The following is a 57,671-nucleotide window of genomic DNA, read 5'->3' as shown; positions in this document are numbered from 1 at the left end:
TTTTTCCAGTCCTCTGTCTTTGGCATCAATTAATAGCAAACGATAAATATTTATTGCTATGGCAAGCGAACAAAGTATGATGATCCCAACTCCAACAAAAACCTTCCATGATGTCTGCATCATAGTCTCCTCCTAAATCTTCCTGACAAAGTTATAAAACAGAATAGCGCCGTTTACAGCAATCAGTATAAACAGCAGAAATGCCAAACCTTTAACAGCTTCAAAGAAAAACATTAATATAATAAGCAGCAAATTCAACCCCATACCATAAAGTATTCTTCTATTACTCTTTACAGTATCTGTACTTTCCTTTAAAAATGAGGTCATTTTAGGATCTTCTTTCAACAGTGTATCAACAGATACATTATATAATTCACTTAAAAGCAGCACACTTATAATATCTGGATAACTATGACCATTTTCCCAACTCGAGATGGTCTGTCTAGATACATGAACAGATGCTGCTACCTGTTCCTGCGTTAATCTCAGTTCATTTCTTATCTCTCTTAACTTAACTCCAATCTCCATGACTGCCTCCGACTTTATTTTTTGTCTCTCCTCCTCCATTATACTGCTTAAACTGCTTTCATATTAAAGATTTCTTTCGTACTTCTGTGTTTAACAAAAATGCTTCTTCATATAAGATAATCATCCTGCAATAATCTTTTTTTTCTATCAAATACCTTTGACATCTCCTGTTTCCCTCGTCAAATCTGCTTGACAGCCCTTATACAGAAGCAATTTCCAGAATATCAGGAAAATTCACTCCAGTAATTAGAAGCCCCTTACTTGAGGAGGTTGTGACAATCTCCATGCGATGAATACCCGCAGGAGCACTTGCACGTCCTTAACTGCGACGAGTAACCGCAGGAGCAAAGCACTTCATGCGACGAGTAACCGCAGGAGCAAAAGTATTCTGGCTCAAGAACCAAGTAGGTATCATCTACTCTGACAAGTCAGCGGAATATACGAAAATTGTCAAGAAACACTAGTCATAAAATGACTAGCTGTGAATGGATACCTTCCTGGAGCTGCTCATATTTTCAGTATCGTTTGACTTATTTCCAGAACTGCTGTCTCTACGAGTCTAACGATTCTCGAGACAAACCATTACGCTGTAGCCGTTTTTCTGCGTCTACGGTTCTCACTACACTACACTTCGTTTCGATCTCATCAATTCCTAAATGGCAAAGCCACTAAGAATTGAAGGACTTCGTTCCGATCCTCGAAGCATGTCTGGGGGCATGTAGGAACTTACTTCTACGCTTCTTCGAATGCTCGAATCATACAAAGACTGGAACACCGTTTATTCGGCTTTAAGGGTATCAGACATCCTTATGTCACAGTCCCGTTTACCCTTGTTTTTAAATCCAATAAAAAAAGACAGAAAATTTCAGATTCCTGCCTTTTTCAACTTTATTTAATTTATTCTGAATCAAATTGAATATTCAGGATATCCAATATTCTCGCCAGATCAGATTGAGAAAGGTATTCAATTTCTATTTTCCCTTTTCCTTCTTTTTCCTGAATCATGACTGTCGTACCAAACTTGTCCATTAAGCGATCTTCGCTTTCACGTATATAATACGGCTTCTCTTTTACCGGCTTCTTAACCGTTTTAGCGGTTTTTTTACCTTCATCTTCATTATAGTCATTAACTATCTGCTCCAGCTGACGAACAGTCAACCCTTCTTTGGCTGCTCTATCAGCCAATGTAGAGATCAATTTCTTATCCTTCAGACCCAGCAATGTTCTTGCCTGCCCCATAGACAGTATTTCCTGCTGCACTAAATCTTTCACCAGCTCCGGTAAAGTCAGCAATCTCAGATAGTTTGCAATATAGGGACGACTCTTACCCAAGCGTTCTGCCACTTCCACCTGTGTCAGCTTCAGATTTTTCATCAGCATATCATAAGCTTCTGCTTCTTCCAGCGGGTTCAAATCTTCCCTCTGCAAGTTTTCCAGTACAGCAATCTGCATCATTGCTTCTTCATCGAATTCACGGACAATTGCTGGAATAGTCTCTTTTTCAGCCAATTTGGATGCCCGGAAACGTCGCTCACCAGCAATAATTTCATAGCCTTTTACAGATGATTTTCGGACAATAATCGGCTGGAAAACACCTGACTGCTTAATGGATTCTGCCAATTCATTCAATGAACTTTCATCAAATGTTTTTCTGGGCTGATAGGGATTTGGACGAAGCTCCTTAAGAGGAATTTCAATGACCTCTTCTTTTTTTACATCCACTTCTTCCAAACTAGCAAAATCTTGAAACAATGCATCAATACCGCGGCCTAAACCTTTTCCTTTACTCATTATTATTCAACACTTCCTTTGCTAGAGATAAGTAGACTTCGGCTCCGCGAGATCTCGGGTCATAATCAATAATTGACAGCCCATGACTTGGCGCTTCCGATAAACGAACATTTCGAGGAATAATCGTGTCATACACTTTTTCACGGAAATACTTACGAACCTCTTCCACGACTTCGGCTCCGAGATTCGTCCGGGCATCATACATGGTCAAAAGAACTCCCTCAATCTTCAACTCCGGATTAAAGTGTTTTTGAACCAGACGTATCGTGTTCAGTAACTGACTAAGTCCTTCCAATGCATAATATTCACATTGAACCGGGATTAAAATAGAGTCGCTGGAAGTAAACGCATTAATGGTCAAGTGTCCCAGTGACGGCGGACAGTCAATCAGAATATAATCGTAATCGTTTTTCACTTCTTTCAGCGCTGATTTAAGCCTGGACTCCCGGGCAATCATGGAAGTCAATTCTATTTCAGCTCCGGCCAGCTGGATAGTGGCAGGAATAATATCCAGATCTTTTCTTGTTGTCTGTAAAGTCACTTTATTCAGGGGCTCTTCATTCACCAGTACATCATAAATGTCATGAGCAACATCCGGTTTTCTAATTCCTACACCGCTCGTCGCATTTCCCTGAGCATCGATATCAACCAGCAATACCTTTTTTCCATAATAAGCAAGACAAGCACCTAAATTTACAGTAGTCGTTGTTTTGCCTACTCCGCCTTTTTGGTTCGCTACAGAAATGATTCGTACCATGTGTTTTGTTCCTCCATCTTATTTGATCGGCTGTTTATTTGGCAACCCTGGTTTTCTTGGATATTTTTTCGGTGTTTCCTTTTTCTTCTGAATTACAACAATATGCCGTTCATCATGAGTAATAGGCAATTCAAACGAACGTTCCTGTTCGAATTTCCCCCCCAATACAGCAATTGCTTTTTTTGCTTCTGTTATTTCTTCTTCGCTCTTTGATGCTTTTAATGCCAGAAAGAAGCCATCTCTTTTTACCAGAGGCAGACAAAGCTCCGCCAATACATTCAGACGGGCAACAGCTCTTGCTGTTACATAGTCAAATGCCCCTCTAAATTCTTCAGTCTGTCCAAAAGTCTCTGCCCGGTCATGATAGAGAGAAACATCAGATAAGCCTAATTCTTCAGTGAGATGAGTTAAAAATTTGATACGTTTGTTCAGAGAATCAACAATCGTAACCTCTAAATCTGGAAAAACTATCTTTAAAGGGATGCTTGGAAACCCGGCTCCGGAACCCACATCGCAGATTTTCTTATCAGATGAAAAATCCTCAAAAAAAGCCAGCGATACAGAGTCATAGAAATGTTTTAAGTATACTTCTTTTTCTTCTGTAATAGCCGTAAGGTTCATCTTTTCATTCCATTCAATCAACAGCTGATGGTACTTGGCAAACTGCATCATTTGCTGATCAGATAAAATCCTTCCTTTTTCCTCTAACAAGCGTCTAAATTCTTCTGGCGTCATATTATTCCTTCCTAGCGTGAAACACTAAAATGTTTCACAGTTTCTTACTTTACTTTATCGCAAATAGCTGTTTCATGCAATGGTTTTGATAACTTTTATCAGCTTTCTTAAAATGATCTGTTTTTTCTTCGAAACTCCGGTAATACAGAATGATTCCAGTATAACAGAAATAGGTAGAATAGATGGGGCAACGGAAATGAAAAAGCAAATAGATGACGTCAAAAAATGAAGACCTCTCCTAACAGTACTATCCTTTTTAACTTCTAATCAGCTTTTTAACAACCTTCTGTAGATGAAACAAGAACTTCCCCTGCCTGCTAGTGTATCATTTCAGTAAATTCGCTTGTAAGTTACATGAAAAGAGTGATAAAATGGAGATCAATATATTTTAAAAAGAGGGGTAGTTATGGGAAAAATTAATCAAAAGCCAGGTGAAGTGTCTTTTATTCAGGCAATTAAAGATTTCTTTCTGGGATATGTAGACTTTAAGGGCCGGACAACAAGGGCCGGCTACTGGTGGGTAACATTGATTTTATCATTAGGCGGGTTTGTTATGGCTTTTGCTATGTTGGGAAAAATTTTTTCATTGGTATTTAGTTTAATTGATGATTACGGCTATTATTCTGAAAGTGAAATTGCTGCAGCTTTAACTGACTCTATCGGAGTGTTCATTCTTTTCGGCGTTATTAGTTTAGCATTAATACTGCCAACACTGGCACTTTCAGTCAGAAGATACAGAGACGCCGGGGTTACCGGTCGGGGAGTTTTGACCTTTTACATTATTAATTTTGTCGGAAACATTATTAATTTAAATGGAAGTTCTGCGTTCTTAACGTTGATTGTCTCCGCAATCAGCATCTTTTTCTTCATACTGTCTATTTTACCAACTGATTCACTGGTAACAACAAGCAACAGTGATGCCATGCAGTTCTTTTTCAGAAAGAAACAGGAAAAAGACAGCGAATGGGTAGAATATTAAGCCATTTTAACTTATCTGGAATATGCTGCAACAGTTTTTAGTACCAACTGTTACAGCATATTTTTTATCAGGTATTTTATTTTTCCATTTTCATATTCACATGGGGAATATCATCTTCCAGATAAACCTCTGAGACAACTTCAAAACCAAAGCTTTGATAAAATGCCACTGCATATTCCTGAGCACTTAATACTACCGATAGATTTGTATAGCGTTTTTTTATCTCAGTCAGTGTCTTTTCCATTAGAAGATTACCATATCCTTGATCACGATAGTTTTTAGTCGTCAATACACGCCCGATACTGATGCAGTCTCCTTTGTCAATAATTCGGGAATAACCGGCAATATCAGTTCCTTCCTGCAGCCAAACATGCCATGCTGTTTCATCATCGGAATCAATCTCCTGATACGGACACTGCTGTTCAACGACAAACACTGCAATACGTGCTGCCATAATTTTCAGTAATTCTGCCGAAGATAACTCTTCCAATTTTTTAATCTGAACATCCATTTTATTCAACTCCTGCTTCTTAATTTATCTTGTATTTATACTTTTCCATTTTTTTCCGATCACAGTCAATCACATACAAAAATGGACTGCTGTACACATAAACAATATTATAATAAAGTGGAGAAGCAATTGTCGTTAAGTGTTTCAACAACCCTCTGATATAAGATTCATCTTCCCAAAAAACAAAGATAAAAAGATTATTTTCCTGATAAAGTGTGTAGCTTCCATTTTGCAGTTTTTTCAGTTTATTATCATAGGCTTCAATCAAATTAAATAAGCTATCCCAGTTTGCCAAAGAAATTCCTACTTTTTTTACTGTACCGTCTGGTAATCTCAACGTCATCTTTATCACATCTGTACCGTATTCCTGCTTAAGTCTTTTTAACAATTTTTGCTCGTCCTGAAATGGCACACTGCTTTCTCCCAACGTATGCAGAACTCCTTCTTTCAGCGATTGAGTGACTTCTACGCCAACATTGTTTTCAAGGCTTTGAATATCAGGTTTGTCCAGAAGTTTGGCTTGTTTATATTTTTCAGGAAAAATTGTCTGCAGTATTTCAAGTGCTTTCCGTTCGTCCGGACGTTCCATTTTATTTCCCCTTCATATATTGATTTATCTAATTATACTACATTGGCAACGTTTCTAAAGAGAATTCCTTTTCAAAATAGTATATCTGTATTAAATTCTTTGTTAAGACTTGTATTATTTTATACTGTGTTATACACTGTACTGTGTGAGGTGCTAATATGAATATAGATGATTGGAAATCACAGGTTAAACGCGGTACCTTGGAGCTTTGTATCCTTTCTCTTTTATCAAAAAGAGATTATTACGGCTATGAGCTGATAGAGGTATTGAGCAACTGGAGTATCATCGCCACAAACGAAAATACAATGTATCCGTTACTTAGACGTCTGACAAAAGAAAGCTATTTGGAAGGCTACTGGCAGGAAAATAATGATCTGCCTCGAAGAAAATATTATCGGATTACCGATCTAGGTATTCGATATCTTATGGAAATGACCGTTCTGTGGAAAACATTGACCAGAGCAGTCGATGATATTCAGGAAAACAGGGAGGAATTATGATGAATGAACAGGCTTCAGTCTATTTACAGCAGTTAAACAATTATTTAAAGAAGATGGATCAGCAGGAACGGATGGATATCCTTGAAGAAGTAGAAAGCCACATCTTTGAAGCTGTAAGCAACGGCGCAGAGATCGATATAGTCTTGAAAACATTAGGAAGTCCCAAAGCTTTGGCAGATTCTTATATTGACGAGGCATTTCTTAAAGAAGGCTCTTTCAACTTGAGTAATTTGATGAAACTGATAAAATTCTATTTTGTAACTGGTTTTTCAGGTATGTTCATTGTTTCCTGTGTAGGAATCATTTCAATTACATTCTATTTTTGTTCCTTTATAGTAGTTGCAGCAGGTGTTATCAAAATGATTGGTCTGTTTTTCGGCTATTCACTGCCGATTGTTGTTATGAATTTTGGTTTTTGGCAGGCTCCTGATTTCATGGCTTTGCCAGTTTGTCTTCTGGTTGGTTTGCTGCTTTATATCAGCAGCAAAAAAATGTGGAATTGGCTGAAAGGCTATCTGCTATCTATTTCTGTTGCGCATCGTAAACTGAAAAATTCCAATTAACAAAAAAATAAGCGTCGGATTTCTGTGCTTTCACAACACTTCCAACGCTTATTTGTATTCTTTTAACGATTTTTTGTTTCAAATAAAGGGCTGACTGGTTTATTTTCGTGAATCCGTTTGATAGCATCACCGATTAGTTCGCCAACACTGATTTCATCAATCTTATCGATCTTGCGGTCATCCGAAAGATAAATGGAGTCTGTTACAACCAGACGTTTAATCGCTGAATCCTGAATCCGTTCCAGTGCAGGACCTGATAATACTGGATGTGTACATGAAGCATACACTTCTTTGGCACCGGCTTCTTTTAATGCATTAGCGGCCAATGAAATGGTTCCGGCAGTGTCGATCATGTCATCAATCAACACACAGATTTTCCCTTCCACTTGTCCAATGATATTCATTACCTCTGCCACGTTTGCTTTAGGACGGCGTTTGTCAATAATTGCAATTGGAGATTTCAAGTACTCCGCCAGTTTTCGGGCACGAGTCACTCCGCCATGATCCGGTGAAACTACCACCACATCGTCGCCCTTAATCCCATGTTCCATAAAGTAATCAGCAATCAGCGGCGCACCCATCAAATGATCCACAGGAATATCGAAGAATCCCTGAATCTGTACCGCATGCAAGTCTAATGTCAACATTCTTGTAGCTCCGGCTTTTTCCAGCATATTCGCTACTAATTTGGCTGTGATCGGTTCACGTGCACGAGCCTTTCGATCTTGACGCGCATAACCATAGTACGGCATAACAACATTAATTGTTTTGGCACTTGCGCGCTTCAACGCATCAATCATGATCAATAGTTCCATCAAATTGTCATTCACTGGGCTGCTCGTTGATTGAATCAAATAAACATGCGACCCTCGAATACTTTCTTCAATGTTGATTTGAATCTCACCATCACTGAATTGGCTGACAGATGACTTACCTAATTCCACACCAACTGCTTTTGCAATTTTTTCCGCTAGAGGGCGGTTAGAATTAAGAGAAAAAATTTTCAATCTTGGATCAAAATAATGTTTTGACATTGGGACCTCCACTTTCTATTTTGAACAATAGCTTCCTTATAAATAGTAGTCACTTTTTACAAATAAATCAAGTGATTTTCCTATAGTAATACCAAATTATCATCAATTATACGCATTTAAACCGTTTTACTATTTTTGTTTGCAGCTTCACAGATTTTCATTTCTATTCTCCTTCTTTTTTTCTGCTTAATTCTTTTTCAGGCATTCTTATTCTTAGTTTTTGTTCATTCATAACAGATATTTCCTTTAAAAAAATTTTTTAGACAGTTCTCCGGATATGTCCAAATGAAACACTTGCATATCTTCACTAAATATACTTCAGCTCGACATGTAGTTGTTTTACGAAAAATTAGGAATTAAAATCGTTTTTACACCTTTTTACTTCTGATTTTTCTACCAAGATTATACGAATATCTCTTTTTTCTATTTATTTTTCATTAAAAGCCAGAAAAACATTTAGAAAGCGCTCTATATTTGTTAAAATAGTCTTGTGCACTAAAAAATAGGAAGAAGGAGTGTTTGTTTTTTGAAGAAGCTAGGGCGTAACAAAATCAAAAACATCTTTCAATGGCTGATTGTCACAGGTTTGCTGGTAAGCGGAAGCACAACAGTTCCCGCAACAGCAGAAACTGAAGCGGAGGAAACCCACCGGCTGACTGTTCTGGGAACCTCTGATGTTCATGGTCAGCTGTGGAACTGGTCGTATGAGGATGACAAAGAAGCTGCTGTCGGACTTTCACAAGTAAGTACGGTTGTCAAAAATGTTCGTACAGAAAATCCCAATGGAACGATTTTAATTGATAATGGGGATATCGTACAGGGAACCATTCTTACCGATGATTTGTACAACAAAGAACCACTGATTAACGAAGAGCATCCAATGATTAAAGCCATGAATGAAATCAAATATGATGCTATGGTCCTTGGAAACCATGAATTCAATTTTGGCCTTGATCTGATTGACAAAATCAGCAGCGAAGCATCTTTCCCAATTCTTTCTGCAAACACATATGTCAAAGCAACAAATAACCGTTACGTAGGAGGCACCACGTTAAAAGATATTGATCTGGATAACGACGGGACAAAGGATCTGACTGTGGGAATTATTGGTCTGACCACTCCGCATATTCCAAATTGGGATGGGGCAAAAGTTGAAACACTGTATTTCAATGCTTTAAAAGATGAAGCCGAAAAAGCTGTAGCAGAACTCAAAGGCTCTGCGGATATCATCGTGGCTTCCATCCACGCCGGACGGACAGACAACGATCCTGCTGCAAGTGCCGATCAGGTAATAAATAATGTAGCAGGTATTGATGCATTTATTTTAGGACATGATCATCGCTCTTTCGCAGAGCAGATTGACAGTCCCAGCGGAACAGCTCCTGTCGGCGCACCAAAAGATACGGGTATCGAAATGGTTCGGATTGATTTGGATATTGAAAAAATCAACGGAAAATGGGAGGTAAAAAATGACCATGTTTCCATTATTGACACCACACAGGCAGCTGCCGATACAGAATTAAAAGCCGCTACACAAACTTATCATGATACAGCACGTCAGTTCATTTCAGATCCAATTGGAACAGCATCTGCTGATTTCCTTCCGGCAGAAGAAGTGACAGGCATTCCTGAGGCTCAGCTTCAGCCAACTGCCATGATCTCATTAATTAACAATGTCCAAAGAAAATACACAGGCGCTCAGCTTGCTGCTTCTGCCTTATTTAAAGCAGACAGCAAATTAAATAAAGGCACTCTTTCCTACTCTAATATTTTTGATATTTACAAGTACCCGAATACCTTGGTCAGCGTGAATATTACCGGAGAAAATCTGTTAAAATACATGGAAAATCAGGCGGCTTATTACAATACCCCTCAACCGGATGACCTGACCATCAGCTTCAATGAAGCAATACGTGTTTACAATTACGATATTTTTTCAGGAATTGACTATAAAATTGATATTTCAAAAGAAGTCGGACAGCGGATTATCAACCCAACCATTGATGGAGCGGCTGTAGACCCAACTGCCAATTATACAATTGCCATGAACAACTACCGTTATGAAGGTTTGCTGGCTCAGGGAATTATTACAGAAGAACCGTTAGTCTCTACAGATCCGGAAACGCTTCGAGGATATATTGCTCAATATATCAAAGAAAAAGGAACGATTGATCCGGAAAAGGAGATTGAGCACAACTGGGAAATCATCGGCTACAACTTTGATGAAGACTGGCGGGCACTGGCTGTTGAGCTGGTAAATAATGGAACGCTTCAAGTTGTTTCCGCTGCAGACGGCCGGACACCAAATGTCAAGGCAATTACCAAACAGGATGTCATTGAGGCAGGCTTTCAGCCAAGCACTTTAACAATCATGCATACAAATGACATTCATGGACGACTGGAAGGAAACGGACAGGATGTTCTGGGAATGGCCCGTCTTAAAACCTATAAGGATCAAAAGAATCCCGGACTGTTAATCGATGCAGGGGATGCATTCCAGGGGCTGCCTATCTCTAATTTCTCTGAAGGAATGGATATGGTCAGCATTATGAACGAAGTTGGCTATGATGCAATGGCTGTGGGAAATCATGAATTTGATTTCGGTTTTGAACGAGCCCTTCACTATAAAGAAAATTTGAATTTCCCGCTTCTTTCGAATAATACGTATAAAGACGGACAGCTTGTCTTTGAACCCTATACCCTTATTGAAAAAGATGGCAGAAATTATGCCGTAATCGGTGTAACAACACCGGAAACAGCAACCAAAACCCATCCAAACAACATTATCGGAGTAACATTCGCTGATCCGATTGAAGAAACAAAGAAAATCATCAACACCTTGAAAAATTCCGAAACAGCAATTGATGCTTTTGTTATTGCCGGACATTTGGGAATTGATGAAACAACTCCAGCTGAGTGGCGGGGAGACACACTGGCCAAAGAATTAAACGTCAGCTTCCCTGATTTGAATTTGGTTGTTCTGGATGGTCATTCTCATACTGCTGTAAATGGCGGTATGATGTACGGAAATGTCCTGTATACTCAAACAGGCAACTATCTGAACAATGTGGGTCTGGTAAAACTGGATGTAAATAATGTATCTGCTAAATCTGCAGAACTGGTTTCAGCTGAGACTCTGGCAGAGCTGGAAGAAAATACAGCAGTTAAGGCATTGGTTGATCAAGCAAAAGCAACCTTTGAAGCTTGGGGCTCTGAAGTTGTGCTTGAAAATAACCCTTATTTGTTCAACGGAGAACGAGATAATGTGCGTACCAGAGAAACAAATCTGGGAAATTTAATTGGTGACTCTATGCTTTCTTATGGACAAACCGGGTTCAGTTCACCGACTGATTTCGCTGTAACAAATGGTGGAGGTATTCGTGCAACTATCGAACCAGGCTCCGTAACTCTTGGAGACATTATTGCTGTTCTGCCATTTGGCAACAGCATCTCACAAATTAAGGTGACAGGCGCACAGGTGAAAGAAATGTTTGAGATGTCTCTTCGCTCAACTGCACAAAAGGATGAAAACGGCTCAGTCATTTTAGACGATTATGGACAACCGAAATTGGGTGCAAATGGTGGATTCCTTCACGTATCAAGCACAATTCGTATTTATTATGATTCAACTAAACAAGGAACACTGCTAGCAAACGATGAAGGCAACGAATCAGGACAGACAGTCATTGGTCAGCGTGTCTTGCAAATTGAAGTCCAAAACCGTGAAACCGGTGAATTTGCACCAATCGAAGATACTGCTGCCTACAATATGGCAACCAACGATTTTCTGGCTGCCGGAGGCGATGGTTACGACATGCTCGGCGGTGAAAGAGAAGAAGGCCCTTCTCTTGACACCGTTCTGATTGACTATCTGAAACAAGGCGCAGCACTGCGTCTGTTAGATACAGCAACCAATATCGATTTGGCTCAATATGAAGAACAATTCCCTGGAAAACGCATCATCTCTATTGCTGAAGCTGAGTTCAATAAAGAAGGCGGCAGCGATGAAGCAGACAGCGAAAAAACAGCAGGTGAAGGGGACAGAGATAAAAATGGCGGAAATTATCCGAAAACAGGTGAAGAAATTGCTTCTTATCTGGGTATTGGCTTACTGACTGCAGGCGCTGCTGTAACAGGAACCTACTACTATAACAAGCGAAAAATATCCTAGCAGCTTGACCAGATTGTAAATTACAATAAAAGATAATAAATAAATGATTGAAAGTCTTAACTTGTATGCTTCAATAACAAATGGGACAGCTTCAAAAGCAGCAGTCTCATATGTAATACTACTTGGTAGGGCACGTTTCTTGGATTAGAAGAATAACTTGTTTTTAATTCGGTCAAGACACTGGTTTTAAACTTTACGGTAAATAACAACATCATTTAATAACTGAAAAAAGGGGACTGTGACATAAGTATGTCTAAGTCCCCTAAAACCGAATAAACTGTTCTTATTCCTTACCTTCAAAATAAGAAAAATTCTCTGCGTATCCCTTTTTATTGACCTGTCTTGCTCTGGCGATTGCGAGATCATGTGTATATACATCATCCGTAATGGTTGATCCAGCAGCAATCATTACATTGTTTTCGATTGTCAGCGGTGCGATCAAATTAGAACCTGAACCGATAAACGTATGATCTCCTACTGAGATATGCTGCTTATCTTTCCCGTCATAATTCACAAAAATAACACCGCAGCCGACATTGATATCTTTCCCTAAATCTGCATCCCCTACATAGCTGAGATGACCAATTTTAGTCTCTTCACCTACTGAAGAATTTTTTATTTCAACAAAGTTCCCAATATGTGCACGTGAACCAATTTCTGTATTGGGTCTTAAATGGGCAAATGGACCGACATCCGCATGACTTCGAATGGTACTTTTTTCAATTACGGAATGAACAATCTTGACATTGTCTTCAATCACACTGTCCACAATTTCCGAACCGGAGCTGATAAAGCAGTCCTCACCGATTACAGTTTTTCCTTTGATACAGACTCCTGCTTCAATCACAGTGTCTGAGCCAATCACTACGCCTTCATCAATGTACGTACTAGCAGGATCGACAAACGTAACACCATTCATCATGTGCATCGCATTCAGACGTTTATACATAATTTTATTTGCGGTGGCCAGTGCCATTCGATCATTAATCCCCATTGCTTCATCAAAATCAGCCATCCGGTAAGCCGCAATTGTCGCTCCGCCGTTTTTCAAAATTTCAATAATATCTGTTAAATAATACTCACCCTGCGAATTATTTTTCTCTATTTTTGAAAGGGAAGAAAACAAGGCTTCATTGTCAAAACAGAATGTTCCTGTATTGATTTCTCTTACACGTGTCTCTTCTTCAGACGCATCTTTCTGTTCAACGATTTTCTCAACAATTCCCAAATGATCACGAATGATTCGTCCATAACCTGTAGGATCATCAGCTTGAGCTGTCAGAATTGTTGCACTAGCATTTTTCCCTTGATGATAATCAAAAAGATTAGTCAGTGTTTCTGCCGTTAACAAAGGCGTATCTCCTGTAATCACCAGTGTGGTTCCCTTTTTCCCTTTCAGCAAGCTTTCTGCCTGCATGACCGCGTGTCCGGTTCCCTGCTGTTCCTGCTGTAACGCATACTTTGTCCGTTCTCCCAAATACTCTTTGATTGCTTCTGCACCATGGCCGACAATTGTCACAATTTCCGTTGGCTTAGTCTGCTCTACCTGATCGACAATATGCTCTACCATAGGCTTCCCTGCCACGGGATGAAGGACTTTATAAAGCTTTGATTTCATACGTGTACCTTTACCTGCAGCTAAAATGATGACGTATCTGTTCTCTTCCAAATTTGTCACTCCTCAATTCTGTCTCATTCTTTTTTATAACAAGAGAACGGCGTAATTCTAAAATCCCCGCTCTTTAAATCCCAAACAAATGAAGTTTTTTTGATAAAGATAAACTTCTTCATCATAACCTTCTCTTAGTTTATCTTACCAAATGCACTTTTTCAACCAAACCAATTTTAAATAATGCAGATCAATTTAGTCCATTCTATAACTATTAGTTTATGGATGGATGATCCTATTCAGTATAGCAAAAAAACTTCGCTATTTTTTGAACAGCAAAGCTTCCTTGTCTAGCAATTATTTTGATTTATTCTTAACTAAAATAATTTCCCGGAACAACATTAATCGTTTTCGTCTGGGTATCCACATCTTTCACATAGAGCAGAGATGTATAATCATTGATTGCACGCTGTCCATTGAATTTGGACTCTGCAAATACAGTAATGCCCACCAATTCAGCTTCAAATTCCTCAATCAGACTCTTCATACCGTTAACCGTTCCGCCGCCCTTCATGAAATCGTCTACGACAAGAACCCTCGATCCCCGTTCCAGACTGCGTTTGGAAAGCTCCATTTTTTCTATCCGTTCAGATGAACCGGATACATAATTCACGCTGACTGTAGAACCTTCTGTAATTTTTGAATCTCTGCGGACAATCACAAAGGGAATATTCAGATAATAAGAAACTGCCTGTGCAATCGGCACACCTTTTGTTGCCACAGTCATCACTGCATCAACTTTTTGATCTAAATAAATTGAAGCAATCACCCGACCAATCTGACGCAGCAGCTCCGGCTGTCCCAGTAAATCAGAAAGATAGACATAGCCGCCCGGCAACAGACGATCCTGTTCGGACAAACGGTCACCCAGCTCCATAATAAACTGCTTTGCTTCCTCGTATGGAATCTTGGGAATAAACTGAACGCCTCCTGCAGCTCCCGGTACGGTTTCCAGAAGACCTGTTCCTCTCTGCTGAAACGTCTTTTTTACAATCGCCAGATCTTCGCTAATAGAAGACTTGGCAGACTGATATCTCTCAGCAAAAAATGTCAGAGAGATTAATGTATGTGGGTGACTTAACAGATATTGTGTCATATCAATTAGGCGTTCACTTCTACGGGTTTTCAAATTAGTCACTTCCTTTTTTCTCTATCGTTCCTTATTATAAGGGTTTAGAAGAAAAAATTCGAGCATTTTAAAGAAAAAATCTGAAATAGTTCGCATATTCTATAAAAAAGAAGAAGTCAGGGAAAAGAATCTTCGTTTTTCCCTAACTTCCTTTAATTTTTCTATTTCTTAAAGAGATGGTTGTAATATAACGAATAACATTGATTACTAAAAAAATACTAATAAATGCCAGTGTAATGGTCGCACTCGGTGGTGTTTCCAGATAATAAGAACCAGTCAATCCTGCCATCATCCCCACCAGCCCTACAACTGTACTAATTATAATTACCATGTTAAACCCTTTTCCGATTCTCAATCCTGTCGCTGCAGGAAGCACCATAATAGCAGAAATCAGCAAGGCTCCTGCGATTGGAATCATCACAGCAATGGCAACTCCTGTTATTACATTAAACAGCATGGACATCCAGCGTACAGGAAGTCCATCAACATGCGCTGTGTCCTCATCAAACGTCAACACATACATCGGGCGCTTGAACAGGAAAAACAGAATGACCAGCACAACGAACAAAACTGCCAAAATTACTACCTGTTCCCATGTAATAGTAACGATGGAACCAAACAAATATGACTGGATACTTGTTGCAGAATTCCCGCTGTTCATATTCATCAGAACCAGTGCGAGTGCCAGACCGCCGGACATTAAAATAGCGATTGAAATTTCTGAATATGTACTATAAATATGCCGCAAATACTCCAGAACAACAGCTGCTATGATGACTACAACCAAGGTCATTAAATTGGGACTCAAATTAAAGAACAGCCCCAAAGCAACTCCTGCCAAAGAGACATGGGACAACGTATCTGCCATCAGCGACTGCCTCCGGATAACCAGAAACACTCCCAGCATTGGGGCGATAACAGAAATAAATCCTGCAGCCAGAAATGCCCGCCTCATAAATTCATATGAAAACATCTCCAAAATATTCAACTCCCTAATCTATCTTTTTCAATTTTATACTTCATCCATGTCTGTCTCAGAACTCATGTGAAAACAACGCCACTGAGAGTCTTCTTTCCGCACTAAGCGAATTTGCCGATCTGCATATTTCTTAATGTCCTCATGATCATGAGTAATCATCAAAATCGATTTGCCATGAGCATGAGCATTGTGTCTTAACAAACGATAAAACTCGTTTCTGGATTCTTCATCCATCCCTGTTGTGGGTTCATCAAGAATAAACAGGTCAGGATCTGTTGCAAAAATTCTGGCCAGACTGATCCGCTGTTTTTGCCCGCCGGAAAGCTCACCAATGCGTTTATGCCGCATATTCCACATACCAACTGCTTTCAATGCCTTTTCCACGTGCTGATGATCTTTTGTTGTCAGCCGCTGAAACCAGCGCTGTCTGGGAAATCGGCCGGAGCGGACTAATTCCAGTACCGTACTGGGAAAGCCAGCATTAAATGAGGCAATCTGCTGAGGAATATAGCCGATACTGATTTTTTTCCCTTCAGCATTTTTATCAGATACCGTTACTGTTCCGCTTGCAGGTTTAAGCAGCCCAAGCGTGCTTTTTATCAGGGTTGATTTTGCAGCTCCGTTTTCTCCTGTTAAAATAACAAATTCACCCGGATCAACATAATAGGAAACATTTTCCAAAACAGGCTCATCATCATAATAAAATGTTAGTCCCTGTACATCAATGTAATGCATATACGCTCTCCCTTTTTTAATAAAATAACATATTCAGTTCCCAGTCTGATGATATCTTATTCTTCACTTTATTTTTCATCCAAAACTGCTTCATTCAGAGCAATCAAAACCTGCACATGCTCTAGAATACAGCCAAAATATATCAGTCTTATTCTTTACTTAATACTCTTTTTCAAGGCTTCAAGATTTTCCTGCATCACAGAAATATAATCTTGACCTGACTGCTGCTCCTCTTCTGTCAGACTTTCCAGTGTTTGCAGTACTGAAAGCTCAACACCTGTTTCTTTAGCCAGTGTTTCAGCTACTTTTGAGGAAGCTGTTGCTTCAAAATAAATGACCTTTACCTGATGCTCATCAATATATTTCTTCAATTCAGCCAAACGACTTGGTGAAGGCTCCTGATCAGGAGAAATACCTGAAATAGACTCCTGTATCAGTCCATATTCTTTTGCCAGATAGCCAAAAGCAGCATGCTGTGTTACAAAGGTCCTATTTTCAACAGCTGCAAAAGCTGTTCTGTACTCAGCATCCAATGTCTGTAATTTTTCAAGGTAAGCAGCTGCATTTGCTTCAAATACCTCTTTTTTATCAGGATATTTGCTTACCAGCGCATCACGAATTGTCTCCACTTCTTTTTGGGCCAGCACAGGGTTCAACCAGACATGCGGGTCTACTTCGTGACTGTGATCATGCTCTTCTTCCTCTTCATGATCATGGTCATCGCTTTCCATCAAATCAATACCTTTACTTGCTTCTACAATTTTTACACTATTCTGATTGATATTTGAAATGACATCTTCTGCCCAGGTTTCGAATTCATTACTATTATATACAAACAAGTCTGCATCGGAAACTTTTGCGATATCTTTTGCACTTGGTTCAAAGTCATGGGCGTCTGTACCAGAAGGGATTAACAGTTCAACAGTTCCCTCATCTCCTACAATTTCTTTTGTAAAATTATACATAGGATAGAAAGTAGTCATCACAGTAATCTGATCTTGTTTGTCAGTTGCCGGCTTCGTTGTTTCCCCGCAGGCAGCTAAAATAAAAATACCTAGTAAGAGCATACCGATACACATACTATATTTCAAAAATTTTCGCTTCATTTTTTTCTCCATTCCGATTTACTTTCGCAAATCGTAATTTTTACGATTTAAGAGCAAAACCTACTTTATCAGAAGTTAAAAATTCCGTCAAGAAAAAAATCAAAAGAATCTGAAAACCTTTTTCATTCAGGTGATTTGCAGTAAGAAATAGACCTCATTTACAGACTTGAAGCACGAAATTATTTCCAGATTCAGAAAAAAGCAAAAAGCCCGGAATCTTTTATAATTCCAGGCACATGCTGCATATCTAAATCAGATACACACTGATAAGCAATTATTTTAGTGTTCTTACCAGATAAACCTCATCGCAAAAGCCTTTTAGCCCATTATAAATTCTTTGGGCTCTGCTCTTTTTATCGCACAATGCAAAAACAGTAGGTCCGCTGCCGCTCATTAAAGCTGTATCAGCGCCAAATTTCAACATTCGATCTTTAATCTGCTGAATAATTGGATACCGCTGAATTGTCACACTTTCCAATGCATTACCAACTGTTTGTGTCATTCGCAGATAATCGTTTGCCTGCACTGCTTCTTTCAGACCAGTAATATCCGGATGATGGATGCTGTTAAACGACAAACTGCCAAATACAGAGCCTGTTGAAACACTCATTTTCGGCTTCACAAGGACTACCCAGCATTGCGGCATAGGCTGAAGCTTTTCTATCCGCTCGCCTCTGCCTGTCACAAAAGCTGTTCCTCCCTCAATACAGTAAGGAACGTCCGAGCCAATCTCACTGCCCAGTTCAGCCAGTTCGGTATTTGTCAGACCCAACTGCCAAAGCCGATTCAATCCTCTCAGTGTGGCTGCGCAGTCGCTGCTGCCTCCTGCAAGGCCGGCAGCAACAGGTATTCGTTTTTCTATAAAGATTTTTATTCCTTGATCGATCTGCATCCTGCTTTTTATCAGCTCTGCAGCGATATACACATGATTTTTTTGATCTAAAGGAATAAAAGAATTATTTGTTTCAAGGATAATTTGATTATCCGGAAGAGGCTCAAACGAAAGACGATCTGCCAAATCTACACTAGCCATCACCATCTCCAATTCATGATATCCATCTTTCCTCTTGTATAATGCATCCAGACCCAGATTAATCTTTGCCGGTGCCTTCTCAATTATCTCCATGTCTCCACCTATTCTATGATATATCAGCAATCTTATACGACAGAATCCTTTAAAATTCTAACATATGTTTTTAGTGAAGTACATAGAATGTTTGTATAATACAGCATATAAAAAAAGTTGGACAAAACGAAATTTCCGTTTTACCCAACTTGATTCGTCATTCTTTAGACAGCTTCACCGATGAACTCAATTTCTACAGTACGTGTCAACACATCTGAATAACTATAAGAAACCCGTTCAAACGAGTTTTCGTCTGGATCTAAGTCTACAACAAAAACAGAAGGATAGGTTTCTGTTAAAACACCTGAACGTTCTGTCTGCCGTTTTCTTCCCGTCTGCGCAGTCAATGTGATTTTACTGCCAATACGGCATTCCAAGTCTTTCTTGATTGAAGCTAAAGTTGTTGGCATTGCATTCACCTCAAAAACGATTGTATCACATGTACAGGAAAATTTCAAGTTTACCATAGCACAAAAATAATTGCAACTACTTATACTACAATTATTTAATTCTTTTATTTTTCTCTCTTTTTTTTAATCATATATCAATGATTTGATCTTCTTTTTTGCCCGATCATAGGCACTTCTGACTCTGATCGGCTGCACATCATATTCTTCTGCAATATCGCTGAGCTCTTTGCCATCCATATATTCTTCAAATGTAACCCGCTCAAAAGAAGACAGGACATTATGAGCATCTTCCAGTTTTTCACGAATAATCATGTAGTCCAGCGCTTGAGATTCTTCTATCTGCATATAATCCAAAAATGTTTCCCCTTGTGTATCCATTTTTTGTTCAAGTGATACAGCAGTTATGTCCCCCTGACGCTTGTAGGCGCATTGTCTGCGGACTAAACTTCGAATATGATTCTCAAAATTAAGCTTAAAAAAATTTCCGATTGTTACTTTGTGTCCTTCCTGAAACTTTTCCAAAGAACGAAAAAAGACAATTCGTCCTTCCTGCAGCCAGTCATCCTGATCAAATCCTCTCAAATAATACTTCGTCTGCATTTTAAAAACAACTGGATAATACTTTCGATATAGCTGATCAAATGCTTCAAAGTCCCCGTGTAAAATTGTTTCAAACTGATTCATACTTAACTCCCTTTCCATCCAATTAAACAAATTGATGAAAAAAGAGTACCATCTCTCCGCATCTAAAATGAAGATAAAAAAAGAAGAAAATATATTACGATAAATATTTTCTTCTTTTTAGCATATTATTTTATTATATAGAGTTTTTTTCTGATGGCTCTTCTCTGTACTCATACATTCTTGCGTATATTTTCAAATCAGTCCTTCTCATTCGAAAGCTCTTCTAAAATATCAGACAGCTTTGACAGTTGTTCCATATCCCAGGGTGAGTTCCGTCTAAAGCTCTGATATTGAATATCCGTCGCATGAATGGCAATCGTCCGCTCTGTTTTACGAATCTGGTCATATAATTCTCTGGCAGAAATTCTGAGTGCCCCTTTTGAAAAAATCAGCCATTGTTCAGCCAGATCACTCGTAGCCACAGAGACCTGTGTCAGCAGATTGTTTTTTTCCCCTGTTACACGTTCAATATAGCTGTCAGCCGTCTCTTCTTCTTTTGTAAAAACAACTGTCAGCTGATATTTTTTATAGCTTTGCTGGATTCCAGGTACCAGCTGGGCATCGAAAACAACCATTACTTCAAGACCTTCATATTTCGCATAGTTGGATAATCGGTGAAGCAGCGCTTCCCTTGCATCTTCCAGCTTGTTTTGATTTTTCAGACGAACTAATTCCGGCCATGCACCAATCATATTATAGCCATCTACAATCAGCAGCTGTTTTTTCACCGATTTCACCTCCTCATACCTTGGGATTTCTTCCCCGATAAACTTCATACATTAATAATCCGGCAGCCACGCCGGCATTTAAACTTTGAACATGCCCTGTCATGGGAATAGTCAGCAGTTCGTCTACCTCTTTATGCAGACCTTTACTCATTCCCCGACCTTCATTTCCGATAATCAGTGCAACAGCTCCTGTGGTATTCCATTGCCGATAGTCGGTTCCCTGCATATCTGTCCCAAATATCCAAAAGTCGGCCTTTTTAAGCTCCGTAATTGCATTGGTCAGATTCGTTACTCTGGCAATGGGAACGTACTCTACAGCCCCTGTGGAAGCTTTTACAACAACTGAGGTAACACCCACTGCCCGATGCTTTGGAATAATCACTCCATCCACTCCCGTTGCATCAGCAGTCCTCAAGATAGAGCCCAAGTTATGCGGATCTTCTATACTGTCTAGTATCAGAAAAAAAGGAGTCTCCGATTCTGTTTTTTCAAGCAGCTGATCCAGCGTCAAATATTCATATGCAGTTGTAGCCAGAACCACCCCCTGATGGACGCCTCGGTCACTCAAAGTATCCAGCTTCTGCTTCGGTACCCACTTTACCGGAACCGCATGTTCTTTTGCGGCTTCTTTCAGCCTCTCTATCTTTTCTCCGGAAAGGTCCTCCTGCAAAAACAATTTGTTGCCGCGGTCATTTCCCAGTGCTTCGAGTGCCGCATAATGACCAAAAACAAAATCATCATTTTTTTCTGCGACAGGGCCTTCCTGTTTTTTCACTTTCACAGGTCTTCTGTCTTTCTTATCATTTTGCCTGTTTCTATTTCTTCCTGGCTTCATTCTGCTCACCTGCTTTCTTTATACACCATTCAATCAATTCTTCCAAACGTTCGGTCCTCTTCATTAAATGAAGATAGCCCATCAACGCTTCGAAGCCGGTCGCAACACGGTAAGTTGTGATATCCGCATTTTTAGCCGAGGTATGACTTTTGGCATTTCTTCCACGCTTGTAAATCAGCTCTTCCTCTTCCGACAGCTTGCCTTCCGACAGCATTCCCTGCATTAGAGAAGCCTGCGCCTTTGCTGAGACATAATTGGTTGCAGTTCGGTGAAGAACGTTTGGCTTCGTCTGTCCTTCTGAGACCAGGTAATCCCGAATGTATATTTCATAAATTGCATCTCCTACATAAGCCAGTGCCAGACCGTTCAGCTGTGTGTAATCTCTCATTCGCCACGTCTCCATCTGGTTCCCTGAGCAGTATCCTCAAGAATGATTCCCTGTTCTTTTAACAGATCTCTAATTTCATCGCTGCGAGCGAAATTTCGATCTTTTCTTGCCTGATTTCTTTCTTCAATCAGCTGATCAACAGCATCATCCAACAGTTCAGCCGAAGAAAAGAGAATGCCAAATATTTCCAAAAGCACCGTATATAATCCCAAGGCATATTCTGTAACTTTTTTGGAAACAGAATTCTGCTCACTGTACTGATTCAGCCATTTTGCCAATTCGTAAACAACCGTAATTCCATTGGCCGCATTAAAGTCATCATCCATTTCTTTAATGAAAGCTGCTTCAATCTGATCCAGTTCCGCAATCTTTTCAGCATCCTCCAGCAACGCCTCCTCTGCTGAATCTTTTCTGAAAGAAAGATTTTCAAAAGCGATTTTCAGTTTCTGATAATTTACTGCCGCTTCTTTCAGAGTTGTCTCACTATAGCGGATCGGGCGCCGATACTGAGTCGTTGCCATAAAGAACCGCAAAATCTGAGGATCTACCTGCTTAACCATTTCATGTACAGTAATAAAATTTCCTAAAGACTTGCTCATTTTTTCATCGTCTTCGCCAATCGTTACGTAGCCGTTGTGCATCCAGTAATTCGCAAATGTTTTCCCGGTTTTTGCCTCACTTTGTGCTATTTCATTTTCATGATGCGGAAACTCCAGATCCTGACCGCCGCCATGAATATCAATGGTATCGCCCAAATGCTTGCCTGCCATCACCGAGCACTCAATATGCCAGCCCGGACGACCGGCACCCCAAGGAGAATCCCAGAAAATCTCTCCTTCTTTTGCCGCTTTCCACAAAGCAAAATCAAGAGGATCTTCCTTTAGCTTCAGCTCTTCTCCAGTACGCTGACTGGCGCCCATTTCAAGCTCATCAATGGATTGGTGGCTTAATTTCCCATACTCTTTAAATTTTCTAGTGCGATAGTATACGTCTCCCTGAGACTGATACGCATACCCTTTATCAATCAGTGCCTCAATAAATGCCTGAATATCCGGCATATGATCCATTACTCTGGGATTTTCAGTAGCAGGCTTTACATTCAACGCCGCAGTATCCTCTTTAAATGCCTGAATAAATTTATCTGCAACTTCCGGTGCTGTAATCCCCAGCTCATTGGCTGCCCGGATAATTTTATCATCCACATCTGTGAAGTTGGAAACATAATTTACTTCATAACCTCTATATTCAAAATAGCGGCGAATCGTATCAAAGGCAATTGAACTGCGCCCATTTCCTATATGAATATAATTATAGACTGTTGGTCCGCAGACATACATCTTAATCTTTCCTTTTTCCAAAGGTGTAAAGACTTCCTTCTGTCTGGTTAATGTATTATAAATCTGTATCATCTTTTTCTCCTACCTTTTCCCCGTTGATTCGGACTATTTTTGCCGGAATTCCCACTGCTGTCGCTCGATCCGGTACATCGATCAGCACAACTGCTGAAGCACCTACTTTTGCCTGTTCTCCTATGGTAACCGGTCCTAAAATTTGTGCATGTGCAGAAATGATTGCACCTTTTTTAACAGTAGGATGTCGTTTCCCGCTGTCTTTACCTGTACCGCCTAACGTCACACCATGAAATAGCACCACATCTTCCTCGATCTCAGCTGTCTGACCAATAACCACACCCATCCCATGATCAATAAAAACGCCAGGTGCGATTGTTGCTCCCGGATGAATTTCAATACCTGTCAAAAATCGCCAAAATTGAGCATGAATTTTTGCCAGCAGATAGAGATGATGATTGTATAAAAAATGCGACAGCCGATGCCAGAACAGCGCATATACCCCTGGGTAGGTAAACAGAATTTCTGCAGTGGAACGGGCTGCCGGATCATTTTTTCTAACCGCAGCAATGCTCCTCTTCAACCAACTCATAAGCTTCCTTCCTTTCATTATCTTCTTTCAAAACAACTCCTTCAGTTCATTTTACCATCAGCAGACAGACTCTTTTTCCCCTTTATTTTCCTTAATTAATGATAAAAAACGCCTTTCAAACGAAATAATTCCGCTTAAAAGACGCTTTCACGTGGTTCCACTTTTTTTCACAAAACAGACTGCTGCTTTGCCTCAAAACAGGTAACGTCTGTCAGCCGTTCTCAGCTACTTGCTTTTCACCGAGACCACTCAAAGGGGCATTTCAAAGGGTATTTACTGACTGCTTACACCTGCCGCAGTCTCTCTGAAAATAAACAGCCTTTTACTTCTTCTTTTCTGTGTGTTTCTTTCTATTTTAAAACATTCGTTAAATGAGCCAGTGCTTTTTCTTTTCCTAAAAGCTCAATAGTTTCTGCCAGCTCAGGTCCATGTGTCAATCCGGAAACAGCTACACGAATCGGCATGAACAGGTTCTTCCCTTTTACTCCTGTTTCCTTTTGAACAGCTTTGATTGCCGCTTTAATTGTTGGAACATCCACTACAGCGGCTTCTTCCAGCTGTGCTTTAAACACATTCAGCACTTCAGGAACTGTTTCTCCTGCCAGAACTTCTTTTGCTGCGTTATCCAGAACCGGATGTTCATTAAAGAACAGGTCAGAAAGTCCCACTATTTCAGCAGCGTAACTCATTTGCGCCTGATAAAGACTGACAAGTTTCTTCAACCATTCAATTCGTTCCGGTGTTGGATCTTTTTCTACGCGACTGTCAGCGATCAAGTAAGGGATACACATATCTGCCAATACATCCAAATCAATCTGCTTCATGTACTGGTTGTTTACCCACTCAAGCTTTTTGCTGTCGAAAGCAGCTGGTGATTTGCTTAAGCGTTCAGGATCAAAAATATTGATCAGCTCTTCCTGAGAAAAGATTTCTTCTTCCCCAACTGGAGACCAGCCCAGTAATGCGATAAAGTTGAACATTGCTTCAGGCAAATAGCCCAGCTCACGATATTGTTCAATAAACTGCAGGATAGTTTCATCACGCTTACTTAATTTTTTCCCTGTTTCTGAATTAATAATTAGAGTCATATGCCCAAAGCTTGGCGGTGTCCAGCCAAATGCTTCATAAATCATCAGCTGTTTTGGTGTATTGGCAATATGATCATCACCGCGGAGCACGTGAGTAATTTTCATCATGTGGTCATCTACAGCCACCGCAAAGTTATAGGTAGGCATACCGTCACGTTTTTGAATAACAAAATCGCCGCCGGTATTATCAGATTCAAATACGATTTCCCCTTTAACCATATCATCAAATGTATAGGTAGTATTTCTTGGAACGCGGAAACGGATGACCGGTTTCAATCCCTGTGCTTCTTTTTCTGCCTGTTCTGAAGGTGATAGATCTGCACACTTTCCAGAGTAATGAGGCATTTCACCTCTCGCTCTCTGTGCTTCTCTTTCTGTTTCCAGCTCTTCTTCTGTACAATAACATTTATACGCACGATTGCTGCTTAGCAGCTGATCAATCAGCGGCTGATAAATCTCTTTTCGTTCAGACTGGCGATACGGACCATACTCACCCGGATTTTCTGGAGATTCATCCCAATTAATTCCAAGCCACGCCAGATTTTCAAGCTGACTTTTTTCACCGTCTTCAATATTTCTCTTTTGATCTGTATCTTCTATACGGATAATGAATTCACCATCATTATGACGGGCGAACAAGTAATTAAATAAAGCTGTTCTTGCATTTCCAATATGCAGGTGTCCTGTTGGACTTGGTGCGTAACGTACACGAACTTTTGTCATTATCTTTTCCTCTTTCTTAATTTTCGAGTAAAGCGACCGCCATCGCTCCCATTCCTTCTTCACGACCGATAAAACCCATTTTTTCCATCGTTGTCGCCTTTATATTCACCTGTTCTGCGGTTATTTTACAGGTCTCGGCAATATTTTCTTTCATCTTTTCCAAATACGGCTTCATTTTCGGCTGCTCTGCTAAAATTGTACAATCAATATTGTTAATAGTAAAGCCTGCATCCATGACTTTTTTATTTGCCTGATACAGCAGTTCCATCGAATCTGCGTTTTTAAATGCAGGATCTGTATCTGGAAACAGATGACCGATATCACCTAAGCCCGCACCGCCCAGAATTGCATCGGTAATGGCATGAAGCAGAATATCAGCATCCGAATGTCCCAACAATCCCTTAGAAAAGGGAATTTCCACACCGCCGACAATCAGCTTGCGGTCTTCTGCCAGCTGGTGAACATCAAATCCCTGACCAATTCTAAACATATTTGTCTAGCTCCTTTTTCGTTTAACAATTGCTTCACCTATCAACATATCATCCGGTGTTGTCAATTTAATGTTTTCGTAGCTTCCAAGAACCATTGTCACAGGAAGATCACTATATTTTTCCATCAACGAAGATTCGTCCGTTCCCAGAAAATCCTCTTCACGGGCTTTTTCATGTGCATTTATCAGGTCATTTCCGTAAAAAACCTGTGGTGTCTGAATCTGCCACAATGTATCTCTGGGAATGGTTTCCTGAACTGTTCCATTGATTACTCGTTTAATCGTATCTTTAACCGGTACACCCAAAATAGCAGTACGTGTTTCAAGTGCTGCCGCATGAAGCTCCTTTAACTGCAAACGAGTAACAAATGGCCGAGCACCATCATGAACCATCACAATATTTTCTGGATGTTTCAGCTTCTGCAAACCATTATACACACTGTACTGGCGTTCACAGCCGCCGGGAACAATAGTAATCGTACAGTTTTTGCTTCGAACTTTTCGAATCGTTTCTTTAAGCAAATCCTGTTCATCTGATTGAGTTACTAAAATAATATGCCTGCACAGCGGATCTTTCAGAAACGTTTTCAGCGAATACAGGATAACCGGTTTCCCCATAAGATGCAGCAAAATTTTATTTCGGGAAGCCCCCATTCTTTTTCCCTGACCTGCTGCCAGTAAAATAACTTCATATTCTTTCATAATCTACTTCTTTTCATTTGCCTGATAGGAACCCTTATTTTCATCAATTCCTCTGCCTGAATGTGCAGGTTTGGCAAAAATCATCCGTCCAGCAGCTGTCTGAAGAGCGCTGGTCACAACGACCTGAATATGCTCATTCATATAATGCTGCCCGTCCTCAACAACAACCATGGTGCCATCGTCAAGATAAGCCACCCCCTGCTGCCGCTCTGTTCCGGCTTTGACAACCATTACGTTCATTGTTTCTCCTGGAATCACTACCGGCTTCACAGCATTTGCCAGCTCATTGATATTCAGAACCGGAACATTTTGAAATTCAGAGACTTTATTTAAATTATAGTCATTAGTTACAACGACACCATCTAAAAGCTTTGCCAGCTTAATCAGTTTACTGTCTACTTCTGCAATATCCTCAAAATCTCCATCGTACATTTCCACAGAAATTCCTTCTTCTTTTTGAAGGGCATTCAGAATATCCAGCCCGCGTCGTCCGCGTACCCGCTTCAAGCTGTCGCCAGAATCAGCAATATATTGAAGCTCATATAAAACAAAGTTAGGAATTAAAATAACGCCTTCCAGGAATCCGGTTTTGGTGATATCATAAATTCGACCATCAATAATTACGCTTGTATCCAAAATTTTATATTTGTGAAAATGATCCTCCACCTTACGCTCCAGCATCTGTCCTTCATTTTCCGGCAACGGTTTCTTTTGTCTGCTGGTAAAGATTTTTTTCCACTCCTCAATTCTGGTAGTTCCCATTCGAAAGCCCAGATAACCCAGCATAATCATAACTAAAATAGGGACCAGACTGTTCACTACAGGAATATCCAAGTTGTACATTGGGATGGAAATAATCACACCGAGCGTTAAGCCTAAAATCGCTCCGACACTTCCAAATAGAAGAAAGGTCAGACTTACCTCATTTAAAGATTTTTCAATTCTTTTAACTGCTGAAATAATGTATTTTGTTAACAGTAAAGATAAAATAAAGAAAATAATTGCACCGATCAGACTGTTAGTAAAATTATTGTTCAGCCATTTATTATCCGCTTGATTTGTCATCTTCCAAGCTATAGGAAATAATGATATTCCCAAGCTGGCTCCAACAACAACCATCAAGACAGAGATTACACGTTTTTGCATAGTACTCTCCTATTCTCAAATTTTATTTTTGATTATTTGTTAAAAACGACTGGATACAATGGTCCAGTCAAAATAATATACCATCACTGACAGCCGAACACCTTGTCTCGTTATTTTTTCTTAAACATAAAAATAGATTAAAAAGATTCGACATCCTGCCGCTGTTACTATCTATTAAAAAGTATGGCGGCGGACTGTCAGTTTTCATTTTGATAAGACATCTGAGCAGCTATTGTGAACTTACAATAAATCAGTCCTGCCATACTTTTTAGTTTACTGAAAAACTTTTTTCAGTGTTTCTCCAAGCGTTGAAACACCGATTACTTCAATTTCTTTAGGTGGTTCCCAGCCCCCCAGATTATTCTTGGGGAGATAGATTCGCGTGAAGCCAAGCTTGGCTGCTTCTCTTACCCGTTGTTCAATGCTGTTCACCCGCCGAACTTCACCTGTCAAACCAATTTCTCCGATAAAGCACTCTGTCGGCTTCGTTCCCTTTTCTTTATAGCTGGAGGAAATACTGACAGCTACTGCCAAATCAATGGCTGGTTCATTCAGCTTCACACCTCCGGCTGCTTTCAGATAAGCATCTTGATTCTGAAGCAGCAGACCAGCTCTTTTCTCAAGTACCGCCATAATCAGCGATACACGGTTAAAATCAAGACCGGTTGTCGTTCGCTTGGCATTCCCAAAAACTGTCGGAGTAACCAGTGCCTGAACCTCTACCAGAATCGGACGGCTGCCTTCCATGGCTACGACTATGGCAGATCCTGTTGCGCCATCAAGTCGTTCTTCTAAAAATACCTGTGAAGGATTTGCCACCTCTTCCAGTCCATGTTCCCGCATTTCAAAAATACCGATTTCATTGGTTGAACCAAACCGGTTTTTGACTGCACGTAAAATTCTGAAGGTATGATGCTTATCTCCTTCAAAATACAATACAGTATCAACCATGTGCTCCAGCATTCGAGGTCCTGCAATCGAACCCTCCTTCGTCACATGACCGACAATAAAAATAGCAATTCCGTTAGTCTTTGCGAGTTTCAGCAGTTCAGCTGTTGTTTCGCGCACCTGACTGACGCTGCCTGCAACACTTGTAACATCCGGCTGAGTCATCGTCTGAATAGAATCAATAATGACATAATCCGGTTCAAGTTTTTCGATCGCACGGGAAATTTCCTGCATATCTGTTTCAGCATATAAATAGAAATCAAGATTGGACGTACCCAGACGCTCCGCGCGCAGCTTGATCTGTTCTGCACTCTCTTCTCCGGAAACATACAGCACTTTTCCGCCGACTTCTGTCAGCTGCTGAGAAACTTGAAGAAGCAGTGTGGATTTTCCGATGCCCGGATCTCCACCGATCAGTACCAGCGATCCCGGAACGACACCGCCGCCCAGCACCCGGTTTAATTCTGCCAGCTTTGTTGCTACTCTGGGTTCTTTTCTGGGAATGACTTCTGTCAGCAGTTGAGGCTGAGTTTTCTTTCCAGTCAAACTGACTCTGACACGCCGGTCTGTTGTATCCTGAAGAGTCACTTCCACCATTGAATTCCATTGCCCGCAATTTGGACAGCGTCCTAGATATTTGGGAGAAATGTAGCCGCAAGTCTGACATTCAAATTGAACTTTTGCTTTTTTCGCCATGCTGCAGCTCCCTACTCAAATCTTATAATTTGTTATTGTATTAACTGTTAGTATTTTATCACACTCTGGTCTGTTTACACTAAGACTTCTTATTATCAATAAAGAAGTTTAATCAGATTTTAAGCAATCATTGGCCTGAAGAACCAAATCCTCCGGTTCTTTCCGCCTCCACATCATCTGTATCTGATAAAAGAAACGCTTTAAAAATTCCCTGACCGATTCTTTCCCCTTTTTCTATCGTCACTTCTTCATAGCCAAAATTCAGGAACTGGAACATAATATGTCCTTCATTTCCTTCGTTGTTATAATAATCACTGTCAATCACACCCACACCGTTTGCAAGCATCAGAAATCGCTTCAGCGGATTTGAGGAGCGGCTGACTAACTCCAGATATTCATTCTTCGCCATATACACCTTGATCCCTGTCTTTACCAAAGTTGGCTTTGGAGTCTCCCCTTTTTCTTTTTGCGCCCAAATACTGGGTATTACGATAGTTTCAGCCGCTTCAAAATCATAGCCTGCTGCACCGCTTGTTGCTCTTTGGGGAAGAGTAATTTGCTGATCTTCATAATCTGAAATAATTTCAAAACCTCGTTGTTTCATCTAAGTTCTCCTCTGTTTTTTATAACCTATGTTTATTTTAACATACTTGCTTTATAATACGTTATTTTTTGGATGATTTGTGTATGTTAATTCATTCTTTCCTCTTAGAGAAAAATTTCAGTGCGGGTTGTCAAATACTCACATAAAAATACCTGATAATTATTTTTCAATAGTCAGCTTTCTATTTTTAAACAAACGTTCATATAGGATAAAAAACAGGAGATACAGCAAAATGCCGATACTGAGATAATGAATTGCATCAATAATGTGTAATATCTGAGGATTACCTTCCCTATATCCGGTAATCTGAAGTATCGTATTAATTGAAATACCTGATCCTTTTGCCATGATCCACAGTCCGCCCATAATTAGAAACTGGTGAACAATACTTCCTTTTGACTGAGCAGCATAACGGATAATAATCCGCTGGTCCTTAGGGAGTTCGCTGCTTTCAGCATATACCTGATTTAAATACGTGCTGGCAGCGCTTATAAACATACTGAAAATAAAGACACCTATCGGAAAAATTGCACGGAACATCAGTAATATTAAAGAAAAAATCAGTCCGAAAATATGAATAAGCTCTCTGTCTAATTTTAAAAATAAATGATAAATATATTTCATCAGTAATTTAGATGCTAAAATTCCCAGAATATATGGCGTATACAAATACAAGGCAATTTTGTTGTTTCCAAAATAAAATGCTGTATAAAACGTTCCGAAAAGTAAAATAAAGTTAATGCTCATTCCATTAATAAAAACCAGCAGGTTGAGCCATATAGGCAGCTTCCAGTTTCGGTGAACTGTACTGATATACCAGGATGCAACAATCAGACAGGCAGAAAAGCCAATGACTGCAATAGACAGATAATGCGAATCAAATAGAGCACGTGCCAAACGGACAATAATCAGCAGAATAAAATAAACCAGAAACAATAGAAATTCCTTCATAAAAAAAGTCTGCTCATCCATTTTATCCATGCGTCTGTCTTGAACCGGATAGCTGTTCATTTTAAATAAAGCTGCAAGATACAGCAGCGTGTACTCTGTAAAAATAACCAGATTTCTGGCAGGAAAATTCGCAGTCAGAGAACCGATAAAGATACCGATAAGCACAATCATAAAAACAAGCGTCATCAAGCTGGTCTTTTCCTTTTTAACCTTCAGTTCTTTCCGCTGATATTTAATAGTGGTGTTGGTTGGAGGAAGCCAGGCAGCACCCAAACCAATCAGTACTGCAGAAAGAAGATAGCAAGGATACCACCACTCTCCCAAAATACCAAAGACGCCTCCCAGAGCGCCGACAATCAAAGAAAGAATAAAAATATGGAGTGTTGTCAGAGCTAATCGAAAGCTTTTTAATAAAAAAATACCCGCTATTCTAACAGTGTAAAACAATACAAAGGGGAGAATACCTTCCCACCCTGCTCCAGTGTGCATATTTAAAAACACCAAATAGGGAATAAAGGGAACCGTATTAACAAGAACAAAAGGAATCCCCGGATAAAGTTTTGTAAATACTGATTTGACAGCGCCCATCATTTCAACTCCTTCAAACAATTTCATATACTTACAGTCTATCATTGTCACAAAACAAAATCGAAGATAAACCTCGTTTTTTCAGCCATTTCCCTGAATTTTTCAACAAATAGATAAGTTTGTAATTATTCAAGAAAAACAAATGAAAATGAATTGGAACTGTTAGAGATATTTTTATGGAAAAATCAGCAGAGAACCAATTATATATATTAAGTGAAGTATTAGTTAAAAATTTATCGATTTGCTATTCATGATACACTTGAAGAAAAATGAGGTAGTATCACTGTTTTTCTGACTTTTTTGGAAATAGTCCTAACCATCCAGCCAGAAGAAAAAATTGTCAAGGTACTGGATAATACCCGAGTGCACCATGACAATTATCCCCCCCCTTTCTTCTGGCTAATTCTCAATTCGGCTGCTGTTTCTGTCGTCTTACACCCTGCAATTAACCAAAAATGAGGTGCTTTGGAAGTGTTTAACAGAATCATGTATCAGCAATGTTTTCTTTTCAAAGTCAAAGTATTATCAGATTACCTTAGCTATTCATACGTTCGTTGATTGGGTCAATACGGTTTCTGAGTAACTTACTGATCGGCTTCATTTATAATCTTTTTTATGTAATGTATAACAAAAGGGAATTTTATTTAAAAAACTGAAATCCATTACTTTCTATTGACTTAAAAACAGTTAATCAGCAGGCGGGAAATACTTGTATATTTTGACCTTTCACCAATTTTATTTAATCTGTAAAACTGGATAGAGTATCACTGCTCTTTGTTCCTGGACAAAAAAACACCCTGCCTCATTAATAAGACAGGGATAGGAAAGTATTAAATGAAAAAGCTTGGTTATTGGGTTGACTATAGAATAATCCTTCTAGCTTAAACTAACCTTAAAAACGAAAATTAATTCAAAAAAAGCTTTATGGTAATTTGAAATTCCTTTTGTTATGTTGTCAAAAGAACCTTATTTTAACAGAAGAGATGGAATCTAATTAAAAAAGTTTGCATTAATCATTTTCTCAGCAGTACTTACAGGCTGCTCAGAAAATTTAAAAGTGGACAGCTCACCGGCAACCAAAAGCGCAATCATTCAGCTATTCCTATTTATATCACTAGCTGACTGCACAACATGAACAGCTGCAGGAAGATCAACAGAGTACTCGTACCATTTATACTGCGGTTCCGCCTAAAACAGACTATCGTCTGAGTGATCTTGATCTGAGTTTATTCCTTTAAATAAGAAGTATGGAAACTTGGAAAGAAAAATATCAGAAAGAAATGTAATTTATAATTTGGTCAGAATATTACTGAATTATCTCTATTTACTCACCCTATGTATATGTATGATTGCCCGATTATAACTGTCATACAATAAAAATATTTTTGATAGACAGATTCTGATATAAAGTATTGGAAAATACTTTTCATATTTTTCAAGAGTATTTATGCTGAAAAAGCTCAGTTACAACTCAGCTGCTTGTATTCACTATAAAAAACGATAATCTTGCCGTTTCAAGCAAAATTATCGTCATATATTTATATTGTTCAGTTTTTGCACAGAGTTTATCCATAACATCATCAAAGCAACAGTAAACTGCTTATTCGTTCTTATTTTGTGAAATAGTCAACGACAGTCTGCCTTTTGTCTCCACTACTTAATGATTCAATGAATAATCTGTTTCTTCTATTATCTCCTGCTACATATGGATCGGCAACCCCAGCCCAACTTCACAGGCATCCATGATCGTTTCTGATAAGGTTGGATGACCATGAATGGTTAATGCGATATCCTCCAGTGTCAGGTAGGATTCAATCGCCAGGGTAAGCTCTGCAATCAGATCACTGGCATTCACCCCTACAATCTGGGCACCCAGAATCAGCTCGCTGCCTTCTTCATACACAATACGGACAAACCCTCCTGCGGCATTCAGCGAAAGCGCCCGACCATTGGCCTGCATCGGGAACATGGCGGTCTTCGCCTGTTTCCCGGCTGCCTCTGCTTCTTTTACAGTATAGCCTACCGCTGCCACTTCCGGATCGGTAAAACAGATAGCCGGAATCACTCGATAATCCTTCACCACATTCTTGCCGGCAATTACTTCTGCTGCCACTTTCCCTTCATAACTGGCTTTATGTGCCAATGCCGGACCTTCCACCACATCCCCAATCGCAAAAATCTGTTTCTGAACGGTACGGTATTGAGCATCCACTGGGATTAAGCCCCTCTGATTCGTTTTTATACCGGCTTTTTCCAGTCCAAGTGCTGAAGTGTTCGGTCTGCGTCCGACAGTGACCATGACGTAATCGGAAGCCAGCTTCCTGATTTTATTGTCAGACAGCTCAATTTCAGCTGTCACCCGGTCCTTGCCTGCCGTTGCTTGTTTCGCCTTGGCATTGACATAGACTTTCACCCCTTTCTTCTTGAACTGCTTCAAGACCAGCTCCTGAATGTCCGCTTCAAAATTCGGCAGGATACTGCCGCTGCCTTCCACTATGGTGACTTCTGTTCCCAAATTGGCATAGGCACCAGCCAGTTCACAGCCGATATAGCCGCCGCCCACCACAATCAGCTTCTTCGGCAGCTCCTTCAGGTTCAAACCGCCGGTAGAGTCAACTACCCGATTCCTAAACGGAAATCCATTAATTTCAATCGGCGAGCTTCCAGTGGCGATAATGGCCTGTGTAAAGGTCATGGTTTCTGAGCCTTTTGCTGTTTGGATATCCAGCGTTGTCGGGGATGTAAACTGTGCCCGTCCTTCAATAATTTTTACTCTGTTCTTTTTCAATAACATGGCGATACCGGAAGTCAGAGCTTTAACCACTTTTTGGTCTTTCCACTGCTGCATCTTTGCAAAGTCCAGTTCGACCTCCTTGGTTCTAACCCCTAAAAAATCAGACTGCTGTGCTTCCTGATAACGGTGACCGGCTGTAATCAGCGCCTTTGACGGAATACATCCGACATTGAGACAGACACCGCCGATCTGTTCCGCTTCAATAATGGTTACTGACTGACCCAGCTGTGCCGCACGAATCGCGGCCACATAGCCGCCCGGTCCTGCTCCAATCACCACTGTATCGATCCTGTTTGCCATCTTCTGCTCCTCCTTCCGCCTACAACAATAGGCGCATTGGGTTTTCCAGAATCTCCGCAATCATGCTGAGAAACGCAGCTGCCGGAGCACCGTCGGCCACCCGGTGGTCAAAGGACAGACACAGGTTCAAGGTAGGGACATGCTCAATTTTTTCCATGTCATTGTACATATCTACAGACAGCTTCTCAAACAGTCCGCCGACGCCTAAAATCGCTGCTTCCGGCGCATTGATGATCGGAGTAAATTCTTTGACTTTGCTTCGTCCTAATGAACTGATGGTAAATGTACCGCCGCTCAGTTCATCCGGTGACAGTCGGCTGTCTCTGGCTTTACTGGTCAGATCTTTGACAGAAGCGGTCAGCTCACTGAGCCCCATTCTGTTTGCCTGCTTCACCACAGGTACAATCAGCCCCTCTGGAAGAGCCACAGCCACCCCCATATTCACGTCGTCAAACTGGCGAATACCTTCTTCTGTGCCATGGGCATTGAACATCGGATACACCTTTAAGGCAATCGTTGTTGCTTTGATAATCAGCTCCAGATAGGACAGTCGTTGGTCTGTCTGTTCCTCAATCATCGGCAGCAGCTGTTCTCTCAGCTTGACCATGGCGGACATATTGACTTCAGCACTCATGGTGACATGAGGAATCGTGGAGGTGCTTTGGTGCATATTTTCCGCAATCACCTTGCGCATGCCAAACCATGGAATCAGGCGGCTGGTTTCTGTGCTTGAGACTGGTTGTCCGCCAACAACTTTTGCACTCTCTTCACAAGATAATTTCGTATACGCTGAGATATCTGCTGCCTGAATTCGTCCTTTCGGTCCGGAGCCTGTCACATTTTTAAGATCAACCCCATTTTCTCTGGCTGCTCTGCGGGCTGCCGGAGTGGCACGTATTTTGCCTTCAGTTGGCTGGCTCGTTTCTGATTTCATTGCTTCACTATCAATTTTGGGTGTGTCTGCAGAAGGTTCTTCCTCTTCAGCCGATCTTTCGCCTCCGCTCACTCTAGGCATCTCCTCCGGTACGCTTTCTCCGGCTTCGCCAATATAGGCAATCACTGAATTAACCGGTGCACTTTCTCCGTCACCAATGTATCGTTTTAACAGGATGCCTTCTTCATAGGCCTCCACTTCAATCGCTATTTTATCCGTCATTACTTCAAAGATTGCTTCGCCGACTTCTACAGTGTCTCCTTCATTTTTCAGCCAGACAGTAATTGTTCCATCAGTCATGGTGGAGCTCAGCTTCGGCATTAAGACTTCATAAGCCATTTCTTTTCTCCTCCCCCTATCGGTCCGCCATCAGATTCCGGCAGGCTTTGACAATGTCCTCCACCTGGGGAACGGCCTTTTTCTCCAGCTCCGGATGATAAGGCATGGGAATTTCTTCTCCAGCCAGACGAACAATCGGTGCATCCAAAAAATCAAAGGAGTTATTTTCCGCAATCACACTGGCCAGCTCGGCACTGAAGCCGCTGCGCTTCACTGCTTCGGTCACCACGACTGCCTTGCCGGTCTTCATCACGGACTCCACAATCGTCTGCTTGTCCAGCGGCACCAGCGTACGCGGGTCCACCACTTCAATCTGAATCCCTTCCTCTGCCAACAGCTCGGCGGCTTCCAATGCTTTATGCACCATGATGCCGGTAGCAACCACCGAAATATCCGTGCCTGCCCGTTTAATATCTGCCGCACCAATAGGAATCGTATATTTTCCTTCCGGGACATCACTAGTGGTTCGGTAGCACAGTTTATGTTCATAAAACATTACCGGATTGTCATCTTCAATCGCCGCATGCAGCAGCCCTTTGGCATCATAGGCAGTAGCCGGCTGAATGACCTTCAGTCCCGGTACATGGGCTGTCCAGTTTTCCAAACTCTGGGAGTGCTGGGCTGCGGCCCCGGTCCCGGAGCCGCCCGGTGTGCGCATTACCAGTGGAATTTTGGCTTTCCCGCCATACATGTAGCGGATCTTCGCCGCCTGATTGACGATCTGATCCAGTGCAATCGTGACAAAGTCAGAAAACTGGATTTCAAAGACCGGGCGCATCCCAGTCATGGCTGCCCCCACCGAAGCACCGGCAATCACTGATTCCGCAATGGGTGTGGAACGAACCCGTTCTTCACCAAATTCTTCCACCATCCCTCGACTGACCCCAAAGGCACCCCCATAGACACCAATATCTTCGCCAAGCATAAATACATCTTCATTTTCTCTCATTGACTCCGTAAGCGCTTCCCTTATTGCTTCGGAATAGGTTATTTCTCTCATCTCATACCCCTCCTACTCTGCATACACATCTTCGTACATGGAAGCCAGCACCGGCATCGGGCTCTCTTCCGCGAAAGAAACTGCATCTTCAATCGTTTGCTTGGCAGCCAATCGAATGGCTTCTGCCTCTTCTTCTGTGAAGATTCCAGCTTCCATAAAGACTTCTTTGGCTCGTTTGATTGGATCACGATTTTTCCGCCAGTCTTCCTCCTCTTCTTTTGTACGATATTTTTTTGCGTCTGATTTCGAATGCCCTTTCCAGCGATAGGTTAGGGCCTCAATCAAGGTAGGACCTTCACCTCTGCGGGCTTTTTCCACGGCATCATGGGTGGTGTTGATGACCTCCAGCAAATCATTGCCGTCAATGGTGATGCCCTCAATCCCATAAGCCTGTGCCCGTTCAGACAAGTGGGCCACCCGGGTCATTTTTTTCACCGAACCGCTCATGCCATACTGGTTGTTCTCAATGAAGAAGACCACCGGCAGATCCCAGATTGCTGCCAGATTCACAGCTTCATGGAAGCTGCCTTCATTGGTAGAACCGTCTCCGGCATAGGCCAGCGCCACCCGATCCAGCTTCTTCATTTTTGCAGTCAGGGCAGCCCCGGTTGCGATGGGGAAGCCTCCGCCGACAATTCCATTAGCTCCCAGATTTCCGGTATCCAGATCGGCAATGTGCATGGAGCCGCCTTTGCCATTATTGGTTCCGGTGGTTCGACCAAACAGTTCGGCCATCATTTCATTGATATTGGTTCCTTTGGCAATGGTCTGACCATGCCCTCTATGTGTTGCGGTAATCCAGTCAGTTTTTCTAAGTACTGCACCGCTGCCGGCTGCAGTGGCTTCCTGCCCGACAGCCAAGTGGGTCGTGCCGTGAATCAGTCCTTTGGCAAAGAGCTGATCGACTTTTTCATCAAAGAAACGGATCTCCCACATGGTTTCATAAATCGCTTTCAGCTCACCGTCTGACAAACCGGCACGATTGGGCAGCGATATTGTGCTTGCTTCTGTCATTTTTTTGATCTCCTCTTGTTTATTCACATCAGTCAATCTTGACAATCAACTGATACTTTCTCCATATAGGCTGTATTTTTAACAAGAGTAAGGGACTTGCTTAAACTATATCCAATAATGCTTTTGCAGTGATTTCATCTGTTATCAGGACATTGACCAGATGACCAGTCAACGCTGCATGAATTCCGTCAATTTTATCTTTACCTCCAGCTACTCCGACAACTCTTGGGATTTGTTTCAGATCCTCAAGGTTCAGTGCCATCACACGTTTATTCCACGTACAGTCTGAAAGCTCTCCTTCGCTGTTGATAAAGTTGTAGCAAATATCACCGACAACGACGCCGTTGGATAATTCTGTTGTAATTTCCTCCGTATTCGCCAGCAGATACGCTTTTGTCATTGTTGAGTAGACGGGCTTGCCGCCAATCCCCACCAAAGCAATATCTGCCTGTTTTGCCTGATTAAAAACGCTCTTTATAAAGGACTGCTCCATAAAAACCTTCTTGGCCTCTGCTGAATCCACTGTAATCGGTGCATGCATTTCAATTGCGGTTGCACCACTGTGCTTGGCAAAAATTTCACACACAACATTCGCCTGTAGGTTCATATGCTGCTGACCTAAGCCGCCGACCATTGGAACAAACTTTACATCCGGCAGCTGATTTTTAGAAGAAAAATTCAGAGCAACCTCTTGTACAGCTGTACCTGCTGAGACACTTACGGTATGATGAGGCTGAATAACTCTTGCCAGATACTTCGCTGCAGTTACACCCAGTCTTTTAATCAGCGTTTCTTCTCCGGAAGTAGACGTACAGATGACTTCTTCCAGATTATATTTACGCTTTAATTTATCTTCAAGATAGCGATACGGATGAAGCAGGTCATCATGAATAATAATTTCCACCAATCCCAAATCTCTTGCTTTTGCTAAATATTTGGAGACAAGAGAACGGCTGATACTGAATTTTTGGGCTATGTCTGCTTGTTTTGCTCCTTCATCGTAGTACATGGAAGCAATCTCCACCAATAATCTTGTATCATCTGAATAACTCATTCTCTTCTCCTCCAAACATAATTATCAATAATTGAATTGTATTATATCCCCAGCCTCCACTTCCGGCACCTTATTCGGTGACAGCAGTACGGAACCCGGCAGCAGCTCTTCCTCTCCCAAGTCAAAATAGAGAGAGATGTGCCCAAGTTCAAATAGGGACCCATTTGCCAAATGTCCAATATCTTCAACAGCATATACCTGACTGCCAAAAACAATCTGACTTCCGATTTTTAACATATTTTCATTTGGGTCATCTTCGAAATCATGAATTACACAGACTTCACGAAGACCTTCCGGTGCAGTTGAATTGAATAAAATCAGAACAGGGATATCCTCAAAAAAAGCAAATTCTCCAATTTCTTTTACAGTTGATTTTACCATGTTTTAGGCTCCTTTAATACGACTGTGACTAATCAAATGTACTGTCCTGAAGTTTTCTCAACTGCCAGACAGTTGTTGATTCATCTAGAACAACGTCTTCTTCAGTGATAAATGTTCCTGCCTTGATCGGACGACGAGCTACCACCTTTCCTGAGATTAATCCAATTGGAATATGCCCTTCTTTCTTCATATCTGCATGTGTTTCAAGGACCCCGCGTACACAGTATCCGCCAATGCCGTCCAGCCGTTCGCCCTCAGCAATATCTTTTTTGGTCACGGCAACGGTTTCAGAAACAGGTGCACCTATCGGAACAATGGCATGATCATTTCTTAATACGGCTTTAGCAATGGTAATCGGTGTTTCCAGACTAGCCAAATGGAATGGGCGGTACAAGATATGATGGTCCCTATCCCCTTTTTTCATCAAGTAGCTTAACTCATGTCGAACTCCTTCATTCTGCCCTTTTACGATAACGAATACACCCGGTGCCAGTCCGTCCACATATTCAACGACTCCATACTGAGAAAGAACACCACCATTTTCTTTCAGATCAAGATCTTTAACAACTGAATCAACATCTCCGGAAATTCCATGCATCCCCACTTTATCAGGAATGAAACCGATTGCATTGGACAGCAAATTCATTTCCGCCATTGTTTTAGTGCCATCCTGGAATGCTGCCAGCATGTGAGAAGCCATCGCTTTACTGTCTGCCTCTTCCTGACAGGTATCCGGATTCGCACCGATTTTCAGCTTATTATTTTTCCCTTTCCCTGCAACCAGCACTTCCATTCCCATTGATTTCGCAAATTCAAACAGTTCAGTCGTTGCTGCCGGCTCATCTCCATCTGATCCTGTGTAGACCAATCCTGCTGACCTGTAAAGTTTGTGCATTAATGGACCGACTGTGATGTCGATTTCCACATTTAAAAGTACAAGCTGTTTCTTCGCAATTAATGTCTCAAGAGCAATTTTTGCTCCCACCTCGGGAACACCTGTTGCATCGACAACGACTTCCACATCTTCTGAATAAATGACCTCTTTAAAATCTGTCGTTACCAAAGTTTTGTTCTTTTGTTTCGAAGAAGCATGATAAGCTTCAGCTGCTTTTTCAGCAAATTCAATTCGAATATCACTGATCCCTGTGACTGTCATTCCAGGAATTGTAGCAATTTGAGCGACCATCCCGAAACCCATTTGACCAGCACCGATGACACCTACTTTGATTGGATTTCCTTCATGCTCACGTTCTAAAAGTTGTTGATAGATTGTCAATTTTACCACTCCTTTAACAAATGTTCTTTACAGTAACATACGATACAAACAAATAGTATATTTAAATTTTTTCTTTGTCAACGGGATTAAGTTAGTTTTTTTTAAATCATCGAAAATATTGCAATGTTTATAATTTGACACCACTTTTTCACAAATACGACATATGTTCCAATACAGAAATTATTGTAAATCAGATTGACAAACAAAATAAATATAATTACCATGGTCTTATATCATGAAGCGCTTTCAAATAAAAAAGAATTGGAGGATGATTATTTTGGGAGAGTATCTGAACCTGATTGTTCTGCTGGTATCATGTTGGCTGCTGCAGTTATTTTTTTCCTATATACAGCACAAGAATTATCAGAAGGTCATCAATGAAAACAAGTATAGGCAGTCTGGTTATTTAGGGGTCGGTATCGCGAAAACGAAGTTCAACTTGGGGAAAGGTTCTATTCTGATTTTGGTAACTGACGATGCAGGAACCATTTTAGATTTCCAGGAAATGTCCGGTTTTACAGTATTTTCCCGATTTAAAAAGAAAGAAACCTATATCGGTAAAAATGCTGAAGGACTTCTAAATGAAATAACAAATAAGCAGCGTCTTAGAGCTTATGAACAGGCATTGGGATTAATTAAAAAAGAAATAATGAAAATGGAGGAACAAGTACATGGATATGTTAGTTAGTTTGGCAGAAAATTTTATCGGTATTTTTAATGCAGGGGGAGAAAATCTGGTTGGCTTAATTACCGGTATCCTCCCAACACTGATCGTTCTTCTGACCTTTGTTAACGCCCTAATTGCATTGATTGGCGAAGAACGTGTAACAGCATTTGCCCAGTTCTGTACCAAAAATATTATTCTACGTTACAGTGTATTCCCGCTGTTAGCTGTCTTTTTCTTAACGAATCCAATGTGTTATTCGTTTGGACGCTTTTTGACAGAGAAACAAAAGCCGGCATTCTATGACGCAGCCGTTTCTTTTGTCCATCCAATCACCGGTCTGTTTCCACATGCCAATGCAGGAGAGCTTTTTGTCTGGACAGGAATTTCTTCTGGTCTAACAACACTGGGCTTGTCCGTTATGCCGTTAGCTGTCCGCTATTTTCTGGTGGGACTGGTAGTAATATTAATCCGGGGAATCATTACAGAAATGTTGACTAAAATTATGTGGAAAGAAACAACAGACGCTTAAAAGAAAGGCAGATGAATATAAATGGTAAAAGCAGTAATCGCTCATAAAGGACCAAGCGGATGGGGAGGACCTCTGACGCTGCAGGTAAGTGAAGGAAAAACAATTGTAGCTTCTATCACTGGCGGAGGTATTCACCCAGTGGCTCAGAAAATTGCAGATATGATCGGCGCAGAAGCACGAGATGGCTTTAAAGAAAAAGTGGCACCGGAGGAAATGGTCTGTGCAGTTGTTGATTGCGGTGGAACTGCCCGATGCGGCGTTTATCCAAAATTAAATGTACTAACTGTAAATCTTCATTCTACAACTCCTTCAGGACCACTGATGAAATTTATCAATGAACAAAATTTTGTTTCAGGTGTTACACTTGATACTATCACAGCAGCAGCTGGAGGTCCTATTCAGGAAAAAGTCCATGAACAATCAGCAACTGCTGATAAATCTGCGTATCAGGAAGCAAAAGAGAAAGTGAGAACTGCCAAAGAAGAAAATGCCAAGCAGCAAACCGGCATTATGGCTCTTATTAATAAAATGGGACGGGTTGTCGGAAATGTCGTCGGCGTTTTTTATCAGGCCGGACGCGACACCATTGATATGGTGATTAAAAATATCTTACCGTTCATGGCGTTTGTAAGTATGCTGGTAGGTTTAATCAACTATACCGGTATCGGAAATGTGATTGCCACAGCAGTTAAGCCGTTATCTGGAAACCTTCCGGGATTGCTTATTCTATCTCTGATCTGTTCAATTCCAGTACTGTCACCGGTTCTTGGACCGGGAGCTGTTATTGCACAGGTTGTTGGGGTGTTGTTAGGGGTTGAGGTAGGTAAAGGAACCATTTCTCCTGCAATGACTTTGCCGGCGTTGTTTGCAATTAACTCTCAGGCAGGTGCAGACTTCGTTCCAGTAGGGCTGACCCTTGCAGAAGCAGAGCCTTATACAGTTGAAGTCGGAGTTCCTGCCGTTCTGTTCTCTCGGCTGCTGACAGGACCGCTCGCAGTACTTCTAGCATGGCTTGCCAGCTTTGGAATGTATTAAAAAGCAGTTACTGTGACTAAGCTGCCGCTGAGAATCCAAACATTTAAAAGTATCAGTCACATCTGAATTCTATAAAAAATAGTGCCCTCTCTGATATTTGTTTAAACAGACAATACTCAGAGGGGGCATTTTATATTTTTTTAAATAAGCTATTTTTAATTACCCCATTATCAATTTCATACCTTTAATTTTCTACAATGCTGGACCAGATAGTATCCTGCTCTTGAAAATAAGCAACCATATCAATTTCAAAAACCTCTTCCAGCAGTATTTTTGAGGCTATCTATAAAAAATCTCCTTTTTGAACGATTTTCCCGCTTTTAAGAAAAAGCACTTCTCTGCTTAGAGACAGCGCCAGACGAGTATCATGAAACACGTTGAGCATTTGTTTTGTTATATGTTTTTGTCCAGTCATTCAAGTAGCTGACTAGGTCAATCTAGTGGTGCAAATCCAAGTGATTATGAACTCAAAAAAAGAACCTCCAGGGTCCTTCATGTATGTACCTGATGAAATGGCCTGGAGGTTCTCAACTATTTAATTATTTTATCTGCACCTTCGCTATCTTGCCTTGTTCGACATAGTCTCAATATCCAATATCAATAGAGTTCAAAGTATAACATATAGTAGCATAAATGAAAAAAGGGCTAGGCTAACTAGTCATACAAATTCAACTAAAATCAATAAGACGGAGTCAGAAACGGAGTCAAAAAATACCCGCTGAGAATCTTTTAAGACGAATTAGTTATTGAACTGATTCGTCTATTATTATAGCTATTAATAATAAAGTTTAATAAATATTGAACATGTTGTATAATTATATACGAATAATGGGAGGTCTTATATTGGAAAACATAAGTTTGTATGAATTTTTTAAACTAACCGATAGTTTTCAAAGAAAAGAACTTGAGAAGGCTAATCTGATTCTTTACTACATTAGAAAGCACTTTTCACAACATGAAATTAATATTGAAGAAATTATTAATTGCTTCGACCAATTAAGCTTAAGTAAACCAAACAAAACCAGATTACTAACTAACATGAAAAAATCAAAAGATTTTATTATTTCTGGAAAATTTATAAAACTTAGTGCATATGCTTATGAAAAAAATGAAGAACTTTACTCTGATGTCTTTACTAAAGACTCTGATCTTATAGTAGTAAATCACCCTGCTATTTTGGATGACTCTTTGTATTTAAATACTCGTGGATATATAGAAAAACTATCTCTACAAATTAATTCAACTTACGAAAACAATATTTTTGATGGGTGCGCGATGTTAATGCGGCGGCTATTTGAAATACTTCTTATCCATTCTTATGAAGCAAATAATATTGAACAAGAAATCAAAAATGAAAAAAATGACTACTATAATTTAGCTTTCATCACTAAAAATGCAGAAATAAACTCTACTCTTTCATTGAGTAGAAATACAAAATCATCTTTGGAACCTATACGTAAACTAGGAAATTTTGCTGCACATAAAATCTATTACAATACTAAGAAAAAAGATATTGATGACCTCTCTTTTGAATATAGAGCAACAATAGAAGAGTTACTGTATAAATCAAAAATAAAAAACTAAAGGAGTTTTATTATGGCAAAAATTGAAATCAAGTCTAATGCTGTACAAATTTGTATAGAAGGAACCGAAGAATTTATTGATAGGTATTCAGTTAATTGGAAATTAGATGAACTAGTCTCATCAATTACAGATGAGTCACAATTGTCAATCAAAGATTCTCAAATAAATTCTTTTGACAGCCCGAGCCCACTTTCTTATGTAGGAGAAATACCTCAAAAGAAACCTGATACATCCAATCAAAACAAGTTACCTGAACATTTCGGTCAGTGGATAAATATTATCGATCCCTCTACTGATCAAGATAAAGTGTTTTTAACCGGACTTTTTCTTGAAGAGAATTCTGAAGACAAAAGTTTTAGTTCTGCTCCTATTGCTAGCTTACTAAAAGAACATGGATTACCTGTTAAAAATGTGTCCTTACAACTACAAAGAATCTGTGATAAGAAGAAAATTTTTAAGCTAAAAAAAGAAGGTAACATAGGTATATATAGATGCAGCGCTCCAAATAAAAAAGAACTCATTGAACGTCTAGCTTCTGTAGCTACAGAGAATAATTAATACACTAACACATTTAAAAGATTTTTTTCCAAAAAGAGTCTTTTAAATGTGTTTTATTTCATTAGGTTTTCTTTTTCAATATTAAATCAGTTGAAAGCCCTCACCTTTAACTGATTTAATATCAATTATTAGCTGTTATCACACTTCCATACACCTCATTGTAACTGATTGTTTGTCCATTCATAAATATAACCGAGTAGTCTGTTTTCCCAGGTTCCAATAAACGTAATGGTACATCTGCTCCGACTTGCTCTGTAACAGTATTACTAATACCTGTAAGATTTGAAAGGATACTAGAGGCTCCTTGTTCGTCCGAAGCCGTATAAGAAGTGGCATGTATTGTAATCCCCCCATCTTCTTTTTCAAAATACCAATCCGGAGGTATAGCTGTATAAGTTGCAATAAACGAATCAATTCTTTCATCTATTATTTGTCCAGAGACAGGTTCATCACCTTCCCCAGACACTCTCCTAACATTGTAGCTTGCTATCTGACCACCTTTAGCAAACATCGTCATAATCCCTTCACTCTTACTAAAATACTCACTGTAGCCCGTTTTTTCAATGGAAACTTGATCGTATTTAACACCTGCATATTCAAAGGAAAAATAGGCGTGTAACAACATAGGGTTGTCTATATCATAATCCTCTGAAACAGCACGGGAATCTCCAATATAGAATACTACCTGTTCTTCTAGTACTTCTATTCCAAATCCCTTATTATTAACCTTCCAATCTCCTAGTAATTCATCTGGTGTAGTTGTTGTTATCTGCTTATCTACTTTTGCCTCCGGTGGATTAGAGGTCTGCTGATTCTCGACAGTACTTGTTGAAATATTGCCAATGTCCTCATTTTGATTTTTGCAAGCAGTTAGAAATACTAATGAAAGAATCACCAAATATTTCTTCATGCTTTCTTACCTGTCTTACGTTGCTTTACGACATAGCCCGCTACAGCTAAACCAATTAACAAAAATAACCAGTTTTTACTACTTTTTTCAGCCTTTCCTAATGGGCTTTCTCCTTTTGTTGTTTTATAAAGTGTAGACGTGGAAGGACTGCCATCTAAAGCTGATATCATAAGTAATTTATCTTTGTTTTCAGAAAGTCTAAAAAGAAGAAAGGCTTCACCTGCTGTTTGCTTCAATTCTGGTATCCCTTTAGCTAACTCTTCTTTCGTTACTTCTATAGTAGGTTCACTAATGTCCTTTCTCATTACATAGTTGTATTCAAAAATCTTGTTGTCTGCGCCTAAATCAAAAACACCATCTTTGGTAATCTTGATATCATAAGCAATGGGAAGTCCTTCTTCTTCCCCAGACCAATAACCGTAAAAATCTTTACTACTGTTTCCGCAACCAGATAATCCTAATAGAAATATTGTTACTAATACGAATACTCCTAATTTTAAATTACACTTTTTCATTTTTCTTTCTCTCCTTCGGTTTCATATGTATTTGAAACAATTGCAGGTACCTTTTTTCGGTAAAAACAATACTAGCTAGTAGATAAAATAGCGGTAATTCCTTAAATAACTCCTTAACAATCCTTCTATATCTGAAACAGATAAACCTCTGCATATCAGCGTTTATAAGCTCTATTCCGTTACATTTCAGATACCATTTAATATAGCCGGATTCGAAAACCCGAAGAAAAACACACCCCAAGTAACTTGTTTGTAGTTACTGGAGGTGAGTAGGTACGGTCAAAAAAGCATGGGGTGGGGTTATTCCTATAATTAAATGCTATATATTACAACCCCATCTATAGCCGTAATAATCACTTCACCTAATCCAACGTTATAGATGTTTATAGGCTTACCATCAGTTAAGAGGCTAACTTCTATAGCTCCTGTTAGAAAATCGTTATAGTAGTCTTCGTTGCCATTTCCAGACATATAAAGCTGTAAGTTTTGAACTGTTGCTGACATTGCCGGAATAAAATTCACTGTTGTTCCATCGTCTTCAATGTAGCATCCGAAGTACTTCGCTTTAGCTTGAATCGGGTCGGTTGTATCTAATTTTTCATAGTATATAGTACCCAGATTAGCTGTCTCTGGTGTTTTAGTTTCTATGGTCTCTTCTCCGGATATTACTTGATATGATGATTCTACTGTACTAGTATTCGTAGTCGATTCTAAGAATGTCCGACTTTCATTTGGTTCATTATTTGTAGATTTTATTACCTCTTTATTGCCCATCTTGCCACAGCCAGATAGTAATAAGACTATTAACAATGCACTGGCTAATAAGTACTTTTTCATCTACACTCACCTCTTATTAAATTCTTCATAAAAAAGCTCATCCATTGGTACTTCTAAAATACCGGATAATAGTTTCATTTGATGGGGTTTTGGAATAGTCCGTCCAGTTTGCCATGAACTAATACACTGTTGTGTTACACCCATTTTCTTTGCTAATTCTATTTGAGAAATTCCTTTTGACTCCCTATATTGACTAAGCCTACTAAACTTTTTCATTCACTCACTCCTCAAAATCATTATAAACAACAACTTGATGTATTTCAACTCGTTATATAGTTTTCTATTGTTTATTATCAATACAAATACAACAAGTTGTTGTATCATAACAAAAGAGAGGTGTATCTAATGAAACAAAAACAATATGCTAAAACGATTAAAGAAAGACGGCGTGCTTTAGGCTGGACACAGAAACAATTAGCTAAGAGAATCCATTCAACTCAGCAAGCTGTTACTCGATGGGAGACCTCTATAACTGAACCCAGCTTGGAAAATCTCACAGCTCTCTCAAAGGCTCTAGGAACGCCTGTCAGCCATTTTCTAGATGTGGATATAGTTGAATCAGAAGAAGAGTTTCTTACTCTGTATCGTTCTCTCACTCCCGAGGATACTAAACGAACGATTGAATATATGAAACTACTAAAAAAACAGGAAGTTGAAAGAACAACTTTTGAACCATAGTAAAAAGCCGGAGTATCCTCATCTCTGTTTAGGTACCCGGCTTTATTTTATTTCAAGTAATAGAGAATATTAGTAGTTTTAACTTAAAAAGTCGTGTTAGGTACTCGTATCCAATAACGTCGCTATCTTGTTTCTCAAACGCCGTCTCCGTCTCTTTATAGAATCAGATTCAACTCCATTTTTTTCTGCTATTTCTTCATCTGAAAGCCCCATCAAATCAGATAACAAGAGCTTTTCCTTCTCATTGAGTTCGTTCATTATAAGCTCTTCCAACTCCATGTCAGCTTGACAATCTACTGTGTTATCCTTCAAATAATTTTGATTTTCTCCTAATTCTGCAAAAATCACAGGCTTTTTATACCTATTTATTCCAGACTTTCGACCCTTTTTTATTGCCGTTTTACTTTCTTCGGATAGATAGTTGTATTTTTTTTCGAACTCTTTCTGTATTTCTTTTTGATTTTTACCTATCTTACCTTCCTCTTCTTGAATATAATGTTTCATTGTTCTTGACCGAGCGTTAGAAATAATATTATTCATTTCTATTTCACCCTCCGGCGCACCAATAAGCAAGACTATCTCATAATCATTATCTAAAATACTATATCCTTGTTCAAAAAACCTTTGTTTCCCTCTCATCATTTCAAGGCTGATATTAAGCTCAAACTCATCTTGAGTTCTTCTCATATCCCAGTGTCCTTTTTCACTGGCTACCATATAAATCTTGTTAAGAGAATACTGATAAAACTTAGACTGTCTTGCCTTCCAAAGAAGTTTTTCTGTTAATTCTTTACTAAGGATTTTTCTTTTTTTAAATTTTGGCATATCTTTTTCCTTCTTTCTGTCCGTTTTTTTGTTTTTATATTCACTATTAACTATGAAGGGTTACGAATAGTAACTCTGAATAGTATCTGCATTAGGTTACAATGAAGTAGCTATTTACCCCTCTTGTTTATTTACTAATTTTAAATACTTTTTGAGAATAGAGTTTAATTAGTTTTAAACAATAAATTAAAATATTTTAGAAAAGATATCCTCAGAGGAGCGCTCTTCGCTCCTCCTCGGTCAAGCTGAAAGGTTGTTCGGGTTTGGGGTGAACAGCCCCAAGGTCTTCAAGCTACCCTTATGCCTTTTTACTAAGGCTACTCTGTAAATAAAGAGTAATTACCGGAATATACCTGATAATCAATATGTATGTTCATCTAAGAATTGAACAATGTCAGTTTTCTTATATAAGCACAGACCATCAATAGTAATTCGTTTCAGCCCCTTCTTACGTAGCTTAGCTAATGTATTAACTGATATCCCACCTAGAAAAATTCTAGTTTCTTCTGTAGTAAGATACTCTCCATACCGGTTAAAGCTAGCTACAGCTTCTTCAATCATTCCTGTCAGCTCCGACCTGATCTCATCTACCAACTCATCAGTGTTTACTAAAATACTCATCAAAATCACCTCCAAAATTAAAATAAAAAACGTTGTCGACAATTAAAATCATACACCCTCAAATGTTGACTTGCAACCCCAAAAACATTAAATAAATTCAGTAAAAAAGGGCTATTGATAATTATCAATAGCCCTTGAAATTATTTCCCAAACCCAATTTAAATCTATAATTAACTACAATTAAATAACATGTTCATGTAAATGTCAAGAATTATCTGTTTACTAAGTAAACGAAATATGGTATTATCAACACAGGTGATGGAAATGAAAGAAAAAAAATATGAGTACTACGACTCAATGGCAGTCGGTAAAAGAATTAAAGAAATCCGTAACAGCTTTAATTGTACGATGGAACAATTCGGGCGTTTGATTGGAAACACAACCAAAGCCGCAGTTTATAACTGGGAAAAAGGAAAGAGGCTTCCAACTGATGATAGCCTTGAATTAATTGCTATTTTAGGCAAAACCAGCGTTGAATGGGTTGTGTACGGAGATTTAGATGAGTATATCTCTTCTCTACTAACAGTAGGCTCAAAAGCATATGTAGATGTAAAAAACGTCTATGTAAATTTTGGACACAAGGAACTTTTTGAAGCATATGAGTTAGCTTCAACGAAGATACAACAGTTAATCGTAGAAAAAACAATTGAAAAAGCTAAACAAAATAATTGGAGCTATTCCGACACTTATCATATTGTAGATTTATTTTCAGAGATTACCGACAATATACTAAAGAGGAACCGGTATGCAAAAAATCTGCCATCGAATATCAAAGAACTGTTATCAACTATTGAACAACAGAATCTAACGGACGATGAATTAGACTCTCTATTAGATTCAATACGTAATTACTTCGAAAATTAAGATAAGAATGATTCAGATTCGGAAAGGTGGAATGCGATGAAGGATAGTCTATAAATGCTCTCAGCGGGTATTTTAGGCTTCTCCAAGGAGGAAAAATACAATGGCAACATATAAAGAATACAAAAAGAAAGACGGATCAACTAAATGGCTTTATAAAGCCTATTTAGGAAAAGATCCTATAACTGGTAAAGAAATAAGAACTACACGAAGAAACTTTGACACAAGAAAAGAAGCCATTTTGGATTATGCACGATTACAATTAGAAGTTGAGTCTAATGGCATTAGTAACCGGAACACTGTAAAAACCTACCAAGACCTTTACGAATTATGGATGAGTCAGCATAAAGAAAACATTCGAAATACGACAGAACAGCGTATTAGAAATTACTTTAAAAATCAAATTCTTCCATATTTCGGTAAAATGAACCTAAATAAGATTACGCCAACCATTTGTCAAAAGATACTTGTTGAATGGGCAAAGAAGTACAAAGCCTTCCAGAAAGTGAAAAGCTATACTTCCCAAGTATTTAAGTACGGCGTATTAATTGGTGTCATTAAAGACAATCCAATGGAACGCACGATTACACCTAAATCAAAAACAAAGTCTTCTAAATCAATAGATGAAGTTTACTCTAAAGAAGAGCTTCAACAATTTTTCAATTGTCTCGAAGAACTAAAAGACGAACGTGCAATTGCATTTTTTAGACTAGCTTCCTACACCGGTGCTAGAAAAGGTGAAATACTTGGCTTAACATGGAAGGATATAGATTTCGAAGCAAAAACTATTTCCTTTAACAAGACACTTATTGAACTATCAGACGGCTCTTTGCATTTGAATCCCACTAAAACTGATAAATCTAATCGGGTAATCACTATTGATGATGATACTATGGTCATTTTAAAAAAATGGAAACGGTCTGTAATCAAAAAAAATCTATCTCGAGGTATCCGGATAGACAACATGGATGATGTTCCTGTAATAAGTACTATCAAAGCAAATAAAAAAAGGGAATTTCTATACAAAGGCTACCCTAATCATGTAATGGATAAAGTAGCTAAGAAATTCCCAGATATGAAAATTATTAAAGTACACGGTTTTAGAAAGACTCACGCTAGTTTGTTATTTGAAGCCGGAGCACAGATAAAAGACGTTCAAGACCGCTTAGGTCACTCTTCTTCTAAAACGACAATGGATATCTACATTCAGGTGTCTAAAAATCGACAAGAAGAGACTGTAGAAATGTTCTCTTCCTTCATGAACGGGTGACCGACGGAGTCAAAACCGAGGTCAGTTGATAGTATAAGTGTTCAGCCACTACCATAAATCCTTTAGTATCAAGGGATTACGGCTGTACTTTGGCTATCTTCCCTTGTTCGATATACACCATCAGTATACTCAAATCAGCCGGGTTCACTCCGCTGATTCTGCTTGCCTGCGCAATGGTTTCAGGCTGGATTTTCTGCAGCTTTTGTTTTGCTTCTGTTGCCAGTCCATTGATCGCTTCGTAATCGATATTTTCAGGGATGCGTTTAGCTTCCATGCGTTTCAGCTTATCAACTTTTTCCAGTGCTTTTTTGATGTAGCCTTCGTATTTGATTTGTATTTCTACCTGTTCAATAACTTTATCGTCTAACGCTTCTTCCTCTGCCGGAATAAACTGAAGAACTTCATGATAGGTCATTTCAGGTCGTTTCAGGAAATCAGCAGCAAGGACTCCATCTTTTAATGGTACTGAGCCTTTTTCTTCTAAAAATGCCTGTACACCCGCTGTCGGCTTTATTCTAACCGAATTTAAACGTACAATTTCCTTTTCAACTGCCTCTTTTTTCACCAGATAGCTCTCATATTGTTCTTCCTGTACAAGACCAATCTCATGTCCTTTTTCAGTTAAACGTAAATCAGCATTGTCATGTCGCAGAATTAGTCGATATTCTGCTCTTGAAGTCAACAGACGATATGGCTCATTGGTTCCTTTCGTCACTAAATCATCAATCATCACGCCAATATAGCCATCACTGCGCTTCATTACAAACGGATCTTTCTCCTGAACTTTCAGGGCCGCATTAATTCCAGCGATCAATCCTTGTCCAGCTGCTTCTTCGTAGCCGCTCGTGCCATTTGTCTGTCCGGCAGTAAACAGATTTTCAATGATCTTTGTTTCCAGAGTTGGACGCAGCTGATGAGGGACAACGACATCGTATTCAATTGCATAGCCTGTACGCATCATTTCCGCTTTCTCCAACCCGGCAATGGAGTGAAGAACATCGGTCTGTACATCTTCTGGAAGAGATGTGGAGAGCCCTTGTACATATACTTCTTCTGTATTCAGACCTTCCGGTTCCAGAAACAGCTGATGTCTCGGTTTGTCTGAAAAACGGACAATTTTATCCTCTATAGACGGGCAGTAGCGAGCACCCACTCCTTCGACAATTCCTGTAAACATTGGCGCTCGATGCAGATTCGCTTGAATAATTTCGTGTGTTCCTTCGTTTGTATAAGTCAGCCAGCAGGAATGCTGATCAAGATTATAAGCACTATCCGGCGTACTAAAGCTGAAGTGATTTGGCCGCTCATCCCCTGGCTGTTCTTCGGTAACCGAGTAATCAATGCTGCTGGATTTCACCCGTGGCGGTGTCCCTGTTTTAAAACGATCCATTTCAAGACCCAGCTCTTTTAAATGGTCTGCCAGACCAATAGACGGCAGTGAGTTATTGGGACCGGAAGAATACTTTAATTCTCCGATAATGATTTCTCCACGCAAGGCAGTTCCCGCAGTGATAATCACTGCTTTACTTTGATAAGCAGCTCCTGTTGTCGTAACAACTCCTTTACAGGTACTATCTTCAACAATCAGGTTTTCTACAATTCCTTGACGCAGCGTTAGATTCTCCGTTTGTTCGATCGTATGCTTCATCTCTGATGCATAAGCATGCTTGTCTGCCTGTGCCCGCAACGCACGAACAGCAGGACCTTTTCCTGTATTCAGCATCCGCATTTGAATATATGTTTTATCGATATTTTTGCCCATTTCTCCACCCAATGCATCGATTTCACGGACAACGACACCTTTAGCCGGTCCGCCAACAGATGGATTACAAGGCATAAATGCGACCATATCCAAGTTAATTGTCAACAGCAGCGTTTTACTTCCCATACGAGCTGCAGCCAATGCTGCTTCTGACCCTGCATGTCCGGCTCCGACAACAATAACATCATATGTTTCTGCACTAAATTGATTCATTAATGTTAGGCTCCTTTGATTTTTACTAATAGGGACTGTGACATAAGTATGTCTGAGTCCCCTAAAACCGAATAAACGGCGTTCCAGTCTTTGTATGATTCGAACATTCGTAAGAACTATAGACGCAGAAAAATGGATACAGTGTAATGTTTTGTCTCAAGAATCATTAGACTCGTAGAGACAGCAGTTCTTCTACGCTACGCATACAGTTCTACTACATCAAGTGAGCTAGTTTCATTCAAGGAATACTTATCAAAACTACACATACCATTCTGCTAAAGTACGAATATAAGCAGAAATGGCAAAGTAGAACTAGCACTGGTCGGTCCTAAACTGCGCCGAGTAATCGCAGGCAACATCTCGGAAATAAGTCGAACGATACTGAAATATAAGCAGCTCCAGGAAGGTATCCATTCACAGCTATTCATTTTATGAATAGTGTTCCTTGACAATTTTCGGATATTCCGACTTATTGACATAAATCACTACGATTGACTTGTCAGAGTAGATGATACATGTTACCTATTTGGTTCTTGAGGGGGAACACTTCTGCTCCTGCGGTTACTCCTCGCAGTTACGTTCGTATACGTGCTCCTGCGATTACTCCTCGCAGTTTATTCGTGCATGTGCTCCTGCGGTTACTCCTCGCAGTCAAGTTCGTGCATGTGCTCCTGCGGTTACTCCTCGCAGTTACGTTCGTGTACGTGCTCCTGCGATTACTCCTCACAGTTATGTTCATGTATGTGCTCCTGCGGTGTTACTCCTCGCAGTTATGTTCGTGTATGTGCTCCTGCGGTTACTCCTCGCAGTTACGTTCGTGTACGTGCTCCTGCAATTACTCGTTGCATGGAGAAGCTTTGGCACAACCTTTTTTCTTTATATTTATACAACTGAATTTTTCTATTGCTATACCACTTATTTTCCTAAACAAAACTGGCTGAACAACTGTGTAATCAACTCATCCTGCACACTGTCTCCGACAATCTCTCCCAGATAATCCCAACAGCGGGTCATATCTATTTGAACCAGATCTACAGGCATGCCTACTTCAATCCCTCGAATTACTTCTTCCAATGATAACACTGCCTGATCCAGTAAAGCGATATGACGAGTATTGGAAACATAGGTCGCATCTTTCTCACCTGTTTTACCACCAAAAAACAACTCAGCAATTTTTAATTCCAACTGTTTCATTCCTGTATTGGATAAAACAGAAACCGGAAGAATTTCTTCTACTTCTGCCAGCTGAGTCAGCTCTTCTTTATCTAACACAGAGGGTAAATCCATTTTATTTAGTAAAATAATTCGCTTCAGTCCTTTTGTTGCTTCCAAAAGCTGCCTGTCTTCAAGTGTCAATTCTTCATTCTGATTTAATACCAGTAAAATCAGATCAGACTCTGCCAGTGCTTTACGGCTGCGTTCCACACCAATCTGCTCCACAAGGTCTTCCGTTTCACGAATCCCTGCTGTATCGATCAGCTTCAGAGGCACTCCGCGAACATTGACATATTCTTCAATTACATCTCTGGTTGTTCCGGCAATATCTGTGACAATCGCTTTTTCTTCCTGCAGCAGATGATTCAGCAAGCTTGACTTCCCAACATTTGGACGACCAATAATTGCTGTACTCAGTCCCTCTCTTAGGATTTTCCCCTGCTTGGCTGTTGTCAGCAACCCCTTAATTTGAGCTTTAACAAAAACAGCTTTTTCCAACAGAAGTCTAGTTGTCAGCTCTTCCACATCGTCATATTCAGGATAATCAATATTCACTTCAACCTGAGCCAATGTTTCTAAAATTTCCTGTCGCAATGACCGGATTAATACAGATAAATTTCCATCCAGCTGATGCAGCGCTACTTGCATGGCTTTGTCTGTTTTTGCCCGAATCAAATCCATTACTGCTTCTGCCTGAGATAAATCCATTCGTCCATTTAAAAAAGCTCGTTTAGTGAATTCTCCCGGTTCTGCCAGACGTGCACCTTCCCTCAATAGCAGCTGCAGCAGCTGATTAACAACCACAATACCACCATGACAATTGATTTCCACGACATCTTCTCGGGTAAATGTTTTTGGTGCTCTCATTACTGAAATCATCACCTCATCAAGCAGTTCATTTGTTTTCGGGTCAAAAATATGACCATAATGAATGGTATGGGATGGTACCTCTTCTAACTTCTTGCTGCCGAAACGATAAACGCTGTCTGCAATCGCAACAGCCTCATCTCCGCTCAAACGAACAATGCTGATTGCTCCCTCTCCAGGAGGTGTGGAAATAGCGGCAATTGTATCAAACTCCAAAGTCACTTGCTGCATCATTCTCTTCCTTTCTCTGTATACCTATGTATAAATAAAAACAATATTCTATATTTAAGCTACAAAAAAAGCGCCCACTCCACCCTTTGTCCTTAAAAGGTTGGATTTAGCACTTTGACTGCTTTATTCCGTCTGTTTTTTACTGGAAATAGAATAGCACAAATTTAATGATTACGCAATACAGACTCTTTCAAATTGCTTAAACTTTAACAGATATTAGCTTTGCTTTTCCTTCTATTAATCATTACAATAAAGAGGACATAACTTTAGGAGGTAAACATTATGAGTCGAAATAATAATATTCAAAGTTTGGAAGATCAGATCAGCAGCATTACCCTGTCTACAGGAAATATTAATAAGAAATATATTTTGCGGGATATTATTTTTGCAGCTGACCGAGTAGAGGAGGACTTGTTTGCTCCAGAAGCAGATCCGAACGCTATCTTTGCAAATGTCTGCCTGAAGCTGAAGCAAATGGCGTTTGAATATCATGCAGATGCAGTAATCAACTGCCATTTTGAAGAAAAACTAGTTGTAAAAGAGGATGAGAAATTTATCGAAATCTTTGCGTATGGAACCGTTGTTCAGTATACACCGACCACAATAGGATAATTGAAACAGAAGACCGGGAAACAAAATCCTCGGTCTTTTGCTTTTTCAAGATAAATGACCTGTAAAGCGGGTCATTTTTTTCGCAGACCTATGAAATAATTGCCTGCAATTAGGGAGACTCTTTTGATAAAGTATGGAAAGGAATGATTACTTTGAGAAAGAAGGGTTCAAATGAAAGATGAACTGAAAAAAATCCCCGGTATTCTTGCAGGGATTATTATTATTTCCATAGGATTGAATTTTTTCCTGCTTCCTCATGGCATAGCTTCCGCTGGTGTAGGCTCCATTGGCTATCTTCTTGAAATACTCTTGCTCATTGACCGCACAGTTATCGTTTGGAGTGTAAATCTGCTGATGCTTTGTCTGGCTTTTTTATTTCTGAATCGAGATGTATTTCTAAAAACACTTCTAGGCAGCCTGATGTTTCCAGTCATTTTGAGCTATGTTCCAGTTGTTTCTGTAACCAGATTTTTCCCAGTTGCTTTGATTATCGGCAGCTTCATGTTCAGCCTGGGTATATTCATCCTCTATCAGATTGGGGCTTCTAATGGCGGAGTGACTGTTCCGCCGCTGATTTTTAATCGTCATTTTGGCATGGATCGTGCAACTGGTGTTTTTTTAACGAATCTCGTGATCATTTTATTAAATTTTATTGTTTTTGGTGTTCGAGAAGCTGTTGTCTCAGCTATTTCGATCTATCTCATTGCCATTTTTATGAAAAAAATGATGCAGATAAAAGAAACAGCCGCCGAAAGAAAAAAAGATGCGATAAGAGATTTATCTAACTAATTAAGTAAACATTAAAAATAACAGTAACATACTCACTATTAACAACTATTAAACAAGAACGCTATAGAGTCTATTACAACTGAAACGCTTGTATTGATTATAAGGATTGTTTTAATACTAAGTTTATAAGACCATTTATTTATGACAAATAAAAAAACCTGATTATGGGAATCAGG

At 39.8% G+C, this 57,671-nt stretch carries 57 protein-coding genes and 1 other annotated feature (1 of these 58 cut by a window edge); of the genes, 14 read left to right on the top strand and 43 right to left on the bottom strand.

What is annotated here, in order from left to right; genetic code table 11:
• The 5 genes from LI951_RS04450 to rsmG all read right to left on the bottom strand — a co-directional run.
• Positions 1-123, bottom strand: the 5' end (the start) of a protein-coding gene (locus LI951_RS04450) for a hypothetical protein (RefSeq protein WP_229441399.1). 189 nt of this gene lie to the left of the window's left edge; only the first 123 of its 312 coding nucleotides appear in the window; the start codon lies at positions 121-123; its stop codon lies beyond the left edge, outside the window.
• 9 nt (positions 124-132) lie between these two features.
• On the bottom strand, positions 133-528 hold the full coding sequence (locus tag LI951_RS04445; protein ID WP_229441398.1) for a helix-turn-helix transcriptional regulator: 396 nt from the start codon (positions 526-528) through the stop codon (positions 133-135).
• Between the two features lie 897 nt (positions 529-1,425).
• On the bottom strand, positions 1,426-2,319 hold the full coding sequence (locus LI951_RS04440; protein WP_202067304.1) for a ParB/RepB/Spo0J family partition protein: 894 nt from the start codon (positions 2,317-2,319) through the stop codon (positions 1,426-1,428).
• Positions 2,312-3,076, bottom strand: a complete 765-nt coding sequence (locus tag LI951_RS04435) for a ParA family protein (RefSeq protein WP_202067303.1) — start codon at positions 3,074-3,076, stop codon at positions 2,312-2,314. The genes LI951_RS04440 and LI951_RS04435 overlap by 8 nt, the downstream gene beginning before the upstream one ends.
• An 18-nt stretch (positions 3,077-3,094) precedes the next feature.
• The gene (gene rsmG, locus LI951_RS04430) at positions 3,095-3,811 is read right to left on the bottom strand and encodes a 16S rRNA (guanine(527)-N(7))-methyltransferase RsmG (protein ID WP_202067302.1); all 717 of its coding nucleotides are present in this window, start codon (positions 3,809-3,811) and stop codon (positions 3,095-3,097) included.
• A 406-nt stretch (positions 3,812-4,217) separates the two neighbouring features.
• On the opposite strand from rsmG, the gene LI951_RS04425 reads away from it, so the two are divergent.
• Complete coding sequence (locus tag LI951_RS04425; protein ID WP_202067301.1) at positions 4,218-4,790, top strand: DUF805 domain-containing protein; 573 nt, start codon at positions 4,218-4,220, stop codon at positions 4,788-4,790.
• Positions 4,791-4,866: 76 nt separating this feature from the next.
• Here LI951_RS04425 and LI951_RS04420 read toward each other — a convergent pair whose 3' ends face one another.
• Together LI951_RS04420 and LI951_RS04415 are read right to left on the bottom strand one after the other, a co-directional pair.
• Positions 4,867-5,301, bottom strand: a complete 435-nt coding sequence (locus LI951_RS04420) for a GNAT family N-acetyltransferase (protein WP_229441397.1) — start codon at positions 5,299-5,301, stop codon at positions 4,867-4,869.
• A 19-nt stretch (positions 5,302-5,320) separates the two neighbouring features.
• Positions 5,321-5,890 (bottom strand): hypothetical protein, encoded by a 570-nt coding sequence (locus LI951_RS04415; protein WP_202067299.1) that lies wholly within the window; start codon positions 5,888-5,890, stop codon positions 5,321-5,323.
• Positions 5,891-6,048: 158 nt separating this feature from the next.
• On the opposite strand from LI951_RS04415, the gene LI951_RS04410 reads away from it, so the two are divergent.
• Positions 6,049-6,390, top strand: a complete 342-nt coding sequence (locus tag LI951_RS04410; RefSeq protein ID WP_202067298.1) for a PadR family transcriptional regulator — start codon at positions 6,049-6,051, stop codon at positions 6,388-6,390.
• Complete coding sequence (locus LI951_RS04405) at positions 6,390-6,953, top strand: DUF1700 domain-containing protein (RefSeq protein WP_202067297.1); 564 nt, start codon at positions 6,390-6,392, stop codon at positions 6,951-6,953. The genes LI951_RS04410 and LI951_RS04405 overlap by 1 nt, the downstream gene beginning before the upstream one ends.
• A gap of 62 nt (positions 6,954-7,015) precedes the next feature.
• On the opposite strand, the gene LI951_RS04400 is transcribed toward LI951_RS04405, so the two are convergent.
• Positions 7,016-7,987, bottom strand: coding sequence for a ribose-phosphate diphosphokinase (locus LI951_RS04400; RefSeq protein ID WP_202067296.1), 972 nt, complete (start codon positions 7,985-7,987; stop codon positions 7,016-7,018).
• Between the two features lie 559 nt (positions 7,988-8,546).
• Between LI951_RS04400 and LI951_RS04395 the strand changes: the two genes are divergently transcribed.
• Positions 8,547-12,158 carry a 5'-nucleotidase C-terminal domain-containing protein gene (locus LI951_RS04395; protein WP_420705916.1) on the top strand — a complete coding sequence of 1,204 codons (3,612 nt, stop codon included), beginning with the start codon at positions 8,547-8,549 and terminating at the stop codon, positions 12,156-12,158.
• Positions 12,159-12,441: 283 nt separating this feature from the next.
• Here the strand turns inward: LI951_RS04395 and glmU are convergent, their stop codons facing one another.
• The 27 genes from glmU to LI951_RS04260 form a co-directional block, all read right to left on the bottom strand.
• On the bottom strand, positions 12,442-13,827 hold the full coding sequence (gene glmU / locus LI951_RS04390; protein WP_267491697.1) for a bifunctional UDP-N-acetylglucosamine diphosphorylase/glucosamine-1-phosphate N-acetyltransferase GlmU: 1,386 nt from the start codon (positions 13,825-13,827) through the stop codon (positions 12,442-12,444).
• A 313-nt stretch (positions 13,828-14,140) separates the two neighbouring features.
• Complete coding sequence (gene purR / locus LI951_RS04385) at positions 14,141-14,956, bottom strand: pur operon repressor (RefSeq protein ID WP_202067294.1); 816 nt, start codon at positions 14,954-14,956, stop codon at positions 14,141-14,143.
• A 142-nt stretch (positions 14,957-15,098) separates the two neighbouring features.
• Positions 15,099-15,935 carry a metal ABC transporter permease gene (locus tag LI951_RS04380; protein ID WP_229441395.1) on the bottom strand — a complete coding sequence of 279 codons (837 nt, stop codon included), beginning with the start codon at positions 15,933-15,935 and terminating at the stop codon, positions 15,099-15,101.
• A gap of 33 nt (positions 15,936-15,968) precedes the next feature.
• Positions 15,969-16,670, bottom strand: a complete 702-nt coding sequence (locus tag LI951_RS04375; protein ID WP_229441394.1) for a metal ABC transporter ATP-binding protein — start codon at positions 16,668-16,670, stop codon at positions 15,969-15,971.
• Between the two features lie 155 nt (positions 16,671-16,825).
• Positions 16,826-17,749 (bottom strand): metal ABC transporter substrate-binding protein, encoded by a 924-nt coding sequence (locus tag LI951_RS04370; RefSeq protein WP_420705915.1) that lies wholly within the window; start codon positions 17,747-17,749, stop codon positions 16,826-16,828.
• A gap of 301 nt (positions 17,750-18,050) precedes the next feature.
• Positions 18,051-18,902, bottom strand: a complete 852-nt coding sequence (gene ispE / locus LI951_RS04365; RefSeq protein WP_202067290.1) for a 4-(cytidine 5'-diphospho)-2-C-methyl-D-erythritol kinase — start codon at positions 18,900-18,902, stop codon at positions 18,051-18,053.
• A gap of 164 nt (positions 18,903-19,066) precedes the next feature.
• Positions 19,067-19,312 (bottom strand): Veg family protein, encoded by a 246-nt coding sequence (locus LI951_RS04360; RefSeq protein ID WP_202067289.1) that lies wholly within the window; start codon positions 19,310-19,312, stop codon positions 19,067-19,069.
• A gap of 123 nt (positions 19,313-19,435) precedes the next feature.
• On the bottom strand, positions 19,436-19,996 hold the full coding sequence (locus LI951_RS04355; RefSeq protein WP_202067288.1) for a sigma-70 family RNA polymerase sigma factor: 561 nt from the start codon (positions 19,994-19,996) through the stop codon (positions 19,436-19,438).
• 197 nt (positions 19,997-20,193) lie between these two features.
• Positions 20,194-20,724: an NYN domain-containing protein gene (locus tag LI951_RS04350; protein ID WP_202067287.1), complete on the bottom strand. Its 531-nt coding sequence runs from the start codon at positions 20,722-20,724 to the stop codon at positions 20,194-20,196.
• A 13-nt stretch (positions 20,725-20,737) separates the two neighbouring features.
• Positions 20,738-21,559 carry a 23S rRNA (guanosine(2251)-2'-O)-methyltransferase RlmB gene (gene rlmB / locus LI951_RS04345; RefSeq protein ID WP_202067286.1) on the bottom strand — a complete coding sequence of 274 codons (822 nt, stop codon included), beginning with the start codon at positions 21,557-21,559 and terminating at the stop codon, positions 20,738-20,740.
• Complete coding sequence (locus tag LI951_RS04340) at positions 21,540-21,947, bottom strand: Mini-ribonuclease 3 (RefSeq protein ID WP_202067285.1); 408 nt, start codon at positions 21,945-21,947, stop codon at positions 21,540-21,542. The genes rlmB and LI951_RS04340 overlap by 20 nt, the downstream gene beginning before the upstream one ends.
• Complete coding sequence (gene cysS, locus LI951_RS04335; protein ID WP_202067284.1) at positions 21,944-23,356, bottom strand: cysteine--tRNA ligase; 1,413 nt, start codon at positions 23,354-23,356, stop codon at positions 21,944-21,946. Before cysS ends, LI951_RS04340 begins: the two co-directional genes overlap by 4 nt.
• Positions 23,340-23,888 carry a serine O-acetyltransferase EpsC gene (gene epsC / locus LI951_RS04330; protein ID WP_202067283.1) on the bottom strand — a complete coding sequence of 183 codons (549 nt, stop codon included), beginning with the start codon at positions 23,886-23,888 and terminating at the stop codon, positions 23,340-23,342. The genes cysS and epsC overlap by 17 nt, the downstream gene beginning before the upstream one ends.
• Positions 23,889-24,022: 134 nt before the next feature.
• Positions 24,023-24,236 (bottom strand) — a binding site (T-box leader).
• 2 nt (positions 24,237-24,238) lie between these two features.
• Positions 24,239-25,699, bottom strand: a complete 1,461-nt coding sequence (gene gltX / locus LI951_RS04325) for a glutamate--tRNA ligase (protein ID WP_202067282.1) — start codon at positions 25,697-25,699, stop codon at positions 24,239-24,241.
• Positions 25,700-25,715: 16 nt separating this feature from the next.
• Positions 25,716-26,189: a 2-C-methyl-D-erythritol 2,4-cyclodiphosphate synthase gene (gene ispF / locus LI951_RS04320; protein ID WP_202067281.1), complete on the bottom strand. Its 474-nt coding sequence runs from the start codon at positions 26,187-26,189 to the stop codon at positions 25,716-25,718.
• A 6-nt stretch (positions 26,190-26,195) separates the two neighbouring features.
• The gene (ispD, locus tag LI951_RS04315) at positions 26,196-26,891 is read right to left on the bottom strand and encodes a 2-C-methyl-D-erythritol 4-phosphate cytidylyltransferase (RefSeq protein ID WP_229441392.1); all 696 of its coding nucleotides are present in this window, start codon (positions 26,889-26,891) and stop codon (positions 26,196-26,198) included.
• Between the two features lie 3 nt (positions 26,892-26,894).
• The gene (locus LI951_RS04310; RefSeq protein WP_202067279.1) at positions 26,895-28,037 is read right to left on the bottom strand and encodes a PIN/TRAM domain-containing protein; all 1,143 of its coding nucleotides are present in this window, start codon (positions 28,035-28,037) and stop codon (positions 26,895-26,897) included.
• Positions 28,038-28,310: 273 nt separating this feature from the next.
• Positions 28,311-29,681, bottom strand: coding sequence for a DNA repair protein RadA (gene radA, locus LI951_RS04305; protein WP_202067278.1), 1,371 nt, complete (start codon positions 29,679-29,681; stop codon positions 28,311-28,313).
• 127 nt (positions 29,682-29,808) lie between these two features.
• Complete coding sequence (locus tag LI951_RS04300) at positions 29,809-30,285, bottom strand: dUTP diphosphatase (protein ID WP_229441391.1); 477 nt, start codon at positions 30,283-30,285, stop codon at positions 29,809-29,811.
• Positions 30,286-30,444: 159 nt separating this feature from the next.
• Positions 30,445-31,824, bottom strand: coding sequence for a hypothetical protein (locus LI951_RS04295; RefSeq protein ID WP_229441390.1), 1,380 nt, complete (start codon positions 31,822-31,824; stop codon positions 30,445-30,447).
• A 1,699-nt stretch (positions 31,825-33,523) separates the two neighbouring features.
• The gene (lpdA, locus tag LI951_RS04290) at positions 33,524-34,918 is read right to left on the bottom strand and encodes a dihydrolipoyl dehydrogenase (RefSeq protein ID WP_229441389.1); all 1,395 of its coding nucleotides are present in this window, start codon (positions 34,916-34,918) and stop codon (positions 33,524-33,526) included.
• A gap of 19 nt (positions 34,919-34,937) precedes the next feature.
• On the bottom strand, positions 34,938-36,191 hold the full coding sequence (locus LI951_RS04285) for a dihydrolipoamide acetyltransferase family protein (protein ID WP_229441388.1): 1,254 nt from the start codon (positions 36,189-36,191) through the stop codon (positions 34,938-34,940).
• Positions 36,192-36,207: 16 nt separating this feature from the next.
• On the bottom strand, positions 36,208-37,191 hold the full coding sequence (locus LI951_RS04280) for an alpha-ketoacid dehydrogenase subunit beta (protein ID WP_229441387.1): 984 nt from the start codon (positions 37,189-37,191) through the stop codon (positions 36,208-36,210).
• A gap of 12 nt (positions 37,192-37,203) precedes the next feature.
• Positions 37,204-38,205: a thiamine pyrophosphate-dependent dehydrogenase E1 component subunit alpha gene (locus tag LI951_RS04275; RefSeq protein ID WP_202067318.1), complete on the bottom strand. Its 1,002-nt coding sequence runs from the start codon at positions 38,203-38,205 to the stop codon at positions 37,204-37,206.
• 100 nt (positions 38,206-38,305) lie between these two features.
• On the bottom strand, positions 38,306-39,259 hold the full coding sequence (locus LI951_RS04270) for a sugar-binding transcriptional regulator (protein WP_202067272.1): 954 nt from the start codon (positions 39,257-39,259) through the stop codon (positions 38,306-38,308).
• Positions 39,260-39,283: 24 nt separating this feature from the next.
• Entirely contained in the window at positions 39,284-39,640 is a 357-nt protein-coding gene (locus tag LI951_RS04265; protein ID WP_202067271.1) for a PTS glucitol/sorbitol transporter subunit IIA, read from the bottom strand.
• 28 nt (positions 39,641-39,668) lie between these two features.
• Entirely contained in the window at positions 39,669-40,916 is a 1,248-nt protein-coding gene (locus LI951_RS04260; RefSeq protein ID WP_229441385.1) for an NAD(P)H-dependent oxidoreductase, read from the bottom strand.
• 277 nt (positions 40,917-41,193) lie between these two features.
• Between LI951_RS04260 and LI951_RS04255 the strand changes: the two genes are divergently transcribed.
• From LI951_RS04255 to LI951_RS04235, 5 genes are all read left to right on the top strand, one after another.
• Positions 41,194-41,604, top strand: coding sequence for a transcriptional regulator GutM (locus LI951_RS04255; protein ID WP_202067269.1), 411 nt, complete (start codon positions 41,194-41,196; stop codon positions 41,602-41,604).
• A complete protein-coding gene (gene srlA, locus LI951_RS04250; RefSeq protein WP_202067268.1) occupies positions 41,588-42,112 on the top strand; it encodes a PTS glucitol/sorbitol transporter subunit IIC in 525 nt (174 codons plus the stop codon). The genes LI951_RS04255 and srlA overlap by 17 nt, the downstream gene beginning before the upstream one ends.
• Positions 42,113-42,133: 21 nt before the next feature.
• Positions 42,134-43,147 carry a PTS glucitol/sorbitol transporter subunit IIB gene (srlE, locus tag LI951_RS04245; protein WP_229441384.1) on the top strand — a complete coding sequence of 338 codons (1,014 nt, stop codon included), beginning with the start codon at positions 42,134-42,136 and terminating at the stop codon, positions 43,145-43,147.
• 843 nt (positions 43,148-43,990) lie between these two features.
• Positions 43,991-44,731, top strand: coding sequence for a DUF4145 domain-containing protein (locus LI951_RS04240; RefSeq protein ID WP_229441383.1), 741 nt, complete (start codon positions 43,991-43,993; stop codon positions 44,729-44,731).
• Positions 44,732-44,743: 12 nt separating this feature from the next.
• Complete coding sequence (locus LI951_RS04235) at positions 44,744-45,289, top strand: hypothetical protein (RefSeq protein WP_229441382.1); 546 nt, start codon at positions 44,744-44,746, stop codon at positions 45,287-45,289.
• Between the two features lie 121 nt (positions 45,290-45,410).
• Here LI951_RS04235 and LI951_RS04230 read toward each other — a convergent pair whose 3' ends face one another.
• The 4 genes from LI951_RS04230 to LI951_RS04215 all read right to left on the bottom strand — a co-directional run bounded on the left by LI951_RS04230 (position 45,411) and on the right by LI951_RS04215 (position 47,767).
• Positions 45,411-46,133, bottom strand: a complete 723-nt coding sequence (locus LI951_RS04230; RefSeq protein WP_420705914.1) for a hypothetical protein — start codon at positions 46,131-46,133, stop codon at positions 45,411-45,413.
• Between the two features lie 62 nt (positions 46,134-46,195).
• Complete coding sequence (locus LI951_RS04225; RefSeq protein WP_229441380.1) at positions 46,196-46,714, bottom strand: hypothetical protein; 519 nt, start codon at positions 46,712-46,714, stop codon at positions 46,196-46,198.
• 312 nt (positions 46,715-47,026) lie between these two features.
• Positions 47,027-47,551 (bottom strand): hypothetical protein, encoded by a 525-nt coding sequence (locus tag LI951_RS04220; RefSeq protein ID WP_229441379.1) that lies wholly within the window; start codon positions 47,549-47,551, stop codon positions 47,027-47,029.
• 6 nt (positions 47,552-47,557) lie between these two features.
• Complete coding sequence (locus tag LI951_RS04215; RefSeq protein ID WP_229441378.1) at positions 47,558-47,767, bottom strand: helix-turn-helix transcriptional regulator; 210 nt, start codon at positions 47,765-47,767, stop codon at positions 47,558-47,560.
• Positions 47,768-47,896: 129 nt separating this feature from the next.
• Here LI951_RS04215 and LI951_RS04210 point away from each other — a divergent pair, with 129 nt between their 5' ends.
• Positions 47,897-48,229: a helix-turn-helix domain-containing protein gene (locus LI951_RS04210; RefSeq protein WP_229441377.1), complete on the top strand. Its 333-nt coding sequence runs from the start codon at positions 47,897-47,899 to the stop codon at positions 48,227-48,229.
• A 96-nt stretch (positions 48,230-48,325) separates the two neighbouring features.
• On the opposite strand, the gene LI951_RS04205 is transcribed toward LI951_RS04210, so the two are convergent.
• Positions 48,326-49,054 (bottom strand): hypothetical protein, encoded by a 729-nt coding sequence (locus LI951_RS04205; RefSeq protein ID WP_229441376.1) that lies wholly within the window; start codon positions 49,052-49,054, stop codon positions 48,326-48,328.
• A gap of 360 nt (positions 49,055-49,414) precedes the next feature.
• Positions 49,415-49,675: a DNA-binding protein gene (locus tag LI951_RS04200; RefSeq protein ID WP_229441375.1), complete on the bottom strand. Its 261-nt coding sequence runs from the start codon at positions 49,673-49,675 to the stop codon at positions 49,415-49,417.
• 264 nt (positions 49,676-49,939) lie between these two features.
• Here LI951_RS04200 and LI951_RS04195 point away from each other — a divergent pair, with 264 nt between their 5' ends.
• Together LI951_RS04195 and LI951_RS04190 are read left to right on the top strand one after the other, a co-directional pair.
• On the top strand, positions 49,940-50,539 hold the full coding sequence (locus LI951_RS04195) for a helix-turn-helix domain-containing protein (protein ID WP_229441374.1): 600 nt from the start codon (positions 49,940-49,942) through the stop codon (positions 50,537-50,539).
• Positions 50,540-50,639: 100 nt separating this feature from the next.
• Positions 50,640-51,806: a site-specific integrase gene (locus LI951_RS04190; protein ID WP_229441373.1), complete on the top strand. Its 1,167-nt coding sequence runs from the start codon at positions 50,640-50,642 to the stop codon at positions 51,804-51,806.
• A gap of 76 nt (positions 51,807-51,882) precedes the next feature.
• Here the strand turns inward: LI951_RS04190 and mnmG are convergent, their stop codons facing one another.
• Complete coding sequence (gene mnmG / locus LI951_RS04185) at positions 51,883-53,781, bottom strand: tRNA uridine-5-carboxymethylaminomethyl(34) synthesis enzyme MnmG (protein ID WP_229441372.1); 1,899 nt, start codon at positions 53,779-53,781, stop codon at positions 51,883-51,885.
• A 915-nt stretch (positions 53,782-54,696) separates the two neighbouring features.
• Positions 54,697-56,094 (bottom strand): tRNA uridine-5-carboxymethylaminomethyl(34) synthesis GTPase MnmE, encoded by a 1,398-nt coding sequence (mnmE, locus tag LI951_RS04180; protein ID WP_202067251.1) that lies wholly within the window; start codon positions 56,092-56,094, stop codon positions 54,697-54,699.
• A gap of 282 nt (positions 56,095-56,376) precedes the next feature.
• Between mnmE and LI951_RS04175 the strand changes: the two genes are divergently transcribed.
• Both LI951_RS04175 and LI951_RS04170 read left to right on the top strand, forming a co-directional pair.
• Positions 56,377-56,706: a hypothetical protein gene (locus LI951_RS04175; RefSeq protein WP_202067250.1), complete on the top strand. Its 330-nt coding sequence runs from the start codon at positions 56,377-56,379 to the stop codon at positions 56,704-56,706.
• Positions 56,707-56,877: 171 nt separating this feature from the next.
• Positions 56,878-57,495, top strand: a complete 618-nt coding sequence (locus LI951_RS04170; protein ID WP_202067249.1) for a YitT family protein — start codon at positions 56,878-56,880, stop codon at positions 57,493-57,495.
• Positions 57,496-57,671: the final 176 nt, after the last annotated feature.

Source organism: Enterococcus sp. BWT-B8, assembly GCF_020567625.1.
GTDB lineage: Bacteria > Bacillota > Bacilli > Lactobacillales > Enterococcaceae > Enterococcus_L.
This window is presented reverse-complemented; position numbering and strand designations above follow the sequence as displayed.

What these genes read in the sequence shown, in the direction of transcription:
- LI951_RS04355 (WP_202067288.1), bottom strand. Translation starts at nt 19,996, where the DNA reads ATGAATCAGTTTGAAACAATTTTACACGGGGACTTTGAAGCATTTGAT.
- LI951_RS04205 (WP_229441376.1), bottom strand. Translation starts at nt 49,054, where the DNA reads ATGCCAAAATTTAAAAAAAGAAAAATCCTTAGTAAAGAATTAACAGAA.
- LI951_RS04440 (WP_202067304.1), bottom strand. Translation starts at nt 2,319, where the DNA reads ATGAGTAAAGGAAAAGGTTTAGGCCGCGGTATTGATGCATTGTTTCAA.
- LI951_RS04300 (WP_229441391.1), bottom strand. Translation starts at nt 30,285, where the DNA reads ATGAAACAACGAGGTTTTGAAATTATTTCAGATTATGAAGATCAGCAA.
- LI951_RS04340 (WP_202067285.1), bottom strand. Translation starts at nt 21,947, where the DNA reads ATGAGAGATTACACACAGCTGAACGGTCTGGCACTGGCTTATGTAGGA.
- ispE (WP_202067290.1), bottom strand. Translation starts at nt 18,902, where the DNA reads ATGGAGATAATTGAGAAGGCACCGGCAAAGATTAATCTGGGTCTGGAT.
- cysS (WP_202067284.1), bottom strand. Translation starts at nt 23,356, where the DNA reads ATGATACAGATTTATAATACATTAACCAGACAGAAGGAAGTCTTTACA.
- lpdA (WP_229441389.1), bottom strand. Translation starts at nt 34,918, where the DNA reads ATGGCAAACAGGATCGATACAGTGGTGATTGGAGCAGGACCGGGCGGC.
- LI951_RS04235 (WP_229441382.1), top strand. Translation starts at nt 44,744, where the DNA reads ATGGCAAAAATTGAAATCAAGTCTAATGCTGTACAAATTTGTATAGAA.
- LI951_RS04410 (WP_202067298.1), top strand. Translation starts at nt 6,049, where the DNA reads ATGAATATAGATGATTGGAAATCACAGGTTAAACGCGGTACCTTGGAG.
- LI951_RS04420 (WP_229441397.1), bottom strand. Translation starts at nt 5,301, where the DNA reads ATGGATGTTCAGATTAAAAAATTGGAAGAGTTATCTTCGGCAGAATTA.
- rlmB (WP_202067286.1), bottom strand. Translation starts at nt 21,559, where the DNA reads ATGAAGCCAGGAAGAAATAGAAACAGGCAAAATGATAAGAAAGACAGA.
- LI951_RS04215 (WP_229441378.1), bottom strand. Translation starts at nt 47,767, where the DNA reads ATGAAAAAGTTTAGTAGGCTTAGTCAATATAGGGAGTCAAAAGGAATT.
- mnmE (WP_202067251.1), bottom strand. Translation starts at nt 56,094, where the DNA reads ATGCAGCAAGTGACTTTGGAGTTTGATACAATTGCCGCTATTTCCACA.
- ispF (WP_202067281.1), bottom strand. Translation starts at nt 26,189, where the DNA reads ATGTTTAGAATTGGTCAGGGATTTGATGTTCACCAGCTGGCAGAAGAC.
- epsC (WP_202067283.1), bottom strand. Translation starts at nt 23,888, where the DNA reads ATGAGTTGGTTGAAGAGGAGCATTGCTGCGGTTAGAAAAAATGATCCG.
- LI951_RS04200 (WP_229441375.1), bottom strand. Translation starts at nt 49,675, where the DNA reads ATGAGTATTTTAGTAAACACTGATGAGTTGGTAGATGAGATCAGGTCG.
- LI951_RS04210 (WP_229441377.1), top strand. Translation starts at nt 47,897, where the DNA reads ATGAAACAAAAACAATATGCTAAAACGATTAAAGAAAGACGGCGTGCT.
- LI951_RS04285 (WP_229441388.1), bottom strand. Translation starts at nt 36,191, where the DNA reads ATGGCTTATGAAGTCTTAATGCCGAAGCTGAGCTCCACCATGACTGAT.
- gltX (WP_202067282.1), bottom strand. Translation starts at nt 25,699, where the DNA reads ATGACAAAAGTTCGTGTACGTTACGCACCAAGTCCAACAGGACACCTG.
- LI951_RS04435 (WP_202067303.1), bottom strand. Translation starts at nt 3,076, where the DNA reads ATGGTACGAATCATTTCTGTAGCGAACCAAAAAGGCGGAGTAGGCAAA.
- LI951_RS04270 (WP_202067272.1), bottom strand. Translation starts at nt 39,259, where the DNA reads ATGAGTTATTCAGATGATACAAGATTATTGGTGGAGATTGCTTCCATG.
- rsmG (WP_202067302.1), bottom strand. Translation starts at nt 3,811, where the DNA reads ATGACGCCAGAAGAATTTAGACGCTTGTTAGAGGAAAAAGGAAGGATT.
- LI951_RS04375 (WP_229441394.1), bottom strand. Translation starts at nt 16,670, where the DNA reads ATGCATTACATTGATGTACAGGGACTAACATTTTATTATGATGATGAG.
- LI951_RS04405 (WP_202067297.1), top strand. Translation starts at nt 6,390, where the DNA reads ATGAATGAACAGGCTTCAGTCTATTTACAGCAGTTAAACAATTATTTA.
- LI951_RS04310 (WP_202067279.1), bottom strand. Translation starts at nt 28,037, where the DNA reads ATGCAAAAACGTGTAATCTCTGTCTTGATGGTTGTTGTTGGAGCCAGC.
- radA (WP_202067278.1), bottom strand. Translation starts at nt 29,681, where the DNA reads ATGGCGAAAAAAGCAAAAGTTCAATTTGAATGTCAGACTTGCGGCTAC.
- LI951_RS04265 (WP_202067271.1), bottom strand. Translation starts at nt 39,640, where the DNA reads ATGGTAAAATCAACTGTAAAAGAAATTGGAGAATTTGCTTTTTTTGAG.
- LI951_RS04225 (WP_229441380.1), bottom strand. Translation starts at nt 46,714, where the DNA reads ATGAAAAAGTGTAATTTAAAATTAGGAGTATTCGTATTAGTAACAATA.
- LI951_RS04220 (WP_229441379.1), bottom strand. Translation starts at nt 47,551, where the DNA reads ATGAAAAAGTACTTATTAGCCAGTGCATTGTTAATAGTCTTATTACTA.
- srlE (WP_229441384.1), top strand. Translation starts at nt 42,134, where the DNA reads ATGGTAAAAGCAGTAATCGCTCATAAAGGACCAAGCGGATGGGGAGGA.
- LI951_RS04275 (WP_202067318.1), bottom strand. Translation starts at nt 38,205, where the DNA reads ATGACAGAAGCAAGCACAATATCGCTGCCCAATCGTGCCGGTTTGTCA.
- LI951_RS04175 (WP_202067250.1), top strand. Translation starts at nt 56,377, where the DNA reads ATGAGTCGAAATAATAATATTCAAAGTTTGGAAGATCAGATCAGCAGC.
- LI951_RS04400 (WP_202067296.1), bottom strand. Translation starts at nt 7,987, where the DNA reads ATGTCAAAACATTATTTTGATCCAAGATTGAAAATTTTTTCTCTTAAT.
- srlA (WP_202067268.1), top strand. Translation starts at nt 41,588, where the DNA reads ATGGATATGTTAGTTAGTTTGGCAGAAAATTTTATCGGTATTTTTAAT.
- LI951_RS04370 (WP_420705915.1), bottom strand. Translation starts at nt 17,749, where the DNA reads ATGTGTATCGGTATGCTCTTACTAGGTATTTTTATTTTAGCTGCCTGC.
- LI951_RS04190 (WP_229441373.1), top strand. Translation starts at nt 50,640, where the DNA reads ATGGCAACATATAAAGAATACAAAAAGAAAGACGGATCAACTAAATGG.
- LI951_RS04425 (WP_202067301.1), top strand. Translation starts at nt 4,218, where the DNA reads ATGGGAAAAATTAATCAAAAGCCAGGTGAAGTGTCTTTTATTCAGGCA.
- LI951_RS04280 (WP_229441387.1), bottom strand. Translation starts at nt 37,191, where the DNA reads ATGAGAGAAATAACCTATTCCGAAGCAATAAGGGAAGCGCTTACGGAG.
- LI951_RS04360 (WP_202067289.1), bottom strand. Translation starts at nt 19,312, where the DNA reads ATGCCAACAACTTTAGCTTCAATCAAGAAAGACTTGGAATGCCGTATT.
- LI951_RS04445 (WP_229441398.1), bottom strand. Translation starts at nt 528, where the DNA reads ATGGAGATTGGAGTTAAGTTAAGAGAGATAAGAAATGAACTGAGATTA.
- LI951_RS04295 (WP_229441390.1), bottom strand. Translation starts at nt 31,824, where the DNA reads ATGGGCGCTGTCAAATCAGTATTTACAAAACTTTATCCGGGGATTCCT.
- LI951_RS04195 (WP_229441374.1), top strand. Translation starts at nt 49,940, where the DNA reads ATGAAAGAAAAAAAATATGAGTACTACGACTCAATGGCAGTCGGTAAA.
- LI951_RS04415 (WP_202067299.1), bottom strand. Translation starts at nt 5,890, where the DNA reads ATGGAACGTCCGGACGAACGGAAAGCACTTGAAATACTGCAGACAATT.
- ispD (WP_229441392.1), bottom strand. Translation starts at nt 26,891, where the DNA reads ATGAAAGAATATGAAGTTATTTTACTGGCAGCAGGTCAGGGAAAAAGA.
- LI951_RS04170 (WP_202067249.1), top strand. Translation starts at nt 56,878, where the DNA reads ATGAAAGATGAACTGAAAAAAATCCCCGGTATTCTTGCAGGGATTATT.
- mnmG (WP_229441372.1), bottom strand. Translation starts at nt 53,781, where the DNA reads ATGAATCAATTTAGTGCAGAAACATATGATGTTATTGTTGTCGGAGCC.